We start from the raw sequence: 57,671 nt of genomic DNA, 5'->3' as shown, positions 1-57,671 counted from the left end.
GACTGCGCCTTGTCGGCCATGGTGGGAACCGCATAGAGCGCCACCGCCACCAGCAGCCAGGGAATGATGTTGAGGAAACCGTTGACCGTGTTGCTGACGCCGAAGGCCTTGACGATGGTCGGCAGCCAGTAGCTCAGCCCGTAGGCCGACAGCGGAAAGGCGATATAGCAGAGCGCCATCAGCAGGACGCGCGGGTCGATGAGCGCCTTGAAACCATCTCCGGCATTTTCGCCCATGCCGGCATTTTCCGAAGCAAGCCGGCGTTCGAGCCAGTCCTTTTCCTCACCGCTCAGGAAGCTCGCATTCTCAGGCCGGCCGGGAAGATAGAAGAAGGTGACGATGCCGGCGAGGACGGCCGGAATGCCGGTCGCCAGGAACACCCATTCCCAGCCGGCAAAACCATAGAGACCATCGAGATCGAGCAGCACGCCGCCGAGCGGTGCGCCGACGGCATTGGCGATGGCGCTGAAGATCATGAACAGTCCGACCATCCTGCCGCGATAGGCTGAAGGAAACCACAGCGTCAGCAGATAGAGCACGCCGGGAAAGAAGCCGGCTTCGCAGACACCGAGCAGGAAGCGCAGAATATAGAACATCGTGGCGTTCTGCGTGAAGGCGAGCGCCACGGTGACGAGACCCCAGGAGACCAGGATGCGGGCGAACCAGACGCGGGCGCCGAGCCTGTCGAGGAACAGGTTGCTCGGCACCTCGAAGAGAAAATAGCCGATGAAGAACAGCGAAGCGCCGAGGCCGTAGGCATATTCGCTCATTCCGAGCGCATCGACCATCTGCAGCTTGGCAAAACTGACATTCTGCCGGTCGATATAGGCGATGAGGTAGAGGATGCCGAGAAACGGCATCAGCTTCCAGGTGATTTTCGAGATGAGCCGCTTCTCGTCGACCATGCGTCTTCTCCGGAATGACAATGCTTCGTCAGGCGTAGATAGCGCTACCCACCAATATTCAATTGCGCGAGGTATTTTCTCCGACAACGCAACCCTGATTGGTGGCCGCACCCGGAGGCGGATGCGGCCGCTCCTTGCTTATTCGGCAGCGGCGACGGCGGCGCGGCGGCCGATCGTTGCCTGGGTCAGCACGAAGGCTGCGAAGGCGCAGAGCGCGATGCCGGCGGCCATCGGAACGGCCGTGCCGTCGAAGAACAGGCTCGAGATCACCATGGCAACGGCGGCGATGACGAAATGCAGCGTGCCCATCAGCGACGAGGCGGTGCCGGCGATGGCGCCGTGATCCTCAAGGGCCAGCACGGCGCTCGTCGGGATGACGAGGCCGAGAAAGCCGTAGCCGATGAACAGGAAGCTCGCCATGACGGGCAGCTGGTTGAAGCCGGAGGCCATCACCACTGCCATGACGACCATCGCCAGCGCGAAGGCGCTGACGGCAATGCGCATGACGCGCACCAGGCCGAAACGCTCGCCGAGCCAGCCTGTCGCCTGCGACACCGCGAAGAAGGAAACGGCATTGATCGAGAAGGCGAAGCTGTATTGTGTCGGCGTCAGCCCGTAATGCTGGATCAGCACGAAGGGCGAGTTGGCGAGATAGACGAGGAAGCTCGAAATGCCGAGACCGCCGATGAAGGTCAGCGTCAGGAAGTTGCGATCGGCAAGCAGCAGCCGGTAGGCGCTCATGGCGCTCTTCAGGCCGCTGCCGCTGCGTTCCTTGGCGGGCCGGGTTTCCTCAAGCTGGGTGGCGAGCAGGACGAGGCCGATCAGGGCGGCAATAGTCACCGCCCAGAACACGCCGCGCCAGCCGTAGAACTCGATGACGGCGCTGCCGGTCAGCGGCGCCAGGATCGGCGAGATCGAGAAGACCAGCATCAGCAGCGACATCAGCCGCGCCGCCTGCACGCCGGTATGCATGTCGCGGACGATGGCGCGCGGGATGACCATGCCGGCGGCACCGCCGATGCCCTGGACGAAACGGAAGGCGATCAGCGTCTCGATGTCGGTCGAGAGCGCGCAGCCGATCGAGGCGACGGCGAAAACACCGATGCCGAGATAGAGCGGCAGCTTGCGGCCCCACATATCCGACAACGGGCCATAGACGAGCTGGGCGAGCGCAAAGGAGATGAAGAAGGCGAGAAGGGTCAGCTGGGTAACGTTGTTATCGGCATGCAGATCCTGGCCGATGGATGGCAGCGCAGGCAGATACATGTCGATGGCGAAAGGCCCGATGGCCGAGAGAAGGCCGAGAATGAGGGCAATGCGAAAGAAGGAAGCCGTCATAGGGTGATCTTTCGTGAAAGCGCGGGCGAAGGCGCCGAATCGTCGCTCCGCCGCATGGCTCTTAAGGGTTCGAATGATGATCGTTCGCGCGAAGACGAAGTTGGGAGCTCATATCTTCAGCGGGAAGCAAGCGTGTCAATAAATTTGGACACGGATGTAAAATTAGACGCCATTGTCTAAAACGTCAAGACGCCTTATCTTCGTCGTCATGAAAGATCGCATGACACCGGCAATCCGCATGGGAGGGCATACACAGCGCGGGCAATGCGCCAAGCGCATGTCGATCCTCGATGCCGCCGCCGACGTCTTCTGCCGCCAGGGTTTTGCCGGCGCCAGCATCGACGAGATCGCCGCCGTCGCCTGCGTCTCGCGCCAGACGATCTACAATCACTATCGTGAGAAGGAAACGCTCTTCGTCGCCGTCGTCGAGGACGTCATGAACCGCGCCAACGCCATGCTCTTCTCCGTGCTGTCGAGCTTCCCCGAGAATGCCGACAATCTGGAGGACGGGCTGACGGCCTTTGCCGTGCGTCTCAACAAGAACTGCATCTGCAATCACGACGGAAAATTCCTGCGCAAGCTGGTGCAGACCGAGGGTGAGCGCTATCCGCACCTGTTCGAAAGCTGGCGTCAGCAGGGCCCGGGCAAACTGACCACCGCCCTTTCCGCGCTTCTCGCGCGGCTCGCTCATACCGGCGCGCTCGTCATCGACGATTTCGACGTCGCCGCCCGGCAGTTCGTGGCGCTCGCCAATGCCGACCTGCAGATGATGACGCTGTTCGGAGGTACGCCAACCGATGAACAGCTTGAGAAGGCGGCGCGCAACGCCGTCCGCACCTTTCTCAAGGCCTATGGCAGGCCGGGAACCGATGGTGCCGGCCGGCCGCCGCAGCTTGCAGCCATAGCCGGCTGACCGGCGTATCGCTCAAGCCCTTGATGTTAAGCAAAGACCGTCATCTGTGAGGGCACAACTGCGAACATGCCGACGCGGCGCGCGGCAAGGTAATTCACCAGTTGCTGGACGACGGAGGGCATGACCGGCTTCTGCACCACCCCGACCGCGCCCTTGACGCCATCGGCGACGACCTCCGGATTGCCGGTCATGAAGACCACCGCAATGCCGTGCTCCTGCGCCAGCCGCCGGCCGATCTCGGGCCCGGTCGGGCCGTCGGCGAGATTGACGTCGACGAAGGCGATATCGGCAAGCGGCGCCAGCCGCAGCGCCTGTTCGCGATCGCTCGCAAGGCCTGCCACCTGCATGCCCATGCCTTCCACCGTCGCCCCGAGATCCAGGGCGATGAGGAATTCATCTTCGACGATCAATACTCTCTGTCTCATGAGATCATCTCGTTGCCAGCGCCGCACGACATTGGTGGCCATGATACGTCCCCTTGTTTACGCCATAACTCGAAAGAGGCATCCGCTCCGGCAGCTGTCCCTGCTCGAAACTCCTTGTCGTAACGGGCAACTTGGCGATATGTTCCGCGGTGGAACGCGATTTTCCTCAATTAAAGTATTGTTAACGTTGATAAATTCTTAACAAGAAGTCGGCGAAGCAAAAGATGGACTGAGCGCGCACTTCTGGATGAGGGCGCGATGACACGATATGACTATTCCGTAGGTTTGAAGATCGAGGATTCTGGTGAGAAGCAAATTCATCGTCCTGGCCATCGCGATCGTCAGCTTGTTCGCCTATACCAAATTGATGGCAAGGATCGGCTCGGGCTCACCGCCTCCGGAAGCCCCGCTCGCGCAACAGGCCGATCTCATCCGCGTTTATAAATCCGAGCGGCGCATGGTCCTTCTCAAAGGGGATGTTCCGATCTCGACCTACCGGATTTCCCTGGGGCAGGCTGCCGATGCGGGTCCCAAGCAACGGGAAGGCGACGAAAAAACGCCGGAAGGGCGTTATGAAATCGACTGGCGCAATCCCAAGTCGATGGCGCATCTCAGCCTGCATATTTCCTATCCAGGCCCTGAAGACCGGCGCAATGCCGAATCCAATGGCTTTCCGCCCGGCAGCAATATCATGATCCACGGGCTTCCGAACGGCTGGGGCCTGTTCCGGCAAGCCCATCGGCTGTGGGATTGGACGGATGGCTGCATTGCCGTCACCAACGCCGAAATGCAGGATATCTGGGCTCGCGTCCCCGATCACACCCCCATCGACATCCTGCCCTGACGGGTAATCAGCCCTTAGAGCCTTTCCTGACGAGGACCGGCTGGCTGCGATAGTCGGCGGGAAATAGCGACTTCAGATTCTCGATTTTCGGCAGGTCGTTATAGACGATATAGGGATAGGTTGGATTGAGCGTCAGGAAGTCCTGATGATAGCCCTCGGCCGGATAGAAGCCGGTGGCGTCGGACACTTTGGTGACGATCGGCTGGGCGAAGACATGCGCCTTGTCGAGCTGGCCGATATAGCGCTCGGCGATCTTGCGCTGCCCGGCATCGGTGACGAACAGCGCCGAGCGATACTGCGTGCCCTGATCCGGGCCCTGGAAATTCAGCTGCGTCGGGTTATGGGCCACCGAGAAGAAGATCTGCAGCAACCTGCCGTAGCTGACCTCTTTGGGATCGAATTTCACCTCGACGGATTCGGCATGACCTGTCGCACCGGTGCCGACGGTTTCGTACTGCGCCGTTTTCGCTTCACCGCCGGCATAACCGGAGACGGCGCTTGTGACGCCTTTGACATGCTGGAAGACGCCCTGCACACCCCAGAAACAGCCGCCGGCGAAAATGGCGGTCTCGGTGCCGGACCCGCCCGCTTCGTCGACATCAGGCGGCGGGATGACGACGGCATCTTCGGCAGCGCCGGCGGCACCCGCAGAGATTGAGAAAATAGTGACGGCCAGGAGTGCGGCGAGGCTCCTGCGGCGGCAAGACATGAACATGGGTGCTACCTCCAGCGATGGCCCAAATCCTTGCTCATCCTTGTGAAAGCCGCAAATCACAAGGCGATCACTCACGCCGATGTGACAGCCGGACGAAAGCTTCTGTACGAAGACGAAACAGCGCGCGAGTCGAGTTGACAATCTCGCGTAGAGTGACGAGAGTGCCGCCGGTCAGAGCCAGCATCGCCTGTATCCTTGGGGGGAATCTATGTCCGTGCGCTCGTTCTTTGCTTTCGCGACAATCGCATTTTTTTCCACGATCGCCGTCAGTTTTCCCGCAGCCGCTGCGGAGACCAAGCGCGACATCCAGACGATCAAGGACGCCGATTTCTTCGGCTTCGATCTTCGCACCGAGCAGAACGTCTCGCTCGATCAGTGCAAGACCTCCTGCATCGGCGACAAGAGCTGCAAGGCCTTCACGTACAATCCCAAGGTGAAATGGTGTTTCCTGAAATCCGATTTCAAGACGATGAACGCCTTCCCCGGCGCCATTGCCGGCAAGATCGTCGAAACCACCGCCCAGAAGGAACCGGATCTCGGCGCCGCGCCGCGCCTGACCTTCCTGACCAACGACCTGATCCAGCAGGCCCATGACTTCAAGGACAATCTCGAGCTGACCGACGACCAGCAGGGCCAAGGCGCCGACAGCCTGACCGCCAATGCCCGTCTGGATCTCACCGGCAACAATCTGGCCGACGCGCTCAAGTCCTTCCACGGCGCGCTGTCGATCACCCCTGACGACGCCGATCTCTGGCTCGAAACCGCCCGCGCCGCAGCTTCGCTCGGTACCGCCGAGAGCGGTACGAGCGGCCAAGCCGTGCTCGACGCGCTGAACGGCTACGAGCTGACGCGCACCAAGCCCAAGCGCGCCGAGGCGCTCGCCGTGCTGGCCGATGCCCTGGACCGAAACGCCAATTACCGCCCGGCGCTCTATGCCTACAAGGCAAGCCTGGCGCTGGTTGCCTCCGACGATGTGCAGGCGGCCTATCTGCAGCTGAAGGCAACGCAGGGCTTCCGCATCACCGAACACACGGTTGACGCCGACAGCGCCACGCCGCGCGCCTGCGTCACCTTCTCCGAGGCGCTCATCAAGACCACCGACTATACGCCTTTCGTGACGCTGAACGGCGCAGCCCCAAAGGCGCTCGAAACCAAGGACAAGCAGATCTGCGTCGAGGGACTGACGCATGGCGAAACCTACAAGATCGCCTTCCGCACCGGCCTGCCGTCATCCGTCGACGAGGCGCTCGAAGCGCCCGTCAGCATCGACGTCTATATCAAGGACCGCAGCCAGATGGTGCGCTTCACCGGCGACAGCTTCGTGCTGCCCTCGACGGCGCGCCGCGGCATCCCGCTCGTCTCGGTCAACCTGGCCTCTGCCAACCTCAAGCTCTACCGTATCGGCGACCGCGCCATCGCGCCGCTCCTGACCAATTCGCAGTTCCTCACCCAGCTCGACGGCTACAGCGCCCAGAACATCCAGGATCAGAACGGCGAGCTCGTCTGGCAGGGCTCGATCGACATCGCCAACGAGCTCAACAAGGACATCGTCACCAGCTTCCCGGTCGATGAGGCGCTGCCGGAGCGCAAGCCCGGCATCTACGTCATGACGGCAACGGCGCCGAACGGCCCGGCGCAGGAGTGGGATTCGCAGGCGACGCAATGGTTCCTGGTCTCCGATATCGGCGTCACCACCTATGCCGGCACCGACGGGCTCAATGTCTTTACCCGTTCGCTCGCCTCGGCCAAGCTGATCGCGGGCGTCGAGCTGCAGCTGCTGGCCAAGAACAATGAAGTGCTCGGCACCGCGACCACAGACGAAAACGGCCGCGCCACCTTCACCGCCGGCCTGATCCGCGGCACGGCGGCGCTGACGCCCGCCGTCATCACCGCCAGGAACGGCACCTCGGACTACGTTTTCCTCGACATGACACGAGCCGGCTTCGACCTCTCCGACCGCGGCGTCACCGGCCGTGCCGCACCCGGCGCGATCGACGTCCTGACCTTCACCGAACGCGGCATCTACCGCGCCGGCGAAACGGTGCATGCGCAGGCGCTTGCCCGCGACACCGACGGCAACGCCATCGAGAACCTGCCGCTCACCTTTATCTTCAGCCGTCCCGATGGCGTCGAAGACCGGCGGATCGTCAGCCAGACCAGCAATCTCGGCGGTTATTCCGTCGATTTCGCCACCCAGGAAAACGCCATGCGCGGCACCTGGACGATGAACATCTATACCGATCCCAAGGGCAGCGCGATCGCCAGCAAGAGCTTCCTGGTCGACGATTTCGTGCCGGATCGCACCGACATGGAAATCAAGACCGAGGCCAAGGAAATCGGCCCGGATACGCCGGCGCATATCACCATTTCCGGCAAGTATCTCTATGGCGCTCCGGCGGTCGGCCTGACGCTTGAAGGCGACGTCGTCGTCAAGCCGACGCGTGAGAGCGCCGCCTATAAGGGCTTCCTGTTCGGGCTCGCCGACGAAGAAGCGAACGAAGATTCCCGCCTGCCGATCGACGGTCTGCCGGAACTCGACGAGAACGGCGAAGCTACGACCGATCTGACCGTCGGCGACCTGCCGGCAACGACACAGCTGCTCAATGCCACCGTCTATGTGAGAATGCAGGAAGCGGGCGGCCGCGCCATCGAGCGCTCGCTGGTGCTTCCGGTGAAGAGCGACCGCGCCGCGATCGGCATCAAGCCGGAATTTTCCGACGAGCTGCCGGAGAACTCGATCGCCAACCTCACGGTGATCGGCGTCGATGCCAACGGACAGAAGCAGGAGACCAAGGGCCTGCGCTGGAAATTCTACAGCCTCAACCGCGAGTACCAATGGTATCGCGAGGGAACGGCGTGGAAATACGAGCCGGTCTATACCGCCGAGCAGGTTGCCAACGGCAGCGTCGACGCCACGATGGACGGCGGCAAGATCTCCGTGCCGGTGAAATGGGGCCGCTATCGCCTCGAAGTGGAAAGCCCGGATGCCGACGGCCCGACCTCCAGCGTCGAATTCGACGCCGGCTGGTTCGTCACCTCGACCTCGACCGAAACACCTGATGGCCTTGAGATCGCCCTCGACAAGGACAGCTACAAGATCGGCGACACCGCCAAGCTGAAGGTCACCTCGCGCTACGGCGGCGAGCTGATGGTGACATCAGGAACCGAAAAGCTCGTCGCCGTGCAGAATGCCGCGATCGGCGAGACCGGCGGCGAGGTCGAAATCCCCGTCACCGCGGACTGGGGCGCCGGTGCCTATGTGACCGCGACACTCTTCCGCCCCGGCGACGCGCAGGACAGCCACATGCCGATGCGCTCGATCGGCATCAAATGGCTGAAGGTCGATCCCGAACAGCGTGCACTGCAGGTCAAGCTCGACACGCCGGAAAAGATGCTGCCGCGCGGACCGTTGAATATCGGCCTGCAGGTGGCGGGTGCCGGCGCCAATGAGGATGCCTATGTCACGGTAGCCGCCGTCGATGTCGGCATTCTCAACCTGACGCGCTACGAACCGCCGAACCCGGAGGACTGGTATTTCGGCCAGCGGCAGCTCGGCCTTGAAATCCGCGACCTCTACGGCCGGCTGATCGACGGCTCGCTGGGTGCGACCGGCAAGCTCCGGACCGGCGGCGACGGCGGTGCTGTGGCGCTGCAGTCAAGCCCGCCGACGCAGAAGCTCGTCGCCTTCTTCTCCGGGCCGGTGAAGCTCGACGCCGAAGGCAAGGCCAACGTCTCCTTCGACATTCCGCAATTCAACGGCACGGCGCGCGTCATGGCTGTGGCATGGTCGAAGACCGGTGTCGGCCACGGCGTCAAGGATGTCATCATCCGCGATCCGGTCGTCGTCACCGCCAGCCTGCCGAAATTCCTCGCCCCCGGCGACAAGGCCAATCTGCGCCTCGACATCGCCAACACCGATGCGCCGGCCGGCGATTACAAGCTGCAGCTGACCGGCAATGACGCGGTCGGAATCGAACAAGCCTCCGCCGCGCAGACGATCCGCCTCGAAGCCGGAGCGAAATCCGAGCTGACGCTCTCGCTCATCGGCAAACAGCCGGGCGCCGGCAGCGTCTCGATCAACCTCTCGGATGCTTCCGGCCTGTCGCTCGACCAGAGCGTCGACGTGCCGGTGCGCCCGTCATCCCTGCCGATCACCGAACGCAGGGTGCTGGCGCTGAAGCCCGGGGCCAAGCTCACCGTCGACAAGAACCTGCTGGCCGACAGCGTGCTGCCCGGCGCTTCGATCAGCGTCAACGTCACCCGTTCCGCCGCCTTCGACATTCCGGCGCTGCTGATGACGCTCGACCGCTATCCCTTCGGTTGCGCCGAGCAGACCACCAGCCGGGCGCTGCCGCTGCTCTACCTCGCCGAAGTGGCGAAGCAGGCCGGCATCGCAAACGACGACGACGTGCACAAGCGCGTGCAGGATGCGATCTACCGCGTGCTCTCCTACCAGGCCTCGGCCGGCAGCTTCGGCCTCTGGGGACCGGATTCGGGCGACGTCTGGCTGGATTCCTACGTCACCGATTTCCTGACGCGGGCGCGCGAAATGAAATACGACGTCCCGGAAAGGGCCTTCGTGCAGGCGCTCGAAAACCTGCAGAACACGCTCTCCTACACCACCGACATCAAGGGCCAGGGCGACCAGATCGCCTATGCCATCTATGTGCTTGCCCGCAACAAGAAGGCGGCGATCAGCGATCTGCGTTATTATGCCGATACGATGATCAACGACTTCCCGACGCCGCTTGCCAAGGCGCATATCGCCGCAGCACTGGCGCTCTACGGCGATGCCCAGCGTTCGAAGAACCTTTTCCTCGACGCCCTGCAGATGTCGCAGCAATCGATGGTGTCGCGGGTGAACCTGTCGCGCACCGATTACGGCACGATCCTGCGCGATGGCGCGGCGATCCTGGCGCTCGCCGCCGAAAGCCGGCCGGTGCCACCCGTCGTCCCCGATCTCGCCAAGGCCGTCGCCAAGGAATGGGGCCGTAGCAAATACAAGAGCACCCAGGAAGAAGCCTGGATGCTGCTTGCCGCCCGCGCCATCCAGGGCGGCGATGACGGGTTGAAGGTCGATGTCAACGGCGCGGCCCACACCGGCGCCTATATGGCCCGCATGACCGGCGATGCGCTCGCCGACCATCCGCTGACGCTGACCAACCAGACGAACGACGCGGTCTCGGCCATTGTCACCACCGTTGCCGCCCCGACCGTGCCGCTGCCGGCCGGCGGCGACGGCTTCCTCATCGAGCGCAGCTATTACACGCTCGACGGCGAAGAGGCGAATGTCAGCGAAGCCAAGCAGAACGAACGCTACGTCGTCGTCATCCATGTGCGCGAAAGCAACGACTGGCCGTCGCGCATCGTCATCACCGACCTGCTGCCGGCCGGTTTCGAGATCGACAATCCGAACCTCGTCGACAGCGCCCAGATGACGAATTTCGACTGGATCGGCGAGATCTCCACCGCCCATACCGAATTCCGCTACGATCGCTTCGTCGCCGCCTTCAACCGCGCGGCGGACGATAACCGCGAATTCAACGTCGCCTATGTCGTGCGCGCCGTCACTCCCGGCACCTACGATCATCCGGCCGCAAGCGTCGAGGACATGTACCGTCCGGAGCTCTCGGCCCGCACCGCGACCGGCAAGATGGAGGTCGTGGCGGCACAACAATGAGGCTGTGGCGCAAGTTTGCGATCGGGTCCGCCGCCGGCATCCTTCTTGCCGGCGCAGGTCTCCTCGCGCTCGATGCCGCCGACAAGGCCTTTCCGCCGCCGCTCGACAAAGCGGATGTGGTCTCCGCCGAGGTGCTCGATGCCGATGGACAATTGCTGCGCGCCTTTGCGACTTCGGAAGGGCGCTGGCGGCTGAAGACCACGGTTGCCGACGTCGATCCGCAATTCCTGCGCATGCTGATCGCTTATGAGGATCAGCGTTTCTACGATCACGGCGGCGTCGATGCCTGGGCGCTCGGGCGGGCCGCCACGCAATTCCTCCGCAACGGCCGCATCGTTTCCGGTGCGTCGACGCTGTCGATGCAGGTGGCGCGGCTGATCGAGCCGCGCGCCGGACGTTCGCTCTCGGCAAAACTTTTGCAGCTGGCGCGTGCCGTGCAGATCGAGCGGCGGCTGTCGAAGGAGCAGATCCTCGACCTTTATCTCACCCATGCGCCCTATGGCGGCAATCTGGAAGGCGTGCGCGCCGCAAGCCTTGCCTATTTCGGCAAGGAGCCGCGCCGCCTGACCGTCGCTGAAGCTGCCCTGCTCGTCGCTCTGCCGCAGCTGCCGGAACGGCGCCGGCCGGACCGCAATCTCCACGCGGCGCAAGAGGCGCGCAAACGCGTGCTCGATCGGGCCGCGGTGGCCGAGGCCATCGGCGACGGCGAGGCGGAGCGGGCCGAGGCTGCCGCTGTCCCGATGCGGCGCATGCAATTGCCGGCATTGGCCGCCCATGTGGCTGAAGCCGCACTGCGCAAGGAGCCTGATGTCCTCAGGCACCAGACGACCTTGAAGAAGCAGGTGCAGCAGGGGCTGGAAGCGGTCGCCCGGGCCGCGGCGATGAAACTCGGGCCGAAGCTGTCGCTTGCCATGGTGATGGCCGATGCGCAGACCGGCGCGATTATCGGCGAGGTCGGCTCGGCCGATTATTTCGACGCCAGCCGCTCCGGCTGGATCGATATGACGCGCGTCAACCGCTCGCCGGGCTCGACACTGAAGCCCTTCATCTACGGGCTCGCCTTCGAACAGGGTCTCGTCTCCCAGGAGACGATCATCGAGGACCGGCCGGCCGATTTCTTCGGTTACCGGCCGCGCAATTTCGATATGAGCTATCAGGGCGACGTCACCGTGCGCGAGGCCTTGCAGCTATCGCTGAACGTGCCGGCGGTCAAACTGCTTGACGCCGTCGGGCCGTCGCGGCTGCTGGTGCGCTTCCGCCGCGCCGAAGTGCGCCCGGCTTTGCCGCCGAACGAAACGCCGGGGCTGGCGATCGGTCTCGGCGGCGTCGGCATCACGCTCAAGGATCTGGTGCAGCTTTATACGGCGCTTGCCAATCGCGGCCAGCCGGCAAGGCTCGGCGACGGCATCACCGGCACACCTGATAGGCTCGACGGCGAACCGCTGCTGGAGCCGGTCGCGGTCTGGAACATCGCCGATATTCTCTCCGGCGTCATTCCTCCCGCCGGCGCGCCGCAGCGCGGCATCGCCTACAAGACCGGCACCAGCTACGGCTATCGCGACGCCTGGTCGGTCGGCTATGACGGGCGCTATGTGCTCGGCGTCTGGGTCGGACGGCCCGATAACAGCGCCGTGCCGGGTTTGACCGGCTATGGCACCGCCGCCCCCATCCTGTTCGAAGGTTTCGCCAAATCCGGCATATCAATGACCCCGCTGCCCCGCCCGCCGGCCGGCGCCGTGCGCATTGCCCAGTCCGAGCTGCCGATCAGCCAGCGACGTTTTGCGCTGAATGCCAGCGGCCTGCTCGTCGCCTCCGGCCGCGAACCCGCGCCTCAGATTGTCTATCCGCCCGAGGGCGCCCATATCGATCTCGGCGCCGGCGCCGGCGACCTGTCGCCGCTGATGCTGAAGCTGCAGGGCGGCCGCGCGCCGTTCCGCTGGCTTGCCAACGGCAGGCCGTTGCCCGACCTCTCCCGCCGACGCACCCAGCAATGGCTGCCCGACGGCGGCGGCTACTCGAAACTGACCGTTATCGACTCGGCCGGGCGCGCCGCAAGCGTGGGCGTTTTCATCGACTAGCGCATCGTGCTTTCCGAAAATCGGAATCGATTTTCGGAAAGCACGATGCGTAGATTCAAAAATGTACAGCGTCCTTTGCGCATCTGAAAAGACGCGCGGCGCTGTAAGGGAACCAAAACCCCGACACAACCGTTGGAAAGGGTCTCCCTCCAACGTCAGACGGCCTCATGACCCTTCCGACCGCGACCTACCGGATACAATTCCGCAATGGCATGACCTTCGATCGCGCCTGCGGCCTCGTTCCCTATCTCAAGACGCTCGGCATCAGCCACCTCTACACCTCTCCGATCTTCACCGCCGCCAGCGGCTCGACCCACGGCTATGACGTCATCGACGCCAATGAGATCGACCCGGCGCTCGGCGGCCGGGCGGGGTTCGAGCGGCTGACGGAAAGCCTGGCTGCGGCGGGCATGGGACTGATTTTGGACATCGTCCCGAACCACATGGCCGCCTCGCCGGAAAATGTCTGGTGGCGCAACGTGCTGGCATTCGGCCGGCAGAGCGCCTATGCCGGCCACTTCGACATCGACTGGAGCGAGCCTCTGACCCTGCCGCAGCTCGGCCAGGATTTCGAGCGGGCGCTGGCCAATGGCGAGCTGCGCATCACCCTCGACGAAACGCATGGCAACTTCGCCTTCGGCTATTTCGAGACGCTGCTGCCGCTCAACCCCAGCAGTTACGGCGCGATCGCAAACCGGCTCGACGATCCGGTGGCAACGAGAATGGCGGAGGCTGCAGCCGCCACCTCAGGCGAGGACTTTGCCCGCGCCATGCGCGACATCCTCTTCGAAGGCGGTGACCGCGCCGTGCTCCGGCAAAAGCTCGAGGATATCTCAGCCGATCGCGATTTCCTCAAAAGCCTGCATGAGGGGCAGCATTGGCGGCTTACCCATTGGAAGGAGGCGGCACGGCATCTGAGCTATCGCCGTTTTTTCGAGGTGACCGGGCTTGTGGGAACCCGCGTCGAAAACCCCTCCGTGTTCGAAGACATGCACCGGCTGACGATCGAGCTGGTGCGCCATGGCAAGGTGCAGGGCCTGCGCATCGACCATGTCGATGGGTTAGCCGAACCCAAGGCCTATCTCGACCGGCTGAGGGACGCGGTTGGGCCGGACAGCTATATCGTCGTGGAAAAGATCCTCGGACCCGGCGAAGTGCTGCCGGAGAGCTGGCCGGTCGCGGGTACCACGGGATATGAGTTCATCGCGGCGCTGAGCGAACTCTTCATCGACGGCGGCGGTCTGCGCAGATTGGACGATGCCTATCGCAGCCTTGCCGGCGAGACGGGCGATCTCGAGGAAGGCCGGCGGCTTGCCAAGCGGCTGATGGTCGAGCGCAATTTCGCCGGCGAAACCGGCCGGCTGGTGTCGATCGCCGCGGGCATCTTTCCCGAGATAAACAGAGACGAGATCGCCACGGCGCTGAGCGAACTGCTGATCGCCTTCCCCGTCTACCGCACCTATGGCGATGGCGGTCCGCTCGCGTGGCAGGATTCAGCTGTCCTTGCCGCGACCGCATCGCAAGCCATGGCCCGGCTCGATGATCGGCGTGGGCTCGACCATGTGCTGAAGCTTCTCGAAGGCAAGGTCGAGGGGGATGCCGCCCATGAGTTCCGTATCCGCTTCCAGCAACTGAGCGGGCCTGTGATGGCGAAGGCGACGGAGGACACGCTGTTCTACCGCTACAACAGGCTGCTTGCGGCAAACGAAGTCGGTGGCGAACCGGGCAAGACGCCGGACGGCCCGGAGGGATTCCATCGCCGCATGGCCGAGCGGGCGCGGCTGCAGCCGCATGGGCTTTCGGCCAGCGCCACCCACGACACCAAACGTGGCGAGGATGCGCGCGCCAGGCTCTACGCCTTAAGCGAGGGCGCGGATGTTTTCGTGCAGGCGGTGGCACGCTGGCGTGAGATGAACCGGTCCTGGCTGACGGACCTGCCGAATGGTGCGGCACCGGAGCCGAATGTCGAATGGATGCTTTACCAGGCTCTGGCCGGCGTCTGGCCGGAGGATTTCGATAGGGCGCAGACGGAAGGCCTTCGCGCGCGCTTCACCGATTACGCGGTCAAGGCGGTGCGCGAGGCTAAACTCCACACCGGCTGGATCGAACAGGATGCCGCTTACGAAGAAGCGGTGACGGCCTATGCGGCGGCGCTGGTTCCACCCGAAAACGATGCCTTCCTCGAGGATTTCGAAAGGGTGCTGCAGCCCTTCATCGCGGCGGGTTACCTCAACAGCCTGTCGCAGACGCTGCTCAAGCTGACGGCGCCCGGCATTCCCGACATCTACCAGGGCTCCGAGGGTTTCGATTTCAGCCTCGTCGATCCCGATAACCGCCGGCCGATCGATCATGCGCTGCTGGCCGCCTGGCTTGATGACGCCGGGCCGATCGCCAAGCTTCAGGCGGCAGCATTGAAGCAGCGCATCATCGCGATCAGCCTGCAGCTGCGCCAGCGGCAACCCGCGCTCTTTGCCAGAGGCGACTATCTGCCGCTGAAGGTGACCGGCGGCCGGCGCGAGCACGTGCTGGCTTTTGCCCGGGTGCACAAGGATAATTTCGCTATCGTCGCCGCACCCCGGCTGATGTTCGGCTGGCTCGATCCGGGCGTGCTCTTTGCCGGCCCGGAATTCTGGGAGGATACGGCGATCGCCGTCCCCTCCCCTCTTCACGGGCTGAAAGCGGACCTGGTGACCGGAAAGACGATCGAACCCGGCGGCAGCATTGCTGTCGCCGCCCTGCTCGGCAGTCAGCCGGTCGGGCTGATCAGCCCGATCTGAGGATTGGGCTAGACAACAAGGCTTCGAAAAATCTGCCTCGTCAAAATTGGCACTTGACCTTCCAGTTGCTGGAAGGTGGATAAGTCTCTCCAACTGCCCCTGGGGCATAGGAGACAGTCATGAATATCAAACACGATCACGATCATCATCACGGCCACGCCCATGCCGGCGATCACAGCTGCTGCGGCCATGGCGGGGAAAAGACTGCCGACGTCATAACCCGTGATCCGGTCTGCGGCATGATTGTCGATCCAGAGGCCGGCAAGCCTTCGCTCGATCATGCCGGCCGCCTCTATCATTTCTGCTCGGAAGGCTGCCGGACGAAGTTTACCGCCGCGCCGCAGGAGTACCTGACCGCGAAGGATCCGGTCTGCGGCATGACCGTCGATCGCTCGACGGCGAAACATTTTCTGAAAGTCGAGGGCGAGAAATTCTACTTCTGCTCGGCCGCTTGCAAGACAAAGTTCGAAGCCGATCCCGCAGCGTATCGCGACGGCAAACGCCCGGCGGCAAAACCGGTGCCGAAGGGTACGCTCTATACCTGCCCGATGCATCCGGAGGTCGTCAGCGACCGGCCTGGCGACTGCCCGAAATGCGGCATGGCGCTCGAGCCGATGGGCATTCCGTCTGATGACGAAGGCCCGAACCCCGAACTTGTCGATTTCACCCGACGGCTTTGGGTCAGCGCCATCCTGGCTCTGCCGCTGCTCGCCCTCGGCATGGGGCCGATGCTCGGCCTGCCGCTTAGGGAAATGATCGGCGAGCCGCAGGCGACCTATCTCGAACTGCTGCTGGCAACGCCTGTTGTGCTGTGGGCGGCCCTGCCATTTTTCCGGCGCGCCTGGGCGTCCCTCGTCAACCGCAGCCCGAATATGTGGACGCTGATCGGTCTCGGCGTCGGCACCGCCTATGTCTACAGCCTCGTCGCCACGCTGGCGCCCGGCATCTTCCCGATGAGTTTCCGCGGCCATGGTGCTGGTGTGCCGGTCTATTTCGAGGCGGCCGCCGTTATCGTCGCCCTCGTCTTCGTCGGCCAGGTGCTGGAACTGAAAGCACGCGAACGTACCGGCTCGGCTATCCGCGCTCTGCTCGATCTCGCGCCGAAGACGGCGCGGCGCATCGATGCCGATGGCAGCGAGCTAGATGTGCCGGTGGACGAGATCCAGGCCGGCGACCGGCTGCGTGTGCGCCCCGGCGAGCGCGTTCCGGTGGACGGTTCTGTCCTCGAGGGCCAGTCGACCGTCGACGAATCGATGATATCGGGCGAGCCCTTGCCGGTGGAGAAATCGAAGGGCGACGCACTGACCGGCGGCACGATCAACAAGAACGGCTCCCTCGTCATGTCGGCCGAGAAGGTCGGCGCCGACACGGTGCTGTCGCGCATCGTCGAGATGGTCGCCAAGGCGCAGCGCTCACGCGCGCCGATCCAGGGCGCGGTCGACCGGGTGTCGGCCTTCTTCGTGCCGGCGGTCGTCGCCGCGGCCATCCTTGCCTTTATCGTCTGGGCGGCGGTCGGCCCGGAACCGAGCCTTGCCAATGCGCTGCTTGCCGCCGTCGCCGTTCTGATCATCGCCTGCCCCTGCGCGCTCGGTCTTGCCACGCCGATGTCGATCATGATCGCAACCGGGCGCGGGGCTGGCGAAGGCGTGCTGATCAAGGACGCCGAAGCGCTGGAGCGTTTTTCCAAGGTCGATACGCTGATCGTCGACAAAACAGGCACGCTGACCGAGGGCAAGCCGAAGCTCACCGACGTCGTCGCCTTCGGTGGAACCGAAGAAAACCGGCTGCTGTCGCTGGCGGCAAGCCTGGAGCGCGGTTCCGAACATCCGCTGGCCGACGCGATCGTGTCCGGCGCCGAAGAGCGCGGCGTCGCCTTCGTCGAGGTCACCGGCTTCGAGGCCAAGACCGGCAAGGGCGTTCAGGGCCTTGCCGGCGCCACGATGGTGGCGCTCGGCAATGCGGCGATGCTTGCCGATCTCGGCATCGATCATTCGGCGCTTGCCGAGAAGACCGAGGCCCTGCGCGGTGAGGGCAAGACGGTGATGTTCGTCGTATTCGACGGCGCGCTTGCCGGTCTCGTCGCCGTTGCCGACCGGATCAAGCCGACGACCGCCGCGGCCATCAAGGCGCTACATGACAGCGGCCTGAAGATCATCATGGCGACGGGCGACAACGAGCGCACGGCGCGTGCGGTGGCAAAAAGCCTGGGGATCGACGAAGTCCGCGCCGATATGCTGCCGGAGGGCAAAAGCGCGCTGATCGAGGAACTGCGCGCCAAGGGCGCCGTCATCGCCATGGCCGGAGACGGCGTCAACGATGCGCCGGCGCTCGCGGCCGCCGATGTCGGCATCGCCATGGGCACCGGCGCCGACGTTGCAATGGAAAGCGCCGGCATCACCCTGGTGAAGGGCGATCTCACCGGCGTTGTCAGGGCGCGGCGGCTGGCGGAGGCGACGATGCGCAACATCCGCCAGAATCTCGGCTTCGCCTTCGGCTATAATGCGCTCGGCGTGCCGGTCGCAGCCGGCGTGCTCTATCCGATCTTCGGGCTGCTGCTGTCGCCGATGATCGCGGCGGCGGCGATGAGCCTCTCGTCCGTCTCGGTGATTTCAAATGCGCTGAGACTGCGCTTTGCAAAATTATAGGAGGTGACGATGAATATCGGCGAAGCATCGGAACGTTCCGGCCTGCCTGCGAAGACCATTCGCTACTACGAGGATATCGGCCTCATCCGCCCCGAAAGGGGCGGCAATGGCTATCGCGACTATGCCACGACCGATGTCCACAAGCTGCGCTTCCTGCAGCGCTCGCGCGGTCTCGGTTTTTCCGTCGACGAGTGCCGGCAATTGCTGGCGCTCTACGAGGACAAAGCCCGCGCGAGCGCCGACGTCAAGGAGATCGCCGAGACCAAGCTTGCCGAGATCGACCGCAAGATCCGCGAGCTCTCGGACCTGCGGCGCACGCTGGAGCACCTCGTGCATGCCTGCCACGGAAATGACAGGCCGGACTGTCCGATCCTCGAAGGGCTTTCGGACGGCGGCTGATTATCTCGGAAGACGCAGGCGTCGCGCTTCAGGAAAGCTGCGGCATGTTCTGGTTGGCCGCCCGCGCGGATGCAGCCAGCCCATCTTCGCCGTCATCCAGCCGATGCTTGATCGCAAGGGCGTAGATCACGTCGAGAATATTGCGGTCCCTGAGATGAGGATCAATGAGAGCGAGAAGCGAGGCCCGGACGATCTTCTTGCTGGTGGCGTTTGGACAACGCGCCTTGACGAAATCATAGAGCGCCTGATCCGTCAGCCCTTCCATGGCGCCGTCTACGAGAGCTTCGTAGACCCGCTTCTTTTCTTTCATTCTTAATTTTCCCCTCAAATCAGCGGCGTCATGATCTGTCATGTAATTGTCATAAACAATCGCGGATTTGAGCCGCGGCAATGGGGTCGCCGGTCCGTATGATTTTTTTCCGCCGCCGGGAATAAAATCGGCCGCGCTTGCGTATACTCAATCATGGAACGCAAAGACCGCCCCTTCGACGTCATCGGACAGCTTGCAGCGCTGAGGCGCTATGCTCGCTCGCTGGTGCGCAATTCGGACGAGGCGGAGGATCTGGTGCATGATGCGCTGGTGCGGGCGCTCGAGAAGAAAAAGAGTTTCCGCAGCGGCGGCAATCTGCGCACCTGGCTGCTCTCCATCCTGCACAATGCTCATGTCGACCGTCTGCGCCAGAACCGGTCGCTGACGCGCCGCCATGACGAGGCGGCTGTCGGGGCCGAGCAGTCGCTGCCGGCCGGCCAGGAACATGCCGTGCGCCTGCAGCAGGTGCGCGACGCCTTTTTCGACCTGCCGGAGGAACAGCGCGAGGCGCTGCATCTGGTGGCGATCGAAGACCTTTCCTACCAGGAAGCCGCCAACGCGCTCGCCATTCCGGTGGGGACGCTGATGTCGCGCATCTCCCGCGCCCGCGCCCAACTGCGCGAATTCGAGGAGAAGACGCCGCGCAAGTCGCATCTGAGACTGATCGGGGGAGACGGCAATGAAAGCAACTGATCCGATCCTCGATGCCGATCTCGACGCCTATGTGGATGGCGAGCTCGATGTCGCCCGCCGCATCCAGGTGGAATCCTATCTTTCCGGCCATCCGGCGATTGCCGCCAAGGTCATGGCCGACCTCAGCGTCAAGGGCGAGCTGCGCCTGGCGCTTGCCGGCGAAAGCGCCTTCGGTCGCCCCGAGACCCGCGATGCCGCCCGCCGGCTGGAACGCGGTCTTTCCTATGGCCGCATCTTCCATTCCATGCAGCGCATTGCCGCTGTCGGTATTCTGGTCACCGCCGGCTGGGTGGCGCATAATTCCTTCGGCGCCTTCTCGGCAACCGAGGTATCGGCATCGGTGCCGGCACCCGCCTATGTCGAGGATGCCGTCCGCGCCTATCAGACCGCGGCGCTACGCCAATCGATGCCGCCGCAGACGCCGGCCACCTACAGCGCCGACGATATTCGCGCCGCCACCGCGATCGTGATGCCGGAACTGCCTGGGGATTGGAAGGTCGCCGACGTGCAGATCTTCCCGTCCGAATTCGGCCCCAGTGTCGAAATGGCGATCGAGCAGTCTGATGGAAAGCGGCTGTCGCTGTTCGCCGTCCGCCCCGGCGCTTTCGAGGTCAAGCCGGTCAGCCATCTCGCGCTTGAGAAAGCAGAAGCCGCCTATTGGCAGATCGGCGAGGTCGCCTATGCGCTGATCGCCGACGAAAGCGGTCTCAATCTCGATCAGGCGGCCGAACGGCTCGCCCGCTCGCTCTATTAGTTCAAACCGAGGAGATCAGCATGAACCCGATCAATTCCCGCTACGGCGCCGTGGCCGGCTCCCAGGCCGTCTTCGACGAAGGCCTGCGCCAGCATATGCTGCGCGTCTACAATTACATGGCTCTCGGCCTTGTTATCACCGGCCTCGTCGCCTTCGTCGTCGGCTCGACGCCGGCCCTCTACGTGCCGATCTTCGGCTCGCCGCTGAAGTGGGTGGTGATGCTGGCGCCGCTCGCCTTCGTCTTCTTCTTCTCGTTCCGCATCCAGACGATGTCGGCCAGCACCGCCCAGATCACCTTCTGGGCATTCTGCGCCGTGATGGGCCTGTCGCTCGCCTCCGTCTTCCTGGTCTTCACCGGGATGAGCATTGCGCGGACCTTCTTCATCACCGCCACGATGTTCGGCGCCACCAGCCTTTACGGCTATGTGACGAAGCGTGACCTCTCGCGCATGGGCTCGTTCCTGATGATGGGCCTCATCGGCGTTGTCATCGCCAGCATCGTCAACATCTTCCTGGGTTCGTCCGCGCTGCAGTTCGCCGTCTCGGTGATCGGCATCGTCGTCTTCGTCGGCCTCACCGCCTACGACACGCAGAACATCAAGGAACAGTATTCGGAAAACTACGATCAGGAATCGAACCAGAAGCTCGCCGTCTTCGGCGCTCTGTCGCTCTACCTGAACTTCGTCAACATCTTCCAGCTTCTGCTCAACTTCACGGGCGAGCGGGAATAGGGATCGCGCTTCCGGGGGCAAAGGAAGCGCAAGAGCACCCGGTCTGCACTCCGTGACAGGATGGTAGATCGGGTGTTCACTTTAAATACATGTCGCCCGCAAGTGTGCAGCGGTTCCGGGATAACGACATGGATAAAAACAGAGCCAGAACGGCCGGGTCACTCCGGCCGTTTTTATTTTCAGATGATGCCCCAGGCGCGGTAGCGGCCGCGGCCGGTGATTTCACGAATGCCGATCTCGTTGACGAGGTTCAGCGCGCCGCGCGGGGTAATGCGCAGATGGCGGGCGATCATCGCCGCCGAGACCATCGGTCGTGACAGGATGAAATCGGCAAGGTCCGGCAGGCTGCTGTTCGAACGGCGGCCGCGAAAGCGCAGCTCCATCTGCGTGCGGGCCAGCGACAGCCGGTCGAGTTCCTTGAGACCGGCGGCAGCCCCCAGATGCATCGCCTCCAGGAAGGCCTGCAGCCGCGTTGCCCGATCGCGCGCTCGGCGACGTTCATGGCGCACCAGCTTCAGCCCACCATAAAAAGAAAAGAGATGTGAGGCGACCTTGCCGCGGGCGCGGAGATGCCCTGCGACCAGAAGACCGCCGAGCCAGTGCTGACGCCGCAACGGCTCGATCCTTTCCCAGGCTTCGAAAAGAATGATCGCGCCGAGCACCGGCGGCAAGCTGTCGGCCAATGGCAACAGGCCGCGCCACTCGGCAAGCCGCTGTTCCTCATCCCATTCGTCATCGCCCAGCAAGCCGAGCGGATCGTCATTGCGCCTCGCCGGGGGGGCGACGGCCGTCTCGCTTGCCGGTAGCTTGCCGGTGTGGATGTCGAGCAGTTTTTGCGAGCGGGCAAGAAGCGCGTCGATCTCCGCCATCTCGGCAGCGAGCGGCCCGTCTTCTTCCCTGCTTTCTTCGTCGGTCTCGAGCGAAACCGCAGGGCTCTTGGCCTCCGGCACTGTCCCCTCCCCTTCCCCGAGCGTCGCCGTCAGCGTCGCAAGCCCCGAGGCGCCAAGCGCCCAGGCCGGTTCGCCGGTCCAGATGCGCCGGCGGGCCCGCAGCACGGAATGGGCGATCGTCAACTCGTGGCTGGGCGCCCGGCTGTCCATATGCGCATCGTGCAAAACCAGATCCTCGACATGCACGAGTTCGCCGGCCACCCAGAGCGCGCCGGCGGCATCGAAGAAATGACTGCGTTCGGCAAAGCCCTCACCGACCGGCGAACGCACCACCCGTTCGTCCAGCCGGGCCAGCGCATCCTCTGCTGCGGCAAAGGATGGAAGCAGAGTTTGAAGCATCGCATTGTCGAGTTCGTAGCGCATTGTTAAGCTTTACGGTTTTTCACAAATGGAAGCAAAACAGATGTTTCCTTCCGCCATCTATGACATGGTTAACGGCGCATTTCAACAAAAGGCCAGGGAAGGAAGCGATCGAGACGGCTGAGCAAGCCGCCGCTTAGCTTCTAGTTGTCGCAGCTGGCGCGAAGCTTTTTCATGGCCGTTCACCCGGTTTTCCGCGCTATCGGACCATTGGCCCGCATCAGCGCCATCAGCATCGGCCCAAGCGAGAACTCGCCGCGCTCGGCCCGCCGTGTCAGATCACGCAGATAGCCGCCGGCTGAGTTGATATGTCCGCCCCTTTCCAGGATGCAGGCGATCACCGTGGCGGCGTTTTCCGGCCCCATGACATCGCAGGCCAGCTGATAGGCGCTCGGACTGACGCCCAGCATCGAACGGACGATGACGGCCGCGGCCATCAGATCCCGCCAGCTGCCGATCCCGCCGCCCGGCCCATAAGCGACGACCTCCGGGCAGGCCTGCAGCACCATGGCAAGGGGGAAGGATTTTGGCGGCTCCCGCCACGGCCGCGGTTCTTCCTCCGGCTTTACGCCCTGCTTCGGTTCGAAGCTTGGTTCAAGTTCAGATGTAGGGTGTGGGTTTGAATTATGTATGTGCCGACCGTTTTGGCTGTCATTGGCGTCTGATTTTTCTGTTTTCGTCTTCAATTCCAGCGTCTTGACGATCAACTCGCGGAAAGCTTCGAGATCGCTCAGCAGATGTTCCATCTCGGCGGCCGACGGGCGGCGCGGCAGGCTTGCCGACAGCAGATTGAAATGCGTCTGCATCTCGATCCATTCACCCGCGATTTTCTCTTCCAGGGCGATCTCGATGAGTTTGCTGATGTCGCGCCGGCAGAGGGTCAGCCGCTCCCGCAGGCGCTTCCATTCGAGCTTGCCGGCGAGCACCTGAGCCGCCTGTGCCTCGATCTCGCCTGCACGCGCCAGCAGTGGCGCCAGGCTGAAGCCGAAGGCCTCTCCGAGCCCGCCCTCGCCGTTGCGGCGGGCAAAACGTTTGCCGTTCGGGCTATCGCGCCGGATGATCAGCCCGGCCTCCACCAGCATCGCCAGGTTCCGCCGCAGCGTCGTTCCGGCCATCCCGTGCGTGCGCAGCGACAACTGCTCGTTCGAGGGAAAGACGACGAAGCCGTTGGCCTCGGCAATCTCGTTCTTCGGATAGAAGGTCAACAGCGCGTTGAGAACGGCGAGCGCACGATCGGATACGCCGACCATGTCCTTTGCTTCGCAGAGCGCGCGAAAGATCTTCCACTTATCGACCGATGCGTCCGGTTCGACCTTGCTGGCACTTTCCTGGCTTGCCAGCATGCCACGCGTCATCGATCGCCGCCCAAAGGGCGTCGATACATATTGAGGCTCCATGTCCCTCACCTTTTTTCAAGGCAAAAGAAACCTACCACCCAAAAGGATGCCGAAGATGCTTGACAGTGATTCGAGGAAGTGCGATTCTCAGATTGTCCAGATATGAGAAAGGCTTCCGCGACGGCAACGTTCGGAGGCTTTTTTCTTTTGCGGCCTACTCTCCTGCTTGCAACCTTCCGGCCCGATAAGCTTCGTATAGCTCATCGAGACGGCGTGAAATGTAAGCGCCGAAATCCGGCGCATCGCCGGTCTTCAACGCGATCGTGAAGGAATTGCCGGCGCTCTTGATTCGGCCGGCAATCTTGCCGCCGCTCTTCGGCTTCCAGTCATATTCCGTGGCTTCGGGCTTCGCCTCTTTCCGGGCGAGCTCGGCAACCAGAAGCTCAAAACGGCGGTCGCTCTCCTCCGCCATGAACTTTTCCGAGCCGACGAGCTTGGCAAGCCGCACCGCCGTCATCCCGTTCCAGTCGTGGGCAAGCGCCATCCATTTGCGGCGCCCGATGCCGGGGGCAGCACCCACCGACCTGACGATCTCGGCCGGGATGGCCTTGGCGACGGAGAGCAGCTTCGACAGCTCGGTCTTATCGGTCGACAGCGCCTTCATAATGATCGGACGCTCAAAGCCCTTGATCTCGAGATTGAGGGCAAAGACAGCGCGCTCGATGTAGGAAAGGTTGCGGCGCGCCGAATTTTCGATGCCCTGAGCGATGACAACATCGGTATCGTCAAGTTGGCGGACGATCGCCTGCACCTTGCGCCCGAGCAGCTTGACGGCCTGCAGGCGGCGATGGCCGTAGGCGATCTGGTAGCGGCTCTCATCGTCGGGATGGCGACGAACGAGAACCGGCACTTCCTGGCCGTTTTCGGCGATCGACTGCACCAGCTCGTCGTCGATATCGAGTGGCTGGTCGGCGAGGCGGTCGCGGACGAAGGAGGAATCGATCAGATCGGGATCGAGCTCGACGATGCGTTCGCCTGAGAGCAAGGCCTCCTGCATCGCCCTGCTCTCTTCCTCCATGCGCCCGAGCGTCAGTGCCATCGTCCGGACCGGCCCTGCCGCGCCGCGCGAAGACGGTTCTTCGTAGTTGGCCGCGGCCAACTCCTGCGCCGTATCGTCGAAAAGACCTTTCAGGCGATCGCGTCTGCTCATGGCCGGCCCCAGGCTTTGTGAATGCCGGCGAGAACCTCGCTATTGGCGGCATTGACCGATTCCAGCGCCCGATCGTAGGTCGAGCGACGCACCTGCCCCTTTTCGATTTCGAACAGCGTCTGCTTGGTCAGGCCGGCATCGGCGATCGCCGTCGATTTGAGAATGGTTGCCGTCAAGACGTCGTCGCCGAACAGGCTGCGCAGCAGCGCAACGATCTGCGACTGCGGCGCGTCGAAAGGTTCGTGACGGGTGACGACATATTTGATGAAGTCGTGCTGCAGGTCGCCGCCGGCCTTGCGGACCACAGACAGCAGATCCGAGGTCATCAGCAGGAATTGCGACATGGAGGCGACATCGACCATCTGCGGATGGATGGTGATGAGCAGCGACGTTGCCGCGCAGACCGCACCAAGAGTGAGATAACCGAGCTGCGGTGGGCAGTCGATCACCACGACGTCGTAATTGGCCTCGACCTCGGCGATTGCCACGCCGACGCGGCGGAAGAACAGCTCGGCCGGCTTCTGCCGGTCATTGAGCGCCCGCGGCGTTTCATGCTCGAATTCCATCAGTTCAAGATTGCCCGGCACCAGATCGAGCCCGTCGAAATAGGTCTTGCGGACGATGTCCTTCAACGGCTTGCGGCCGGCATCGTAGCGAATGGCGCCATAGAGCGTATCGCCATCGGAAAGATCGAATTCGGGCTGGACACCAAGCATGGAGGAGAGCGAGGCCTGCGGATCGAGATCGATGGCAAGCACCCGGTAACCGGCCAACGCCAGATACTGCGCCAGATAAAGCGTCGTCGTCGTCTTGGCCGAGCCGCCCTTGAAATTGGTGACGGCAACCGTCTGCAGCTTCTCCCCGGGACGCCGCCAGGGAAGATAGCTGAGCGCATCCTTCGGCTTCAGCTTCGCCATATATTGGCGCAATTCATTGATCTGGCCGAGCGTATAGGAGCGCCGGCCATTCTGGGAAAGCTCCGGCTGCGGCCCCTTGCCATCCAGGGAAAGCTGGCGAAGATAGCCGTCGGACACGCCGATCATCTGGGCGGCCTCGCCTGAAGAAAATGTCCGCAGCGTCTTCTGCGCGAGCGGCGGAAACAGCTTGTCGCGGAGAAGCTTCAATTGCCGCGAAAGCTGGTTCGCATGCCGCTCGATCCGCACATCTGTCGTCGATACGCTAATGTTGTCCAAAACACCCAATCCTTTTCGATGCGCTTTTCTGTCAACATAGCGTCAAAAAGCGTATTGAAAGTGACACGATTCGGGATTTGCGGCAACAATAGGGGCCGGGAGCCCATTCCGGCCCGGTTGGCCGCGGCCAACTCTTCGCCATCGCCCTTGCGGCGAACCGGCTTTTTCGGCAAGACCGCCGGGACTCAAGGGAGTATCGGCTTGAAGCACATCCATATCATCGGCATCGGCACGGGCAACCCGGAGCATGTCACCATACAGGCAATAAACGCGATGAATTCAGCCGAGGTGATCTTCCTGCCGGTCAAAGGGACTGGCAAGGAAGAGCTCGCGGAGATCCGTCGCGAAATCTGCGAGCGATATGTCACCCGGCCGGGGATCCGGATCTCAGAATTCGCGGTGCCGCAAAGGCGGACGGCGGACAGAAGCTACACGCAAAGCGTCGACGCCTGGCATGGCGAGATCGCCCTCATCTATAAAGAGCTGATCGACGGCCTCGCCGATGACGGCCGCGGTGCCTTTCTCGTCTGGGGCGATCCCAGCCTCTACGACAGCACGATCCGCATCATCGAACGTGTGCGGCAGGACGGCGGCGTGGATTTCGACTACAGCGTCGTTCCCGGCATCACCAGCATCCAGGCCCTGGCCGCCAGTCACAAAATCCCGGTCAACCTCGTCGGCAAACCGATCGAGATCACCACCGGGCGCAGGCTGGCGCGCGACGGGCTGCAGGCGCCCACCACGGTCGTCATGCTCGACGGTGAACAGGCCTTTGCCAAGATCGACGATCCCGATGCCGAGATCTTCTGGGGCGCCTATCTCGGCACGGAGGATGAGATCGTCAGATCCGGGCGGCTCGGCGATATCGCGGCCGACATTCTGACACTCAGGAGCGAGGCCAGGCAGCGGCACGGCTGGATCATGGACATCTATCTTCTGCGCAAGGGGCGGGATTTCGAGGAATAGCGGGACCAACCGTTTCCCATGTTTTGCCGCGTCCGCCGCGATCATGTAAGAAACGGACAGAGGATTGAGAATGGGCATCGACAGCGTCAAGGCGATCGACAGGAGAGGCGAGACGGAGTTGCAGCGCCGCGCGGCGGCGAAGACGCGCTCGCGCGGCGCCTGCCCCGCCCTCGCCGCGCCGATGGCGACCGGCGACGGCCTGCTGGTGCGGCTGCGACCGGCCGGCGGCGCGTTGACGCTGCCGCAATTCACAACACTGGCTCGCGCAGCCGCGGCACACGGAAACGGCATTCTCGAGATCACCGCACGCGGCAATCTGCAAATCCGCGGGCTGCAGGCCGAGACCGTCGCACAGCTCGCCTCCGATATCGATGCCGCCGGCATTACCGTGCCGGACGGACCGGCGATCGAGATATCGCCGCTGCACGGCATCGACCCGGAAGAGGTGAGCGATCCCACCGCAATGGAGCTGTCTTTGCGCGGCAAGCTTCAGGATCTCCTCGCTTCGCCGCGGCTTGCGCCGAAACTGTCGATCGTCGTCGACGGCCGCGGAGCCTTCGGCTTGTCGGCACTTACAGCCGATATCCGTCTCGTCGCGTCATCCCAGACGCAGTGGCTTGTCGCCATCAACGGCGATAGCGAAACTGCAACGCCGATTGTGGTTGGCCCTGCGGAAGCGGCGGTCTCTGCCGTGGGCGAGGTTCTGAGCCTGCTGGCAAAGCTCGGGCAGGGCAGCCGGGCACGGGATATCGACCCGGCGCTTCTGCGGGCACGCTTTCCCGCCATCAGCGAACCTCGACCCCTTCCGTCCGGCGTGGTCAAGAGGCCGCTTGCCGGCCTGCACAGACTGGCGGACGGCAAAACCGTGCTCGGCGTCCGGCCGGAATTCGGGCAGATGCGCGCAGCCGATCTGATTGCCCTGCTCGATCTCGCTGCGGCCCATGGCGCAGCCGAGATCCGACTGGCGCCCGGCCGCGGTTTCTTCCTGCTCGGGCTTGCCGCAGAGGCGGCGCCGGCCGTGCAGACCGCGGCGGCCCAATGTGGCTTCAGCGCCCAAGCCGGCGAGAATGCCGAGCATATCGCCGCCTGCGCCGGCGCCGGCGCCTGCGGTTCCGCCTTCTACGAAACACGCGCTCTGGCGCGCCGCATCCTGGCCGCGGCACCTGCCCTCTTCGACGGTTCGCTGACGCTGCATCTCTCCGGCTGCGCCAAGGGCTGCGCGCATGCCCGGCCGGCGCTGACGCTGACGGGCACGGCTGAAGGTTACGACCTCATCCTCAGCGGGCTTGCCGCGGATCGGCCGGACGAACGGATCGCTGGCGGTCGGATCGATTTCGCTATAGAGAGGCTCGCCCGGTCCATCGAAGACAACAGAGGCGCTGGCGAATCGGCTGCCGCCTGCCTTACACGGCTGGGCACAACCGGCGTTTCGAAGGCGCTGCGACAGGATTAAGAATGCCAGACTACGATTATATCCGCAGCGGCGACGCGATCTACGAGCGTTCCTTTGCGATCATCCGCACTGAGGCCGATCTTTCGCGCTTCACCGAAGATCAGGCCGACATCGCCGTGCGCATGATCCATGCTTGCGGGCTGGTCGAAGCGGCGGAGCATTTCCTGTTCTCCGCCGATGTCGTCACGGCTGCGCGCGACGCGCTGAAGGCCGGGGCGCCGATCTTCTGCGATGCGGAAATGGTCTCCCAGGGCGTGACCCGGGCGCGGCTGCCGGCGCTGAACGAGGTGATCTGCACGCTGCGCGATCCCGCCACGCCGGAACTGGCGCGCGAGATCGGCAATACGCGCTCGGCCGCCGCCATGCATCTCTGGCTCGACCGGCTCGGCGGCAGCATTGTCGCGATCGGCAATGCGCCGACGGCACTCTTCCACCTGCTCGAACTCCTGCGCGACGGCGCCCCGAAACCCGCAGCGATCCTCGGCATGCCGGTGGGATTTGTCGGCGCGGCGGAATCGAAGGATGCGCTGGTGGAGAATTCTTACGGCGTCCCCTTCGCCATCGTGCGCGGCCGGCTCGGCGGCAGCGCCATGACGGCGGCGGCGATCAACGCGCTGGCGAGGCCGGGCCTATGACGACGACGACAGGCCGTCTCATCGGCGTCGGCACCGGTCCCGGCGATCCGGAGCTTTTGACCCTCAAAGCCGTTCGCGCCATCGAAGGCGCTGACGTCATCGCCTATTTCGCCAAGCAGGGCAGGGGCGGCAACGGCAAGGCGATCGTCGAGCCGCTGCTGAAATCCGGCGTGACGCTGCTGCCGCTCTATTATCCCGTCACCACCGAGATCGATAAGAACGACGAGCGCTATCAGAGCCTGATCACCCAGTTCTACGACCGGTCTGCCGAAACCGTCGCCGGCCATCTCGAGGCCGGCCTGAGCGTCGCCGTGCTCAGCGAAGGCGATCCGCTGTTCTACGGCTCCTATATGCACCTGCATGTCAGGCTTTCCCAGCGCTATCCGACGGAAGTGATCCCCGGCATCAGCGCCATGTCCGGCTGCTGGTCCCTCGCCGGCATGCCGATCGTCCAGGGCGACGATGTGCTTTCCGTACTGCCCGGTACGATGGCCGAGGCCGAGCTGACTCGCCGCCTTGCCGATACACAAGCCGCCGTCATCATGAAGGTCGGCCGCAATCTGCCGAAGATCCGCCGGGCCTTGGCGGCGGCGGGCCGGCTTGCGGAAGCCGTCTATGTCGAGCGCGGCACCATGGCGAATGCGGCGATGGAAAAGCTCGCCGACAAGACTGAAGGCGATGCGCCGTATTTTTCGCTGGTCCTTGTGCCCGGCTGGGAGGGCAGCCGATGAGCGGCCGGCTTTTCGTGATCGGCACCGGTCCCGGCAATCCCGAGCAGATGACGCCGGAAGCGCTGGCTGCCGTCGACGCGGCAACGGATTTCTTCGGTTACGGCCCCTATCTCGACCGGCTGCAGCTCCGCAACGATCAGCTGCGGCATGCCTCCGACAATCGCGAGGAACTCGACAGGGCAGGGGCGGCCCTTTCCATGGCGGCGGATGGCGCGAAAGTCTGCGTCGTCTCCGGCGGCGACCCCGGTGTCTTCGCCATGGCCGCCGCCGTCTGTGAGGCGATCGAGAACGGGCCGGCAGCCTGGCGCGCCGTCGACCTTACCATCCTGCCCGGCATCACCGCGATGCTGGCGGTGGCGGCGAGAGCCGGGGCGCCGCTTGGCCACGATTTCTGCGCCATTTCGCTCTCCGACAATCTAAAGCCTTGGAATATAATAGAAAACCGCCTCGAACTCGCAGCCAAGGCCGGTTTCGTCATCGCCCTCTACAATCCGATCAGCCGGGCGCGGCCCTGGCAGCTCGGCGAGGCCTTCAAGCTGTTGCGCGATCATCTGCCGGCAACGACACCGGTTATTTTCGGGCGGGCGGCCGGGCGGCCGGACGAGCGTATCGTCGTGCAGCCGCTGTCGCAGGCGGACGCGTCGATCGCCGATATGGCGACCTGCGTCATCATCGGCTCAGCCGAAACGCGGATTGTCGCGCGGCCCGGCCGGCCGGACCTCGTCTATACCCCGCGTTTCATGGCAGGGGGGAAGAGGTGATCGATCGCCGCCAGCGCCGCCTCGACAGTGTCGACCGTCTTGACCGTGGAGGCCGGCGCGCGCGCCACCATCATCACCTCGATGCCGAGCAGGCGGGCCGCCTCGATCTTCGCATAGGTGGCGGCGCCACCGCTGTTCTTGGCAATAATGGCGTTGATCCGGTGCTGCTTCAGCAAGGCGCATTCGCCCTCCAGCGGGAAGGGGCCGCGATCAATCACATAGTCGACATCGACAAGCGCCAGCGGCGGCTCGACGGGATCGACGCTGCGGATGAGATAGAAATGCTGCGGCGCCGCCTCCGCATGATGGGCGCCCTGCCGGCCCGTCGCCAGCAAGACCCGGCGAGGGGAGGGGCCGAGCGCCGCGATGGCGGCCGGAATGCTCCGCACCCCCCGCCAGCGATCGCCCGGCAAGCGCTGCCATTCGGAACGGCGCAAAGCGATCGCGGCGATGCCGGTGGTCTCGGCGGCAAAGGCGGCATTGGCGGAAATGCGCTCGGCGAAGGGATGCGTGGCATCGATCAGCAGATCATATCCGCCGGCCTTCAGAAAATCGGCCAGCGCCGCAGCGCCACCGAAACCGCCGCTGCGAACCGGAACCGGCTGCGCGGCCGGTTTTTCAGTGCGGCCGGCCAGCGACAGAAGAACATCGCCATTTCCCCGCGCCGCGAGCGCCTCGGCGAGCAGGCGCGCTTCGCTGGTGCCGCCGAGGATCAGAATGCGAGGTCTGCCCATGTCTGATCTCTCTCCTGCTTCAGGCCCGCGCTGGCTGACTATTATCGGCATCGGCGAAGATGGTCCAGAAGGGCTTGGCGAAGAGGCGAGGGAGCTGATCGCCACCGCGCCCGCCGTCTTCGGCGGGATACGACACCATGCGCTTGCCGCATCGCTGATATCGGGCGAGAGGTTTTCCTGGCAGAGCCCGTTCGAGCGCTCGGTCGATGCCATCCTGCAAAGGCGCGGCACGCCCGTCGTCGTGCTCGCCTCCGGCGATCCGTTTCTTTACGGCGTCGGCGCAACGCTTTCCCGCCATGTGGCGGCAGAAGAAATGCGCACCATCCCCGCGCCCTCGGCCTTCAGCCTTGCCGCCTCGCGCCTTGGCTGGCCGTTGCAGGACGTCGCGACGATTTCGCTGCATGGCAGGCCGATCGACCTGATCCGGCCGCATCTGCACCACGGGCGACGCATCATCGCGCTGACCTCGGACGAGAAGGGCCCAGGCGATCTGGCCACCCTGCTTGCCGCAACCGGCTTCGGTCAGTCACAACTTACCGTGCTCGAGGCGCTAGGCGGCGCACGGGAACGGCGGAGACATGCCCTGGCCGCGGATTTTAATCTCACGGACATCGATTCCCTGAACGTCTGCGCGCTGGAAATCACGGCAGGGGAGGGGGCGCGTATTCTGCCTTTCGTCGCCGGGCTCGAAGACGCGTTGTTCGAGCATGACGGACAGATCACCAAACGCGAGGTCCGGGCGATGACGCTGTCCGCGCTCGCGCCGCATCACGGTGAGCTGCTCTGGGATATCGGCGCGGGTTCGGGATCGATCGGCATCGAATGGATGCTGGCCGATCCGTCGCTGAAGGCAATCGCCATCGAACAATCACCGGAGCGGGCCGCGCGCGTCGCCCGCAACGCATCCGCCTTCGGCGTGCCGCATCTCGCCATCGTCGAAGGCGCAGCACCCGGCGCGCTGGCAAGCCTGCCGGAACCGGACGCGATCTTCCTCGGCGGCGGCGGCAGCGAGCCCGGCGTCATCGATGCCGCTATCGCCGCGCTGAAGCGGGGAGGGCGGCTCGTCGCCAATGCCGTGACGCTGGAGATGGAAGCCGTGCTGCTCGCAGAACACACAAAACGCGGCGGCTTTCTCACACGGATCGAAATATCACGCGCCTTGCCCATCGGCGGCATGAGTGGCTGGCGGCCGGCCATGCCGGTGACGCAGTGGCGCTGGACGAAAGGATGACGGAATGACGGTGCATTTCATCGGCGCGGGACCAGGGGCTGCAGATCTGATCACGGTGCGCGGCCGCGATCTCATCGCTAGATGCCCGGTCTGCCTCTATGCCGGCTCGATCGTCTCGCCCGAACTGCTGCAATATTGCCCGCCGGATGCGCGTATCGTCGATACCGCGCCGATGTCGCTCGACGAGATCGAGGCGGAATATCTGAGCGCCGCAGCGGCCGGCCAGGATGTCGCTCGGCTGCATTCCGGCGATCTCTCGGTCTGGAGTGCCGTCGCCGAGCAGGTGCGCCGGCTCGAGAAACACGGTATCGCCTATTCGATGACGCCGGGTGTGCCGGCCTTTGCGGCGGCCGCCTCGGCGCTCGGGCGTGAGTTGACGATCCCGTCAGTGGCCCAAAGCCTGGTGCTCACCCGCGTTTCCGGCCGGGCGTCACCGATGCCGAACGACGAGACCCTGGCGAAATTCGGCGCGACGGGCGCGACGCTTTCGATCCATCTGGCAATCCACGCGCTGAAGCAGGTGGTAGAGGAATTGACGCCGCTTTATGGCGCCGACTGCCCGGTGGCGATCGTCGTCAAGGCCTCCTGGCCGGACGAACGCATCCTGCGCGGCACGCTTTCCGATATCGAGGCGAAGGTTGTGGCCGAGCCGATCGAACGCACGGCGATCATCTTCGTCGGCCCGTCGCTGGCAGCAGAGGATTTCCGGGAGAGCTCACTCTACGACCCCGCCTATCAGCGTCGGTTCAGAGGTCGGGAATAATTTCAAAAACTGGCCGCGCTGGTGGCGCGACCTCTCGGAGCTCAATAACAGGCGAGCCTGCTCGCCCTCGGTTTGTTGACAAGCGCTGCAAAACCCGCGGCGTCATCCTCGGCCTTGTGCCGAGGATCTGCGCCGGTCCAATTAAGTATCTGAAAAGAAATGTTTTCCTGTCAACCAACAGCAGTGGTCAGATGCTCGGCACAAGGCCGAGCATGACGGAGGAGACTTTGTCTCAAACCCGTGCGGTGAGATAATCCATGCTGGCGCGAAGCGCGCCGGCCGGGTCCTTCACGGCATGCACTTCCGCCGCAAAGGGCTCGAAGGAACAGGGCCCCTTATAGCCCGCCTGCAGCAGCGCCTTGATCTGCCCGGCATTGTCGAGCCGGTCGTCGCCGTCGACGAGCACACGATGGGAATCGCGCATATCGGCAACGGAAACAGAGGGGTTGCTGACGCCGGAAATGTGCACCAGGCCGGCAAGCTCCGGGAAGGTCGCGGCTTCCCCGGCAAGGTGATGGTGGAAGGTGTCGTGGACGAGCTTGAAGGTCGATTGCGCGCCGAGTTCCCTGATCGCCTCGGCCGCCTCGGTCTTCGAGCGCAGCGAGCAGATCTCGAAACCGAGCGGCTCGACGAGGCCTGTGATGCCGGCTTTCTCAAGCATCGGCTTCAGCGCCGTCAGCGACTGGCGCAGATTGGCCTGGCGTTCGCCGTCGGCGCAGCCGGTGCCGTCGTTCTTCGGAACAAGGACGAGCGCCTTGGCGCCGCAGGCGCTGGCGTAATCGATCAGTTCCTGCGCTTCAGCGGCCCTTGCGACATTCCACTCGTTGAAACGCTGCAGGGCGTTGATCGAGATGATCGTCAGGCCGTGGCGGCTGGCCGCGTCCTTGATCGCTTCCGGTTTGGTGCCGTCGAGAATGGCATTGCCGGAAAGATCGTTGCGGATCTCGACCGCGTCGATGCCGAGCGACTTTGTCAGCGCGAAGAAATCATCGATGGCGAGCGAAGGTGCGGCCATATGGTTGAGCGCAAAGCGGATCGAAGTCATGACGGATAGTTCCTCCTCGTCTCCGCGGCATAAGCGGAGCAGTTCCTCGTGAATGGGCCTGCGAATCTCTATCGGAATTCCTGCGGCAATCCATCGGCCATCGCCGCCGCCCGCTTTCATTGCTGAAAGAATTTCAGCCGAAATGATAGAATCCCATCATTTCTCAGAGGTTCTCCGAGATGTGGATATCGAAGGGCAGGAAGAACTGGCCGGGAACGGCGGTTTCGCTGTTTTCGATTGCGCTCGTCATCAGTGCCATCAGCTCCTTGCACAGGGCGGGCAGGGGCGTGCCGATCGCCATGGCGACGATATCGTCGGCAAGCCCCGCTTTGCTGTCGGGCGTCAGTTCGTTGACGACAAGGACGATCTTGCCGCCGAGGCTTTCCTCACGAACAGCCGAGATCGCGCCCTCCATGCCGCCGCCGCAGACATAAAGGCCGACGAGATCGGGATGTTTCCCTAACAGTGTCAGTGTTGCCTCATGAGTGATCTCCGGAGTATCCAGGTTAATCAATGTATCGATGACGTCGAATTCCGGCGCGTTTTCACGAAAATAGGAACGAAAACCGATCTCGCGCAGCTCATGTCCGTGAAAACGGTGGCTGCCGACGAAACAGGCGACCTTGCCCGGCACACGGGCAGTCTTGGCAATCACCCAGGCGGCAGTGCGGCCGACCTTGCGGTTGTTAACGCCAATATAGGCATTGCGCACCCCCGAGGCGAAGTCGGAAAGCAGCGAAAAGACGGGAATGTCTCTTTCCCTCAGTTCCTCAATTGCCGCCGTTACCGCAGGATAGTCTGGAGCGACGAGAGCGATGGCCTGATTGCGGGCGCCGAGGGCCTTGAGTTTCTCGACGATCGCCGCCGGTGTCGAAGCGGAGGGATAGTCGATCTGGATCTGGAGACGGGCGGTGGTCACGGCGCGCGCCGCCACTTCGATCTCGCGAGCAAAAGCCTGATAGAAGGGCTGCATCGGCTTTTGCAGCAAGAAGGCCAGCTTATATTGCGGCAAATCCTCGAAGACACGTTGCCGAATCAGCCCGACGGCGTGATAGCCGATCGACTGGGCCGCATCATAGACCCGCCGCGCCGTTTCCTCGCGAACGCGGTGGCGGCCGTTCAAGACGCGATCGACGGTGGCGACGCTGACGCCGGAGGCGCGGGCGAGATCAGATATGGTCGGACGGCGCATCGGCGTTCCTGATGGATTCGATCATGAATGCGAGCCATCCATGATAGCTTTTGATAGATTACATCAAGCCTGCATTGAGCCTCTTCCGAAGTCAACCTATTCTCTCGGCAACGGCATAACGGGAGGCGGATGATGACGATCCAGGCAAAGAAACGGGACTACGACCTGCTCGGCGAAAGCGGCCGCACCGCCGTCGAGACGGGACTGGCGGCAGCACAGTGGTACCACACGGATATTCCACGCAAGGAGATGAAGGCGCTGATGCAGCGCTCGGATGCGCCTGGTATCCGTGACACCGTCATCTGGCTCGGCAGCATGGTGGTCCTTGCCGGGCTCGGCATCTATTTCTGGGGCTCGTGGATCGCACTGCCCTTCTTCCTCGCCTATGGCGTGCTCTATGGCTCGGCCTCCGACAGCCGCTGGCACGAATGCGGCCACGGCACCGCCTTCAAGACGCGCTGGATGAACGATGCCGTCTACCAGATCGCCTGCTTCATGATCATGCGCAATCCGGTGACCTGGCGTTGGAGCCACACGCGCCATCATACCGATACCGTCATCGTCGGCCGCGATCCCGAGATCGCCGTCATGCGCCCGCCCGACCTCGTCCGGTTGGTCCTCAATTTCTTCGGCATCCTCGATGTCTGGCATGCGATCGTCGACATGCTGCGCAATGCCGCCGGCGTCATCGGCGCGGCGGAAAAGACTTTCATTCCGGAGATGGAGCAGCCGAAGGCGATCCGCATCGCCCGCATCTGGCTGGCGATCTATGTCGCCACGATCGCCGCAGCACTCGCCATGGGTTCGATCCTGCCACTGATGCTGATCGGCCTGCCGCGCCTCTACGGCGCCTGGCACCATGTGCTGACCGGGCTTTTGCAGCATGGCGGCCTGGCCGACAACGTCATCGACCACAGGCTAAACAGCCGCACGGTCTATATGAACCCGATCAGCCGCTTCATTTATTGGAACATGAACTACCACGTCGAACATCACATGTTCCCGATGGTGCCCTACCACGCGCTGCCCAGACTGCACGCGATGATCAAGCACGACCTGCCGGCGGCAAACCCGTCGATCCTCTCCGGCTATCGCGAGATGATCCCGGCCTTCCTGCGCCAGCTGCGCAACGAGGATTATTTCCTGAAGCGCGAACTGCCGGCCACCGCGCGGCCCTATCGCGAAGAGTTCCACAATGAGCTGGCTCCGGCTGCGCAATAATCACGATCAAGGCAATAATCACAATCGAGGGAGGATGAGATGAGCGGAAACTGGATCGAAGTCTGCGGCAAGGACGAGATCGACGAAGAGGATGTCATCCGCTTCGATCATGGGGGGCGCACCTTTGCTGTCTACCGCAGCCCCGACGACGAATTCTTCGCGACCGACGGGCTCTGCACGCATGAACATATCCATCTCGCCGACGGGCTCGTCATGGAGGAGATCATCGAATGCCCGAAGCATAACGGCCGTTTCAACTACAAGACGGGCGAAGCCAAGGGCGCGCCGGTCTGCGTCAATCTCAAGACCTATCCTGTGAAGGTCGAAGGCGGCAGCGTCTTCATCTCGGTCTGACGGAGGCTGATGTGGCCCATTTCGTTATCTTGGGTGCCGGCGAATGCGGTGCGCGCGCCGCTTTCGCCCTGCGGGAAAAGGGTTTTGACGGCGAAATAACGCTTGTCGGCGCCGAACCCCTTCATCCCTATGAACGGCCGCCGCTTTCGAAGGCGGGTTCCGATGCAAGCGATCCGAAATTCATCGCTGCGGCGGAAAAATACGCCGAAAGCCGCATCCGGCTGCTGACCGGCCTGGAGGCGAAGGAGTTCGACGCGGCATCGAGAACCGTCACGCTTTCCGACGGGACGACGCTTTCCTATGACAGGCTTCTGCTGGCGACGGGTGCCGCCGCGCGTTCGTTCCCCGGCGTCCCGGACGGCACCACCTTTATTCGCTCGCTGAGGACGCATCATGATGCGACGGCACTGCGCGAGACCATGCGGCCGGGGAAGCATATCGCCATCATCGGCGGCGGCTTCATCGGCCTGGAACTGGCGGCGACCGCCCGCCTTCTCGGCGCCGAGGTCACCGTCATCGAGGGGCTGGAACGGGTGCTGAAGCGCGGTGTGCCTGAGGAAATCGCTCACCTGCTGACCGAGCGCCACCGCGCCGAGGGCGTCGATATCCGCTGCAGCGTCTCGATCGCGGCGCTGAGCGAGGAAGGCGGAAAGGCCGTGATCCGATTGTCGGCCGGCGAGGTGATCGACGCCGATCTCGTCCTTGTCGGCATCGGCGCGCGGCCGAATGTCGAGATCGCCGAAAGGGCGGGGCTTGCAGTCGAAAACGGCATTGCCGTCGATACCCATCTGCGGACTTCGGCTGCGGATGTTTTTGCCGCCGGCGATTGCTGCTCCTTTCCGTTGCCGGTCTATGGCGGCCGCCGGGTGCGGCTGGAATCCTGGCGCAACGCCCAGGAGCAGGGCACATTGGCCGCGGCCAACTTGCTCGGCCGCGACGAAGCCGTTTCCTCGGTGCCGTGGTTCTGGTCGGATCAATACGATCTGACGCTGCAGATAGCAGGCCTTGCCGAAGGCGCCGTCACGCATCGGCGCCGCGACCTCGGACCCGGCGCCTTCATTCTGTTCCATCTCGATGCCGACGGACGATTGATCGCCGCCAGCGGCATCGGGCCGGGCAACGCGGTGGCGCGAGATATCCGCCTCGCCGAAATGCTGATCGCAGCCCGCGCTCATCCGGACCCGGCGGCGCTCGCCGCCAGCGACATCAAACTGAAATCCCTGCTGGCCGCCTGAGCCCCGATATATTCAAAGGAATTGACGATGAAGAAACACAAGCGCGCAACCGTCGCCGACCTGCTGGCGGAAAAAGGCAAGCGCCAGCTCACCATGCTGCGCGTCACCTCGCTGGAGGAGGCGGAAGCGGCCGAAAAGGCGGGGATCGACATCGTCTCGGTGCCGCCCTCGCTGCTCGGCCCGGTCTTTCGCGAGATCGCCCCGACGCCCTTTGCCATTCCGGGTCTGGAATATGGCGATCTTGTCTCGGCCGAAGATTATCTGCGCGCGGCCTTCGCGGCGCTGAAGGCCGGCGGCGATGCGGTCTATTGCGCCGCCAGCCTGCAGACGATCCGGCGCATGCGCGACGAAGGCATCCCGGTCTGCGGCCATCTCGGCCTGATCCCGTCGAAGGCAACCTGGACCGGCGGCTTCCGCGCCGTCGGCAAGACGGCGGCGAGCGCCGCAGAGATCTGGCGGCAGACCAAGGCGCTGGAAGAAGCCGGCGCCTTTGCCGCCGAAATCGAAGTCGTGCCGGGCGATGTCGCCGCCGCCATCAGCAGCAATACCTCGATGCTGATGATCTCCATGGGCGCCGGCAGCGGCTGCGACGCCCAATATCTCTTCGCCGACGACGTGCTCGGCGCCAATCGCGACCATTATCCGCGCCATGCCAAGGTCTACCGCAACTTCGCCGCCGAACACGACCGGCTGCAGCGCGAACGCATCGCCGCCTTCACCGAATTCGCCGAGGATGTCCGCACCGGCGCCTATCCGCAGAAGCGCCATTGCGTCGGCATCGACGAGGCGGAATTGACGGCTTTCCTGGATCGGCTGGCCAGCGAGACGGGGAATCGGTGAAGTAGTCCCACCTATTCTTTGCCTTCGCTTACGCTCAGCGCATTCGCTTCGCTCACCCCCTCATCGGCCTGCCGGCATCGACCGGGGTCGAGCCACGGGTCTCGACCCGTCCTTCGGACCCCCGCTGGGGAGAAGGGGGAGCACGCCATTGGCTTCCGCTCCTGCCTGTGTCAGGAATGGCCCATTCGGAACGGAGTATTCGGTCCCCTGTGACGATCGGCTTTGCGCATGCGGAATTGATTGCGGTGCTCGTCGCGGTGACGGGGGACGAGCCGCGTGTGATGACCATCCGCTCCGGCAATGCGCTGCCGTCAGGCCCTTTCGAAATGGGCCATCGCACCCTGCAATCGGGCCTGCGCGAATGGGTGCAGGAGCAGACCGAGCACCCTGTCGGCTATCTCGAACAGCTCTATACTTTCGCCGACCGCGACCGGAACAACGACATTCCGGGCGGGCGGACGATCTCGATCAGCTATCTCGGCCTCGTCAACGAACAGTCGGGCGCCGGCCGACCGGGCTGGCACGGCTGGTACGAATATTTTCCCTGGGAAGACCATCGCCACGGCCGGCCAGTCGTGCTCGACGAGATCATGACACGCCTGCGGGACTGGGCCGATGACGATCCTTTCAGGCGCGACCACCGCCATCGCCGGGCGGATTTCACCTTCGGCCTCGACGGCGGCGGCTGGAACGAGGATCTCGCCCTGCAGCGCTACGAACTGCTCTATGAAGCCGGGCTGGTCGCCGAAGCCGGATGTGCTGGTGAAAGCAATCTCGGCCGGGCGATGTTTGCCGATCACCGCCGGATTCTGGCGACAGGCATCGCCAGGCTGCGCGCCAAGATCAAATACCGCCCCGTCGTCTTCGAGCTGATGCCGGAGAGTTTTACGCTCTTGCAGCTGCAGCGCGCCATCGAGGCCTTGGCGGGACTGACGCTGCACAAGCAGAATTTCCGCCGCCTGATCGAACAGCAGGAACTGGTCGAGGAAACCGGCGGCACGGAAAGCGAAACCGGCGGCCGGCCGGCCAAGCTCTTCCGCTTCCGCCATACCGTGCTCGAAGAACGCGCGCTCGCCGGAACGAAATTACCGCTCTCCCGCAATTGACATATGCTCATGGTGAGAATATCTATTTGCCCATGATATGCTCAAATGGAGCATAATTAGGAGCCGGTCATGAATCACCCTGTTTCCGCATCCTCGCTCTATGAGCGCGTCAGCCGCGTCATTCCCAAAGCCGAATGGATGACCTTCGAAAACGATGTCGACGCCATCCTTGAGCTCAAGCGCCGCCGCAACGCCGTCATCCTCGCGCATAACTACCAGACGCCCGAGATCTTTCATGGCGTCGCCGATATCGTCGGCGACAGCCTGGCGCTCGCCCGCAAGGCGATCGAAGTCGATGCCGACGTGATCGTGCTGGCCGGCGTGCATTTCATGGCCGAGACCGCCAAGCTGCTCAATCCTGAGAAAACCGTGCTGATCCCGGATCTCGGTGCCGGCTGTTCGCTGGCGGATTCGATCACGCCTGAAGATATCGCGCTCTTGCGCCAAGCCCATCCCGGCGTGCCCATCATCACCTATGTCAACACCTCGGCCGCGGTGAAGGCCGCCTCCGACATCTGCTGCACCTCTGGCAATGCCAAGCAGGTGGTGGAATCGCTCGGCGTTCCCAAAGTGCTGATGATCCCGGACGAATACCTGGCGCGCAACGTCGCCCGCGAGACCGATGTCGAGATCATCGCCTGGCACGGACATTGCGAGGTGCACGAACTCTTTACCGCCGACGACGTGCGCCAGCTGCGCGAAAACCATCCCGGCGTAACGGTGCTCGCCCATCCCGAATGCCCGCCCGAGGTGGTGGCCGAAGCCGATTTCGCCGGCTCGACCGCGGTGATGTCGGATTATGTCGGCAGCCGGAAGCCGGCGCGCGTCGTGCTGCTCACCGAGTGTTCGATGAGCGACAATGTCGCCGTGCACCATCCTGACGTCGAGTTCATTCGCCCCTGCAATCTCTGCCCGCATATGAAGCGGATCACGCTGGCCAATATTCGCGGAGCGCTTGAGGAAAACCGCCATGAAGTGACGGTCGATCCGGCGATTGCCGTGGCCGCGCGCCGCGCCGTCGAAAGGATGCTGGCGATATGACCGAGGCTCTCCACAATCTCGCCGGCCGCACGGTGATCGTCGGCAGCGGCCTTGCCGGGCTGATGACCGCACTGACGCTGGCGCCGAAACCTTCCGTCATCGTCACCCGCGCCGCCCTTGGCACGGAGACGTCGAGCGCCTGGGCGCAGGGCGGCATCGCCGCCGGCATGGGCGCCGACGACAGCGCCGAACTGCACCTTGCCGACACGCTCGCCGCCGGTGACGGCCTCTGCGATCCCTCGGTTGCCGCCGGCATCATTGCCGAAGCACCGGCGGCGATCGCAGCGCTGGAGCAAGCCGGCGTGCGTTTCGACCGCAATGCCGCGGGCGAACTTTCGCTCGGGCTGGAGGCCGCCCATAGCCGCCGCCGCATCGTCCATGCCGAAGGCGATGGTTCGGGAGCGGCGATCGTCGCCGCCCTGGTGCGGGCGGTGAAGCAGACACCGTCCGTCACCGTGCTCGAAGGCTTTGAGGCGCGGCGGATCTTGATGGAGGGCGAGCATGTCGCCGGCCTGCTCTGCGCGACCGTGAATGGCGCCGCCATCCTGCCGACATCAGAACTGGTGCTCGCCACCGGCGGCATCGGCGGCCTTTTCGACGCGACCACCAATCCGACGGGCAATTTCGGCCAGGGCATCGCGCTCGCGGCAAGAGCCGGTGCCGATCTCACTGACATGGAATTCGTCCAGTTCCATCCGACTGCGCTCGATTCCCGCCGCCGGCCCTTGGCGCTGGTCAGCGAAGCAGTGCGCGGCGAGGGGGCCTTGCTGGTCAACGAACGCGGCGAACGCTTCATGGCCCGCATCCCGGGCGCCGAACTTGCGCCGCGCGATGTGGTGGCACGCGCCATCAGCGCCGAAATCGCCCGCGGCGGCCGCGTCTTCCTCGATGCCCGCGCGGCACTCGGCAGCCGCTTTGCCGCACGCTTTCCCGTCATCGCAGCCCTTTGCGGCGAGGCCGGCATCGATCCGGCGAACGACCTCATTCCGGTGCGCCCGGCCGTTCACTATCACATGGGCGGCGTCGCCACCGATGCGAACGGCCGCAGCTCGGTTGCCGGTCTCTGGGTCGCCGGCGAAGCGGCTTCGACCGGCCTGCATGGCGCCAACCGGCTTGCCAGCAATTCGCTGCTGGAGGCGGCGGTGATGGGCATGCGGGCGGCGCGCGACATCTCGGCCGTGCCGGCGCGCGCTGTCGGCACCATCCTTGCCGATAGACTGCCGCCGCCTGCCGATGCATCGCTCGTCCGGCCGATCGTCTCGCGCCATCTCGGCGTGCTGCGCAATGCCGGCGCCGTTGAGGGCGCGATCGCCGCCTTGCTGCCGCTGGCCGAAGGCGACGGCCCTGCCGCCGATCCCGCTATCGTCGCGCTGCTGATCGCCGTCTTTGCCAGCCTGCGGATGGAATCGCGCGGCGCCCATGCGCGCACCGATTTTCCGCTGAAGCTCGGCGCTGCCGAGCGCTGCCGCATGCGCCTTTCCGAAGCGCTGGAGATCGCCCGCGTGCCCTATGCCCTTGCCAGGAGTGCCTGAGATGAATCTCGTCCCGCTTCCGCGCCTGATCGTCGAACCCTTGGTCCGGGCAGCCCTGCTCGAAGATCTCGGTCTTGCCGGCGATATCACCTCGGCCTCGGTCATCCCCCACGACCATCGCTCGACGGTCGTCATGGCCGCCCGCCAGTCGGGCGTCATCGCCGGTCTCGATGCGGCCGAACTCGCCTTCGCCCTCGTCGATCCTGGTATCACCATGCGCCGCAATCTCCAGGACGGTGACGCGGTCAAGCCCGGCGACGTGATCGCCACCATCGAAGGTCCATCACGCGGCCTGCTGACGGCTGAGCGCACTGCGCTGAATTTCCTCGGCCATCTCTCCGGCATTGCGACGGTCACGGCAGAGATTGCCGCCGCGATCCGCGGCACCAAAGCCTCCGTCGCCTGCACCCGCAAGACGACGCCGGGGCTGAGAGCGCTGGAGAAATATGCGGTGCGGGCCGGCGGCGGCATGAACCACCGGTTCGCGCTGCATGACGCGGTGCTGATCAAGGACAATCACGTCGCCATTGCAGGCGGCGTCACCGAGGCGATCCGCCGGGCACGCGCCGGCATCGGTCACATGGTGAAGATCGAGGTCGAAGTGGACACGCTCGACCAGCTGCGCGAAGCGATGGAGACCGGCGTCGACGCCGTTCTGCTCGACAATATGACGCCGGATCAGCTGCGCCAGGCCGTCGCCATCGTCGCCGGCCGGGCGATCACCGAGGCCTCCGGCCGGGTCACGCCGGCAACGGCCGCCGCAATCGCCGCCTCCGGCGTCGACCTCATTTCCGTCGGCTGGCTGACGCATAGCGCCCCGGTACTGGACATCGGGCTCGATTTCGTCGAGGCGACCGCGGCGGAAACAAGCCTGAAACGGGTTGCGCAGATGCTCTAACTATTTAATTTAGAACAGGATTCAGATTTTACTCCGATCCGGCCTAAAATCATCCTGTTCTACTCTGCTGGCTATGAAGGCCAGCCGCGGCTCAAACAACTCCTCGCCGGAGAAGGTCCACAGCACCTTAATCGGCAAGTGTTGGCGAAGCATCTTCTCGGCGAGCGGCACGCGAAAATGCAAATATTCGCTGAAACTTCTTCTCTTTATAGCAAAAACCGCTATGCGCGGCGCTCTTATAGCTCTAACATGTTTCCGCGACCGCTACGTTTGCGCGCCATGGCTTTCAGGGGTGAGAACCGGGATGCAACGGAGATCCGGACTGATGTCGAAGAACAGGCTGTGCCTGCTCGGAAGACCGAGGCTGCTGGCAACGGGGAGGGAACTCCCTTTGCCGGAGAAGTCTTATTTTCTCCTCGCCATGCTCGCCGCCGAAGCCAATCTCGAACTCGACCGCGAAACCGTCAGGCGACAGCTCTGGCAGTCGGAACTGCCGGAAAAACGGGCAGGCAGCCTGCGCCAGCTGCTGTCGCGCATCGAGCAGAGCATTCCCGCCGACCTTCCGCCGCTGCTCGCCGCGACCCGAACCCATATCGGGCTTGCGGATGGCTGGGAGGTCGACGTTCATATCCTGAAACAGAAAGGGCCGCTCGCCCCCGAAGACAGCGATATGCTGAACGGCGAACTGCTGGAAGGCGCCAAATCGCCGACGCAGGGTGCCGAGGACTGGCTGACCTTTGAACGCCAGCGGATCGACGAATGGCGCTCGACCCATCTGACGCGGCTGATCGAAACATCGGAAGACAGGTCCGATGATGAGCAGGTCGCGCTTGCCAGGCGCCTGCTGGAACTCGATCCTGCCAGTGAGACGGCCTATCGCGCCCTGATGCGCACCCATGTCAGGATGAACGATCCGGCTGCGGCCCGCCAGGCCTATCTGAAATGCAAGAGCCAGCTGAAAGACGAGTTCGACACCGAGCCGGAGGAAAGCACCACAGCACTCGCACGCGAACTCGGCCTGATTCCGGCGGCACAGGCAGCCGCGCCGGAGCGCCCGCCTGTGCCTGGAGTGTTTGGCGATCTGCTCGGCCAGCCGCGCATCATCATCCTGCCGCCGGAAAGCATCTTCACCGATCCGCTGATGGAGCGTGTCGGCAGAGCGCTTCTCGAAGACGTCACCATCGGCCTCAGCCAGCAGCGCGGCTTCAAGGTGATCGCGGCGCATACGAGCCTCGAAATCCTCAGCCGCTCGATCGATCCGGCACGTGCCGTGTCCGGCCCGCTCGACCTCAGCTTCGACTATGCGGTTTATGTCACCATCCAGGGCCGCGACGAGGACGTCTTTGCCACCTGCCGGCTGACGCGGACGACGACGTCCGAAGTGATCTGGGCGCTGGAACTGCCGCTGGTGATGCAGAAGATCAGCGAATCCTTCGCGCATCTGACGCGGCGGATCGTCTCCTCGCTCGCCGACACGATCGAGCGCCACGAACTGGCGATGCCGATCGGCGAGGCGCCGGCCTCCGCCTATCGCCTTTACCTGGAAGGCAAGCGGCTGATCGCCCAGACCGACCTGCAGCATCTGCGCCAGGCGCGCAAATGGTTCAAATCCTCGCTCAATCGTTATGAGCATTTCTCCGCCGCCCATGCCGGTGTGTCGCGGGCACTCGGCATGGAATGGCTGATCCGCGGGATGCGCGACACCGACCTGCTCGACGAGGCGAACGGCGCCGCCCGGCAGGCACAGCAGTCTGACCCGAACAGCGGCCGGGCCTATCGCGAGCTCGGTTTTGTCGCGCTTTATCGGCGCCGCTTCGACGAAAGCCTCGAATATTTCCAGCAGGCCCAGGATCTCAATCCCAACGATGCCGATATTCTCGCCGATTTCTCCGACGCACTTTCTCACGACGGCGATTTCGACCGGGCGCTGGAGCTCAGCCGTGCAGCCTTCAAGCTCAATCCGCTGCCGCCGGACTATTATTACTGGAACCTCGGCGGCATCCACTTCATGCGCGAAGAGTATGAAAAGGCGATCGACGCGCTGGAACCGGTGAAGACGAAACAGGCGACCGCCCGCCTGCTCGCCGCCTCGCATGCCATGTCGGGCAATACCGGCAAGGCCCACAGCTATGCCAGAACGGTTCTGGAAAATTTCCCCGATTTCCGCAGCGAGGACATCCGTCATTTCGTCCCCGATCGCGATCCCGCCTTTACCGAACCGCTGATAATGGGCCTGCAACTGGCCGGTCTTCCCTGATAGACCGCCTTTTAACGAAGCCTGTAACGCTTAAATGACGCAGGCAATGTTTCCCTCTGATGGTTAACGGCAGCGCGCTGCCCAACCAATCGGAGATGGAACATGAAGACGAATGCTGAAAGCACTGCAGTTCAGACCCAGTCCCTGCGCTTCTCTGCAGCCGCCAGAGCAGCGATGAAACAGGACGAACTCAACGTTTCCGCCAATGCGCTCGAAAGCCTGACGCACGCGCTGAGGTTCCGTTAAGGGCGAGATTGGTATGTCCGCTTTCGCCGATCTAGAGCAATTCCAGCAAAAGTGTGAAGTGGTTTTGCGTCCGGGATTGTGTGAAAACAAAGAAACAGAGCATTTTCGTGATCCGAAGAAAAACGGAAATGCTCTCGAAACGCTCGCCGATGACCTCGAACGATCATCGGCCGGCGTCAGCGAGTATCATGACCGCGCCGTCACGCCGGCGCAGACCCTTGCAGCCATCAGGCCGCATCTGCGCGAATTCGGCATTACCCGCGTCGGCCTGTTGACCGCGCTCGACGTCCTGAACATCCCTGTCGCTTTCGCCACGCGGCCGAACAGCCATACGCTCTCGGTCTTTCAGGGCAAGGGCATCGACAATGACGCCGCCATGACCTCGGCCGCCATGGAAGCGATCGAGACGCGGATCGCCGAAATCCCACCCGCCGACCTGACGCTGGCGACGGTCGAGGGCATCCGGGCCGAACATGCCGCCATGATCGATCTCGACAATGTCGCACGCTGCGCACCCGACGAGATCGGCACAGGCCTCATTCCCTGGTGCTCCGGGCTCGACATTCTTTCCGGCAGCAGCGTCTTCGTGCCCTGGTGGCTCGTCGGCCTCGACCACCGCGGCGAGCGGCCGCCGGGCTTCGAGCAGTCGAGTGACGGGCTCGCCTCCGGCAACACGCCGTCCGAAGCGGTCCTGCATGGGCTTTGCGAGCTGGTGGAACGCGACGCCTGGGCCCTGACCCAGCTGAAATCGCCACAGCGGCTGAAGGAAAGCCGCATCGACCCCGCCTGCTTCGGCGATGCGGTCATCGATATCATGACCGATCGGATCACCCGCGCCGGCATGCGGCTGCTGCTGCTCGACATGACCACCGATATCGGCGTGCCTGCCTTTCTCGCCGTCATCATGCCCGGCAATCTTTCCGACCGCGTCGATGCGCGCTGGGCCCATGTCTGCGGCGGCTGCGGCTGCCATCCCGACCCCGTGCGCGCCGCGCTGCGCGCCATCACCGAAGCGGCGCAGAGCCGGCTGACCGCGATTGCCGGCAGCCGCGACGATTTCTCGCCGCGCGTCTATCAGCGGCTCGACCGGAGCGAGGCGATGCAGCAGGTGGTCGAGCTCTGCGAGGGCGACGGCCGGATGTGCCCGTTCCAGGCCCGCCATCCCCGCGCGGCGACGATCCAGGACACCATCGGCCAGATTGCCGGCCGGCTGGCGGCAACCGGCATCGAGCAGATCGTCGTCGTGCCGTTTGCGCATCGGGTCCTGCCCGTCTCCGTCGTCAGGGTGATCGTGCCGGGTCTGGAGGTCGATATCTCGGGCCAGTACATCCAGCTCGGCATGCGGGCGGTCAACACGATGAGAGGAGCCCAGTCATGAAGGTGCTGTTCGTCGGCCCGAGCCTTGGCAGCGATCTCGCGGCGGCGAGAGCCATGTCCCCCCGCATCGATTTCCGGCCGCCGGCCGCCTGCGGCGACATCCTGAAGGCCGTTCACGACGGCGCCACCGCCATCGGCCTCGTCGACGGTTATTTCGGCGACCTGCCCTCGGTCTGGCACAAGGAAATTCTGTTCGCGCTCGAGCATGATGTCGCCGTTGCCGGCGGCGCCAGCATGGGCGCGTTGCGGGCGGCCGAATGCGCGCCCTTCGGCATGGTCGGGCTTGGCTCGATCTTCGAAGATTACGAGGCCGGGCGGCTGCTCGACGACGAAGCCGTCGCGCTGGTGCATGCGCCGCAGGCGCTCGGCTGGCTGCCGCTTTCGGTGCCCTGGGTCGATTTCGAGCCGACCGTTGATGCGCTTTTTGCCGGTGGCGAGATCTCGTCAGGCGAGCGCAAGAAACTGCTGCTTGCCGGCCGTTTCCTGCATTTTTCCGAGCGCACCTATGCCAAGGTCGTCGACGAGTGCCATTTCCGCAAGCCGCGCCGCGACCAGATCCTCGCCGCTGTCCGCCAGCATCGCGTCGAGCGCAAGCGCAGCGACGCCCGGCTGGTGCTGGATTGGCTGCGCCGGGACGAATTCCTGCCCGTCAACCGTGACTGGCGCTTTGCCGCAACCTCGCATTGGGAGCTGCTGCACGCCGAAGTCACGCGCAATGCGGTTGCTGTAACGCTTGAATAACGGTCACGGCGGAAAGATGCAGTGGTGATGGAATCGTAGGGTTTCACGGCCAAAGGGGCGGGACCGATGTTTGAACAACGCAACGAAGGTACAGGCAGCGAATACGCAAGGATCTTCCGGCTGCTGTCGGCAGCCAAGGAGGAGGCTGAAAAGCTTCAGCTGCGTAATCTGATGCACCTGACGAACATGGCGCTGCTGCAGGTCGCCATCGATTGGGACGGCATAGATCCCGACAGGGAGCTAGACGTCAATCTCGAAAAACTGCTCGGCAGCAAAGCCAAGATCGCAATGAAGGATGCCAGCGAGAATCTGATCCTGATCGATCGCCATTGATCCCGATCGATCCCTGATTGATCTCACTCGATCCCTGATCGATCCCGATCGATAGCCAGTGGTCGCGATCGGTCCCCGGTCGATACTATCGACCACGATCGCCACCCCCGATCACCGATCGATCATCATGCGGCTTGCCCGGGCCGCGTGAAGATCAGGAGTGTTATTCTGCCGCGTCGCCTTCCAGCTGTTCGGTATGCGCGATCGCCTGGACGAGCTTCAGGATCTTCTTGCGAAGAGCTTCGTTCTTGATCGAAAAGAACGCCGCATTGAGCAGCACGCCTTCGCGCGAGATGATGAATTCCTCGCTGGGAGCCGGGTTGTCGTTGGCCGTATCGGGGGTCGACAGATCGTCGAAAAACGTCCTGACGTCGACCTTCAGCGCGCCGGCGATTTCAACCAGCATGCTGGCGGAAACGCGGTTCGAACCCTTTTCGTATTTCTGGATCTGCTGGAACGTTACACCAACCCGATCGCCCAGTTCCGTCTGAGAAACTTTCCTCAACAAACGCTGGATACGGATGGTCTTTCCGACGTGAACATCGACGGAATGCGGTTCTTCTTTCATTTTTTCCCTCCTGAGGACACCGGATTAGAAGTATTCGCCAAATCCGTGTCTGACAACTTTTACCTGAGATGGCTAAAGCTAGCAATTGCCTGGTGGTAAGTCGTCCCAAACCGAAACACCGCGTCGCTTCATCCTTACAGAAGCAAAAGACATGCCAAAGTAGCACTTTTATTAGGCACAGCACATCATGTGATTTCGTGACCTCAAAGCGCCCAAAGACGCTGTGCATTGGCGAAAAGCAGCTTGGACCGCTCCGCCTCGCTGCTGCCGGAGAGCACGGCATGGGTCGCGGCGACCCAGGTGGACAGGCCGCCGCCGAGCGTGCAGACCGGCCAGTCGCTGCCCCAGACGACGCGATCCCAGCCGAAATTTGCAATCACGTGTTCGATATAGGGCTGCAGCGTCTGCGCCGTCCATGTCCTGGCATCGGCATAGGCAACGACGCCGGAAACCTTGCAGACGACGTTCGGCCGCCGGGCGATCTCCGATATGCCGGCCTTCCACGGCTCGAAGGCACCGGAGCGGATATCGGGCACGCCGCAATGGTCGAGTACGAACTGCACATCCGGCGCGAGATCGATGAGGGCCGTGACGCGGCCGGCCTGGTGCGGCAATGTGCAAAGGTCGAAGGTCAGGCCGCTGCCGCCGATGCGGCGGATGTTTTCGCGGAACAAGGCGCCTTCCGACACGTCGTCGGGCACGACATGCAGCACGCGGCGGAATCCCTTGACGAAGCGATCGGCCTTCTGCCGTTCGAGATAGGCGGCAAAGTCTTCTTCCTCCGGCCGGCAGGAGACGATGGCGCCGGCAATCAGGCTGCCTGTCTTCCCCGCGATGCCGGCAATGTGGTCGGTCTCGCCCTGCATGGCGGCGGGATCGACATCGACCTCCATGTGCAGGGCCGTGGTGATGCCGCAGCGCCGCGCCTCGGCCGCATAGGTCTCATAGAGAAAATCACGATCGAGATCGGGCACCTGGGAAAGCCAGGGATAGGGCAGTGCCGAGCGATCGATAATGTGCAGATGGGTGTCGATGAGCACGCTTTTCTCCTCCAAGCCAGGCTGTGCCGCAAGCTATCCCCGGTGAATGGATTGTTCAAATAGAAATTGCCGCCCGTTCAGGCAGGGCTTACGACGTCGGCGCCGGCCAGCAGCGAAAGCTGGTTGGCGGTCTTTTGCACCAGCATGATCGCCTGGCTGATATCGGGTGCTGCCGGCGCATTGACGAGCGCGATGAAGGGGCAGGTGAGGGCGGCGATGCAGCGCCCGTCCGGCCCGAGGACCGGTGCGGAGAGATTATAGACGCCGGAGGTCTGGGCGCTCGCCATCATCTCGTAGCCGCGCTCGCGGATCTGGTCGAGACGATCGTAGAAATCGGGGCCGAGTTCTATCTCCGCGCGGCTGCGCACATGTTCGGAGATCATCATCTCCCGCTCCTCCGGGCTGCGGAACGCGAGCAGCACATGCCCAGAACCGGTGTCGAACAGGCTGATATGGGCGCCGATGCGGATCGAGAAGCCCCAATAGTCCGGCGCCTCCTGCTGGGCGATGACGACAGCCGCGCCGCGATCGAAGACGGCGAGGTGATTGGCCTGGCGCGAGCGCTGGGCGAGATCGCGCATCAGCGGCGTGGCGTAGGAGGCTAGCCGGCGCACCGGGGTGTGCAGTTGCGCCAGACCGAAGAGCTTCAGCGTCAGCGAATAGCGGTCGCCGTCCAGCCGGGTGACGTAGCCGCGACGCACCAGGCGGTCGAGCATGCGGTAGAATTCATTGGGGCTGCGGTCGAGCCGCTTGGCGATATCGGCCTGAGTGAGGCCGCTGTCGACGCTGGCGAGCAATTCCAAGATATCGAGGCCCTTGTCGAGCGCAGGAGCGCGGTAGCGGTCTGACTCGTCGGTCTCCATTCCTTCCTCCTGTGAATATCATCCTGCATATACGCAGAACCGCAGCCGGAAAAGGAAAAGTTTGCGCTTGACCCTTGGCTAATCGTCTGTTTGTCTATAAACAGACAAATCATCACTGAAGACGCAGCTTGACATTGGGTGAGAAATCGCACGCGGAAAACACGGCAGGCTTGCCAGCGCCATCTTGCCGGAGGGCAGCCACAGCGCGCAAAATAGAAAAGGGTGAATGCCCGAGCCTTCGCCAAGACATGAAACTGCATTCGATCGTTCGGCACAGACAATTCCAGAAGAGGCCCGTGACATGACAAACAGACTTTCCGGCAAGACCGTTCTCATCACCGCCGCCGGCCAGGGCATCGGCCGGGCGACGGCGATAGCCTTTGCCGCGGTCGGCGCCAAGGTCCACGCGACCGACATCAATACCGGCGCACTGGCGACGCTTGCAGCAGAAACCGGGGTGTCCACTCATCAGCTGAACGTGCTCGAAGAAGATGCGGTCAAGGCTCTCGTCGCCGACATCGGCGCTGTCGACGTGCTGTTCAACTGTGCCGGCTTCGTTCACGCCGGCTCGATCCTGGAGATGAAGGATTCCGATTTCGAATTTGCCCTCGACCTCAACGTCAAGGCGATGATCCGCACCATCCGCGCCGTGCTGCCCGGCATGCGGGAGCGCAAGGACGGGTCGATCATCAACATGGCCTCGGTCGCCTCCAGCATCAAGGGCGTCCCGAACCGCTTCGCCTATGGCGTCACCAAGGCGGCGGTCATCGGGCTGACCAAATCCGTTGCCGCCGATTATGTCGCCGAGGGCATCCGCTGCAACGCCATCTGCCCGGGCACGGTGGAAAGCCCGTCGCTGCAGGACCGCATGCGCGCCCAGGGCGATTATGACGCGGCCCGCGCCGCCTTCATCGCCCGCCAGCCGATGGGCCGGCTCGGCTCACCTGAAGAGATCGCCGATCTCGCCGTCTATCTGGCCGGCGCCACCTATACGTCGGGCCAGGCGATCGCCATCGACGGCGGCTGGACGATCTGATTTCGGCCAAGGAAGCCGGCCGGCAGCCCCTGCCGGCCATCCGGCTATTGCAATTTGGGAGAACAACCATGACCCGCATCACCGACCTTCGTGTCTTCGATCTCCGCTTTCCCACCTCGCAGAGCCTGGATGGATCGGATGCGATGAACCCCGATCCGGACTATTCGGCCGCCTACGTCATTCTCGATACCGATGCGCCCGGCCTTGCCGGCCACGGCCTGACCTTCACCATCGGCCGCGGCAACGACATCTGCTGCATGGCGATCGAGGCGATGCGCCATCTCGTCGTCGGCACCGATCTTGCCGAAGTGCTCGCCCATCCCGGCAAATTCTGGCGGCATCTGACGAGCGACAGCCAGTTGCGCTGGATCGGCCCGGAGAAGGGCGCCATCCATCTGGCGACCGGCGCGGTCGTCAACGCCGTCTGGGATCTGCTTGCCAAACAGGCGGGAAAGCCGGTCTGGCGCCTCGTCGCCGATATGTCGCCGGAAGAGATCGCCGATATCGTCGATTACCGCTATCTCACCGACGTGCTGACGCGTGAGGAGGCGGTCGAGATCCTGAAGCGCGCCGAAGCCGGCAAGGCCGAACGCATCGCCATCCTCGAAAGAGAGGGGTATGCCTGCTACACCACCTCGGCCGGCTGGCTGGGTTATGAGGACGAGAAACTGCGCCGCCTCTGCAAGGAGGCGATCGACGCCGGCTTCAACCATATCAAGATGAAGGTCGGCCGCGACCTGGAAGACGATATCCGCCGTCTGAGGATCGCCCGCGAGGTGATCGGTCCCGACCGTTATCTGATGATCGACGCCAACCAGGTCTGGGATGTCGGCCAGGCGATCGACTGGGTCAAGGCGCTTGCCCCGGCCAAGCCCTTCTTCATCGAGGAACCCACAAGCCCCGACGACGTCGCCGGCCACCGCAAGATCCGCCAGGCGATTGCGCCGGTGAAGGTCGCGACCGGCGAGATGTGCCAGAACCGCATCATGTTCAAGCAGTTCATCGCCGAAGGCGCGATCGACATCGTCCAGATCGATTCCTGCCGCATGGGCGGGCTGAACGAGGTTCTCTCCGTGCTGCTGATCGCCGCCAAGTTCGGCCTGCCGGTCTGGCCGCATGCCGGCGGCGTCGGCCTCTGCGAATATGTGCAGCATCTGTCGATGATCGATTACGTCGCAGTATCGGGCACCAAGGAAGGCCGCGTCATCGAATATGTCGACCACCTGCACGAGCATTTCCTCGACCCCTGCCGGATCGAGAACGCCGCCTACATGCCGCCCAGCCTGCCGGGCTTCTCGATCGAGATGAAACCGGCCTCGATCAGCAACTATACGTTTCCAGGCTAAGAAAACTTCGCCCGCGCTGACGTATCCGCTGCCGGCCGCAGGATAATTTCCTGATGCCGACAGTCTTTCCCGCAGCCGACGGGCTTCCAATCTGACGGGACTGCTCCAATTCACTTGGAGGCGGGCGAAGCTTGCTTTTTTTAGCGGTGAGGAATATTTTCAAAGGGTGAATGCGGAGGGGGCCCAGCACCAGCAGGCCAGCAAATTTTATTGAACTTAAACAATAGAATGTTTGCGATCGAGCCATGCCCAAGTTTCACCACATCAGGAGACTGTGCGCCTATCTGCTGACCATCGCAGCAATACTGCTGTCGGCGGCCACCGCATATGCCGCCATCACGGAAGGTGAAAACGGCCGCCGCGTCGCGCTCGTCATCGGCAACTCGGTCTATAAGACGCTGCCCTCGCTTCCCAATCCCGCCAATGATGTCGAAGAGGTCGCCAACACGCTGCGCTCGGCCGGTTTCGACGTGACGATCGGCGTCAATGTCGACCGCATCGGGCTCGAGGATACGGTGCGCCGCTTCCTGCGTTCGACCAGCAATGCCGAGGCCGGCCTGATCTATTATTCTGGCCACGGCATCCAGGTGGGCGGGCAGAATTTCATCGTGCCGGTCGATGCAACGCTGGAGACGCCCTATGACGTCGAGACGCAGACCATGCCGCTCGACCTCATCCTCAACCATCTCAAGCAGAATTCGCGGGTGCAGCTGATCTTCCTCGATGCCTGCCGCAACAATCCCTTCAATGCCCAGAAATTCTGGATGGCGGAAAAGCTCGAACCGGTCGGCGCCACCCGCGGCCTTGCCCGCATCGACAGCGATCTCGGCAGCCTGATCGCCTTCTCCACCGAACCGGGCCAGGTGGCGCTCGATGGCGCCGGGGCGCTCAGCCCCTATTCCGAATCCTTCATCAAACGCGCCAGCGAACCGAACAAGGAAATCCGCCAGGTGCTGACCGATGTCCGTCGCGATGTGATCGCCATGACCGGCGGCAAGCAGGTTCCCTGGGAAAACTCCTCGTTGATGGACAGCTTCTATTTCATCCCGGCGCCGCCGCCGCCGAGCGTCGAAGCGATGCAGCAGGTGAGCGTGCCGGAAGGGGCTGCCGCCACCAAGCTGCCGATCGCCCCGCCGCATGACGAGACCGGCTCGACGCTGCTCGTCACCCTCAACCAGCTGCCGCAGACCGGCAAGCTCAGCTTCGACGGCAAACCGGTCGAGCAGGGCGCCAAGATGCCGGCCGCGGCGCTGACGGCGCTGACTTATGATTCCTCGGGTGTCGCCGCCGGAACTGTCGGCCTGATCGGCTATAGCGTCAGCGATCCTTATGGTCAGGCGACGCAGGGCGTCGTCGCGATCACCGTGGCGGCGGATGCCGGCGCCAAGCTCGCCCAGCTCGAACAGCAAAAGCAGGTGCGGCTTGCCGATGCCGATGCCTATCTGAAAACGCTGCCGCGCGACGTGAGCACCACGATCGGCGTCGGCCCGGTCGCGGCCAGCCTGCCGGTCGTTCCGGCATCGGCGGCGGAGATGACCTTCAAGGTCGCGGCGCTGCCCGACAAGGGCACGCTGCGCGCCGGAGACCGGGTGATCGGCCTCGGCCATGTGCTTGAGGCAGCCGATATTCCGGGCCTTTCCTACGAGCCGCAGATCGGCACGGAAAACCAGCCTTTCGCCCTGACGCTGCAAGCCGCCAACGACAACCTGCCGCCGGCGACCGTCACCTTCAAGCCGGTGCTCGACGCCTGCGACAGCGCAGCCGCAGCCCCCCTCGACCTGCAGGGCGTCACCTCGGGCAAACTGCCGAACGAGATCGACCCCGACGAGGCGCTGCCGGCCTGCACCGAGGCGATAAAGGCCTATCCCGAGGTGGCGCGCTTCGTCTACCAGCTCGGCCGCGCCCAGCTTGCCAACCGCGACACCAAGGCCGCTTTCGCGACGATCAAGAAGGCGATGGATGCCGGGCATGTCCGGGCGATCCATCATCTTTCGACCATGTACGAAATTGGTGCGTCCGTGCCTCGCAATGTCGATAAAGCTGCAGAAATCGTTCAAGCAGCAGCCAAGAAAGGCGACCCTTACGCACTGCACAGCTTCGGGAACGATCTGTATTACGGACGGGGCGTCAAAGCTGACCAGCAGCAAGGATTGCGCATGATGCTGCAGGCTGCCGATCTCGGTCATACCTACGCCATGAACGCTCTCGGCTATATCTTCTTGAACGGCGTCAAAGTTCCGGCCGATCCGGAGCGCGGCATTCGCTTTTACGAAGCCGGTGTCGAGCGCAACGACATCTATTCGCAGAACAATCTGGCGCTGGTCTACCGTTTTGGTAAAGGCGCGTCGCAGGATCTTCCAAAAGCGCTCGATCTATTTACGCGGGCAGCAGAAGGTGGTCAGCCCTACGCTCCGACAAACCTCGGGCGCATGTACCGCGACGGTGTCGGCGTTACCGCAGACAAAGCGGAAGCCGTAAAATGGCTGGAGATAGGAGCAGAACGCGGCGACTATTGGGGTGCTCTCGACCGTGCCAAACTGGCCAGAGATGACGGCACCGACCCAGACAGTCTAGTGATCGCTGCACGCTATTTTGCGTTGGCGATGGCGGTAAACAGGCCTGGTAGCGGTGATCCGAAAAACCAGGCGTTGGCAGAACTCAAGACGCTGCCTGACGTTGCAAAGAAGAAAGCGGAAGGAATTTTCTCCGCAGAGCTGACCGCTCAGGAACAAAAGGCTCTTCCGAAAGCCAAATCACTCAACGACAGACTCATCCAGCTCGCCAAGGCGACATGGATAAAGCGAAATCCGAGGTACGATCTCTTCTGACACGGCGGTATGGGGGCGCCTTATATGAATAGCAATCAAATCATCCGGGTCCTATTGTGCTCGACATTCATCGTTGGCTCAGGCGCAATCCTGCAAAGTTGCATCTTCGACCCAGGCGCCAAGACACTTTTCACCAGCGAAGAGCCGGCAGCCAATAAACAGCCGACAGTAAAACGAACACCCACCGTCAAAAAGGTAGCGGCAAGGAGCAATGAATCGGCTTTTGCCCGCTCTGACAACGGTTCCGGTGGAAATTCCAGTTCTGGCGGCGGCGGCATGGGCGGTGGCGGCGGCGATGGCGGCGGCGGCGGCGGCGATGGCGGCGGCAGTTGGCACTAGGACAGGTTGTCTTCAGTATCCATTTTACCTGATAGTATGTTCAAGATTGGTCTCTTCGTGGCCAAGAGCTAAACTCATCCCGCCGTCGTCATCCTCTGGCGCGGTGGGAAACTCAAAATCCTGTGTGAGTCCCTTACGCAAGCCCTTGTTCAAAATCCAACGCTATGCGATTGCGACAGGAGAAAAGACACGCGTGGGATGAGCCTCTATGGGCATAAGTGGAAGAAGCGCGTTGATCGCAGCACTCTTGGGCATGATGCTTACCGGCTGCACCACAACGGATGAAGGTGCCAAACAGCAGGCCGCCCCCAAGCCAGCCGGTCCAGTGGCAATTGAGCCAGCGGTTGCTGCATTCCGGGATATTTGCTTTGCTTACAGCGCGCCATATACGCAGGCCTACGCCGCCGCGGCGCGATACGGGGTGAAGACGTTCGAAACCAAGAAGGGTTCGAGTCTTATCTCCGGTAAGTATACATACACGGAGGGAGCCTCAGACGACCAATCTCTGAAGGTCCTCATCAATCCCGACGGATTATGTGTCACGAAATATCGACGTCATCCGGGTATGGCGGACGACGAGACAATCGAGAGCCAATTCGCGAACTTGATCAAAACAAAATATCCGGATGCGTTCAAAATGGGCGACCTAGGTGTTTAGTCCCGGCATTTGATGGTGCAATATCTTCCTTGGCATGGAGGGAA

Annotated in this window: 50 protein-coding genes (1 of these 50 running past the window's edge); 35 read left to right on the top strand and 15 right to left on the bottom strand. The window is 63.3% G+C overall.

Going from position 1 to position 57,671, the window contains the following annotated elements:
• Window positions 1–905: the 5' portion of an MFS transporter gene (locus tag AF337_RS38960; RefSeq protein ID WP_049736344.1), read on the bottom strand. 388 nt of this gene lie to the left of the window's left edge; the window shows 905 of its 1,293 coding nt (coding positions 1–905); it begins with the start codon at window positions 903–905; its stop codon lies off the left edge, out of view.
• Window positions 906–1,043: 138 nt separating this feature from the next.
• Window positions 1,044–2,243 (bottom strand): multidrug effflux MFS transporter, encoded by a 1,200-nt coding sequence (locus AF337_RS38955; RefSeq protein ID WP_049736343.1) that lies wholly within the window; start codon window positions 2,241–2,243, stop codon window positions 1,044–1,046.
• 172 nt (window positions 2,244–2,415) lie between these two features.
• Here AF337_RS38955 and AF337_RS38950 point away from each other — a divergent pair, with 172 nt between their 5' ends.
• Entirely contained in the window at window positions 2,416–3,156 is a 741-nt protein-coding gene (locus tag AF337_RS38950; RefSeq protein ID WP_063844359.1) for a TetR/AcrR family transcriptional regulator, read from the top strand.
• A 26-nt stretch (window positions 3,157–3,182) separates the two neighbouring features.
• Here the strand turns inward: AF337_RS38950 and AF337_RS38945 are convergent, their stop codons facing one another.
• On the bottom strand, window positions 3,183–3,623 hold the full coding sequence (locus AF337_RS38945) for a response regulator (protein WP_049736342.1): 441 nt from the start codon (window positions 3,621–3,623) through the stop codon (window positions 3,183–3,185).
• 262 nt (window positions 3,624–3,885) lie between these two features.
• Between AF337_RS38945 and AF337_RS38940 the strand changes: the two genes are divergently transcribed.
• Window positions 3,886–4,425 carry a L,D-transpeptidase family protein gene (locus AF337_RS38940; RefSeq protein ID WP_049736341.1) on the top strand — a complete coding sequence of 180 codons (540 nt, stop codon included), beginning with the start codon at window positions 3,886–3,888 and terminating at the stop codon, window positions 4,423–4,425.
• A 7-nt stretch (window positions 4,426–4,432) separates the two neighbouring features.
• On the opposite strand, the gene msrA is transcribed toward AF337_RS38940, so the two are convergent.
• Window positions 4,433–5,140 (bottom strand): peptide-methionine (S)-S-oxide reductase MsrA, encoded by a 708-nt coding sequence (gene msrA / locus AF337_RS38935; RefSeq protein WP_049736340.1) that lies wholly within the window; start codon window positions 5,138–5,140, stop codon window positions 4,433–4,435.
• A 208-nt stretch (window positions 5,141–5,348) separates the two neighbouring features.
• Here msrA and AF337_RS38930 point away from each other — a divergent pair, with 208 nt between their 5' ends.
• The 5 genes from AF337_RS38930 to cueR all read left to right on the top strand — a co-directional run bounded on the left by AF337_RS38930 (window position 5,349) and on the right by cueR (window position 18,719).
• Window positions 5,349–10,820, top strand: a complete 5,472-nt coding sequence (locus AF337_RS38930; protein ID WP_049736339.1) for an alpha-2-macroglobulin family protein — start codon at window positions 5,349–5,351, stop codon at window positions 10,818–10,820.
• Complete coding sequence (gene pbpC, locus AF337_RS38925; RefSeq protein WP_049736338.1) at window positions 10,817–12,898, top strand: penicillin-binding protein 1C; 2,082 nt, start codon at window positions 10,817–10,819, stop codon at window positions 12,896–12,898. Before AF337_RS38930 ends, pbpC begins: the two co-directional genes overlap by 4 nt.
• Window positions 12,899–13,065: 167 nt before the next feature.
• The gene (gene treY, locus AF337_RS38920; protein ID WP_049736337.1) at window positions 13,066–15,675 is read left to right on the top strand and encodes a malto-oligosyltrehalose synthase; all 2,610 of its coding nucleotides are present in this window, start codon (window positions 13,066–13,068) and stop codon (window positions 15,673–15,675) included.
• A gap of 119 nt (window positions 15,676–15,794) precedes the next feature.
• Window positions 15,795–18,320 carry a heavy metal translocating P-type ATPase gene (locus AF337_RS38915; RefSeq protein WP_049736336.1) on the top strand — a complete coding sequence of 842 codons (2,526 nt, stop codon included), beginning with the start codon at window positions 15,795–15,797 and terminating at the stop codon, window positions 18,318–18,320.
• A 9-nt stretch (window positions 18,321–18,329) separates the two neighbouring features.
• A complete protein-coding gene (cueR, locus tag AF337_RS38910) occupies window positions 18,330–18,719 on the top strand; it encodes a Cu(I)-responsive transcriptional regulator (protein ID WP_049736335.1) in 390 nt (129 codons plus the stop codon).
• A gap of 28 nt (window positions 18,720–18,747) precedes the next feature.
• Here cueR and AF337_RS38905 read toward each other — a convergent pair whose 3' ends face one another.
• Complete coding sequence (locus AF337_RS38905; RefSeq protein WP_049736334.1) at window positions 18,748–19,029, bottom strand: hypothetical protein; 282 nt, start codon at window positions 19,027–19,029, stop codon at window positions 18,748–18,750.
• 153 nt (window positions 19,030–19,182) lie between these two features.
• On the opposite strand from AF337_RS38905, the gene AF337_RS38900 reads away from it, so the two are divergent.
• The 3 genes from AF337_RS38900 to AF337_RS38890 are packed head-to-tail and all read left to right on the top strand — an operon-like array spanning window position 19,183 to window position 21,207.
• Window positions 19,183–19,722, top strand: coding sequence for a sigma-70 family RNA polymerase sigma factor (locus AF337_RS38900; RefSeq protein WP_049736333.1), 540 nt, complete (start codon window positions 19,183–19,185; stop codon window positions 19,720–19,722).
• On the top strand, window positions 19,709–20,476 hold the full coding sequence (locus tag AF337_RS38895) for an anti-sigma factor family protein (protein WP_049736332.1): 768 nt from the start codon (window positions 19,709–19,711) through the stop codon (window positions 20,474–20,476). Before AF337_RS38900 ends, AF337_RS38895 begins: the two co-directional genes overlap by 14 nt.
• A 20-nt stretch (window positions 20,477–20,496) precedes the next feature.
• A complete protein-coding gene (locus AF337_RS38890) occupies window positions 20,497–21,207 on the top strand; it encodes a Bax inhibitor-1/YccA family protein (protein ID WP_049736331.1) in 711 nt (236 codons plus the stop codon).
• Between the two features lie 179 nt (window positions 21,208–21,386).
• Here AF337_RS38890 and AF337_RS38885 read toward each other — a convergent pair whose 3' ends face one another.
• From AF337_RS38885 to repA, 4 genes are all read right to left on the bottom strand, one after another.
• Window positions 21,387–22,520: an RHE_PE00001 family protein gene (locus AF337_RS38885; RefSeq protein WP_049736330.1), complete on the bottom strand. Its 1,134-nt coding sequence runs from the start codon at window positions 22,518–22,520 to the stop codon at window positions 21,387–21,389.
• A 179-nt stretch (window positions 22,521–22,699) separates the two neighbouring features.
• Window positions 22,700–23,914, bottom strand: a complete 1,215-nt coding sequence (gene repC, locus AF337_RS38880) for a plasmid replication protein RepC (protein ID WP_049736329.1) — start codon at window positions 23,912–23,914, stop codon at window positions 22,700–22,702.
• A gap of 154 nt (window positions 23,915–24,068) precedes the next feature.
• Window positions 24,069–25,064: a plasmid partitioning protein RepB gene (repB, locus tag AF337_RS38875; protein ID WP_049736328.1), complete on the bottom strand. Its 996-nt coding sequence runs from the start codon at window positions 25,062–25,064 to the stop codon at window positions 24,069–24,071.
• Entirely contained in the window at window positions 25,061–26,257 is a 1,197-nt protein-coding gene (repA, locus tag AF337_RS38870) for a plasmid partitioning protein RepA (RefSeq protein WP_049736327.1), read from the bottom strand. The genes repB and repA overlap by 4 nt, the downstream gene beginning before the upstream one ends.
• Window positions 26,258–26,458: 201 nt before the next feature.
• On the opposite strand from repA, the gene cobF reads away from it, so the two are divergent.
• The 5 genes from cobF to AF337_RS38845 all read left to right on the top strand — a co-directional run bounded on the left by cobF (window position 26,459) and on the right by AF337_RS38845 (window position 30,803).
• Window positions 26,459–27,223, top strand: coding sequence for a precorrin-6A synthase (deacetylating) (gene cobF / locus AF337_RS38865; protein ID WP_049736326.1), 765 nt, complete (start codon window positions 26,459–26,461; stop codon window positions 27,221–27,223).
• 70 nt (window positions 27,224–27,293) lie between these two features.
• Entirely contained in the window at window positions 27,294–28,676 is a 1,383-nt protein-coding gene (gene cobG / locus AF337_RS38860) for a precorrin-3B synthase (protein WP_049736325.1), read from the top strand.
• Window positions 28,677–28,678: 2 nt separating this feature from the next.
• Window positions 28,679–29,311 carry a precorrin-8X methylmutase gene (locus tag AF337_RS38855; RefSeq protein WP_049736324.1) on the top strand — a complete coding sequence of 211 codons (633 nt, stop codon included), beginning with the start codon at window positions 28,679–28,681 and terminating at the stop codon, window positions 29,309–29,311.
• On the top strand, window positions 29,308–30,042 hold the full coding sequence (locus tag AF337_RS38850) for a precorrin-2 C(20)-methyltransferase (RefSeq protein ID WP_049736323.1): 735 nt from the start codon (window positions 29,308–29,310) through the stop codon (window positions 30,040–30,042). Before AF337_RS38855 ends, AF337_RS38850 begins: the two co-directional genes overlap by 4 nt.
• Window positions 30,039–30,803 carry a precorrin-3B C(17)-methyltransferase gene (locus tag AF337_RS38845; RefSeq protein WP_049736322.1) on the top strand — a complete coding sequence of 255 codons (765 nt, stop codon included), beginning with the start codon at window positions 30,039–30,041 and terminating at the stop codon, window positions 30,801–30,803. Before AF337_RS38850 ends, AF337_RS38845 begins: the two co-directional genes overlap by 4 nt.
• On the opposite strand, the gene AF337_RS38840 is transcribed toward AF337_RS38845, so the two are convergent.
• The gene (locus AF337_RS38840; protein ID WP_049736321.1) at window positions 30,767–31,537 is read right to left on the bottom strand and encodes a cobalt-precorrin-6A reductase; all 771 of its coding nucleotides are present in this window, start codon (window positions 31,535–31,537) and stop codon (window positions 30,767–30,769) included. The genes AF337_RS38845 and AF337_RS38840 overlap by 37 nt on opposite strands.
• Between AF337_RS38840 and AF337_RS38835 the strand changes: the two genes are divergently transcribed.
• Both AF337_RS38835 and cobM read left to right on the top strand, forming a co-directional pair.
• Entirely contained in the window at window positions 31,536–32,768 is a 1,233-nt protein-coding gene (locus tag AF337_RS38835; protein ID WP_049736320.1) for a bifunctional cobalt-precorrin-7 (C(5))-methyltransferase/cobalt-precorrin-6B (C(15))-methyltransferase, read from the top strand. The two genes, AF337_RS38840 and AF337_RS38835, sit on opposite strands and share 2 nt — an antisense overlap.
• A 4-nt stretch (window positions 32,769–32,772) precedes the next feature.
• Window positions 32,773–33,531 carry a precorrin-4 C(11)-methyltransferase gene (gene cobM / locus AF337_RS38830; protein ID WP_049736319.1) on the top strand — a complete coding sequence of 253 codons (759 nt, stop codon included), beginning with the start codon at window positions 32,773–32,775 and terminating at the stop codon, window positions 33,529–33,531.
• A 232-nt stretch (window positions 33,532–33,763) separates the two neighbouring features.
• On the opposite strand, the gene AF337_RS38825 is transcribed toward cobM, so the two are convergent.
• Together AF337_RS38825 and AF337_RS38820 are read right to left on the bottom strand one after the other, a co-directional pair.
• The gene (locus AF337_RS38825; RefSeq protein WP_049736347.1) at window positions 33,764–34,576 is read right to left on the bottom strand and encodes a TIM barrel protein; all 813 of its coding nucleotides are present in this window, start codon (window positions 34,574–34,576) and stop codon (window positions 33,764–33,766) included.
• A 163-nt stretch (window positions 34,577–34,739) separates the two neighbouring features.
• On the bottom strand, window positions 34,740–35,768 hold the full coding sequence (locus AF337_RS38820) for a LacI family DNA-binding transcriptional regulator (RefSeq protein WP_049736318.1): 1,029 nt from the start codon (window positions 35,766–35,768) through the stop codon (window positions 34,740–34,742).
• 132 nt (window positions 35,769–35,900) lie between these two features.
• Here AF337_RS38820 and AF337_RS38815 point away from each other — a divergent pair, with 132 nt between their 5' ends.
• The 13 genes from AF337_RS38815 (at window position 35,901) to AF337_RS38760 (ending at window position 48,949) form a co-directional block, all read left to right on the top strand.
• Window positions 35,901–36,989, top strand: coding sequence for a fatty acid desaturase family protein (locus AF337_RS38815; protein WP_049736317.1), 1,089 nt, complete (start codon window positions 35,901–35,903; stop codon window positions 36,987–36,989).
• Window positions 36,990–37,028: 39 nt separating this feature from the next.
• Window positions 37,029–37,343, top strand: coding sequence for a MocE family 2Fe-2S type ferredoxin (locus tag AF337_RS38810; RefSeq protein WP_049736316.1), 315 nt, complete (start codon window positions 37,029–37,031; stop codon window positions 37,341–37,343).
• 11 nt (window positions 37,344–37,354) lie between these two features.
• Window positions 37,355–38,578, top strand: a complete 1,224-nt coding sequence (locus AF337_RS38805; RefSeq protein ID WP_049736315.1) for an NAD(P)/FAD-dependent oxidoreductase — start codon at window positions 37,355–37,357, stop codon at window positions 38,576–38,578.
• A 27-nt stretch (window positions 38,579–38,605) separates the two neighbouring features.
• Entirely contained in the window at window positions 38,606–39,418 is an 813-nt protein-coding gene (locus tag AF337_RS38800) for a 3-methyl-2-oxobutanoate hydroxymethyltransferase (RefSeq protein ID WP_049736314.1), read from the top strand.
• 176 nt (window positions 39,419–39,594) lie between these two features.
• On the top strand, window positions 39,595–40,524 hold the full coding sequence (locus AF337_RS38795; protein WP_193393707.1) for an NUDIX hydrolase: 930 nt from the start codon (window positions 39,595–39,597) through the stop codon (window positions 40,522–40,524).
• 69 nt (window positions 40,525–40,593) lie between these two features.
• Window positions 40,594–41,565 carry a quinolinate synthase NadA gene (gene nadA / locus AF337_RS38790; RefSeq protein WP_049736312.1) on the top strand — a complete coding sequence of 324 codons (972 nt, stop codon included), beginning with the start codon at window positions 40,594–40,596 and terminating at the stop codon, window positions 41,563–41,565.
• Window positions 41,562–43,097 (top strand): L-aspartate oxidase, encoded by a 1,536-nt coding sequence (locus AF337_RS38785; RefSeq protein ID WP_049736311.1) that lies wholly within the window; start codon window positions 41,562–41,564, stop codon window positions 43,095–43,097. The genes nadA and AF337_RS38785 overlap by 4 nt, the downstream gene beginning before the upstream one ends.
• Entirely contained in the window at window positions 43,075–43,995 is a 921-nt protein-coding gene (gene nadC / locus AF337_RS38780) for a carboxylating nicotinate-nucleotide diphosphorylase (protein ID WP_193393706.1), read from the top strand. Before AF337_RS38785 ends, nadC begins: the two co-directional genes overlap by 23 nt.
• 304 nt (window positions 43,996–44,299) lie before the next feature.
• On the top strand, window positions 44,300–46,252 hold the full coding sequence (locus AF337_RS38775; protein ID WP_049736309.1) for an AfsR/SARP family transcriptional regulator: 1,953 nt from the start codon (window positions 44,300–44,302) through the stop codon (window positions 46,250–46,252).
• A gap of 102 nt (window positions 46,253–46,354) precedes the next feature.
• Window positions 46,355–46,498 (top strand): hypothetical protein, encoded by a 144-nt coding sequence (locus AF337_RS43940; protein WP_167347838.1) that lies wholly within the window; start codon window positions 46,355–46,357, stop codon window positions 46,496–46,498.
• Between the two features lie 13 nt (window positions 46,499–46,511).
• Window positions 46,512–47,876: a YcaO-like family protein gene (locus AF337_RS38770; protein WP_244471387.1), complete on the top strand. Its 1,365-nt coding sequence runs from the start codon at window positions 46,512–46,514 to the stop codon at window positions 47,874–47,876.
• Entirely contained in the window at window positions 47,873–48,616 is a 744-nt protein-coding gene (locus tag AF337_RS38765; protein WP_049736307.1) for a TfuA-like protein, read from the top strand. The genes AF337_RS38770 and AF337_RS38765 overlap by 4 nt, the downstream gene beginning before the upstream one ends.
• A gap of 66 nt (window positions 48,617–48,682) precedes the next feature.
• Complete coding sequence (locus tag AF337_RS38760) at window positions 48,683–48,949, top strand: hypothetical protein (RefSeq protein WP_049736306.1); 267 nt, start codon at window positions 48,683–48,685, stop codon at window positions 48,947–48,949.
• Between the two features lie 163 nt (window positions 48,950–49,112).
• Here the strand turns inward: AF337_RS38760 and AF337_RS38755 are convergent, their stop codons facing one another.
• The 3 genes from AF337_RS38755 to AF337_RS38745 form a co-directional block, all read right to left on the bottom strand.
• Window positions 49,113–49,517 (bottom strand): helix-turn-helix domain-containing protein, encoded by a 405-nt coding sequence (locus AF337_RS38755; protein WP_003563605.1) that lies wholly within the window; start codon window positions 49,515–49,517, stop codon window positions 49,113–49,115.
• Between the two features lie 203 nt (window positions 49,518–49,720).
• Window positions 49,721–50,557, bottom strand: coding sequence for an amidohydrolase family protein (locus AF337_RS38750; RefSeq protein WP_049736305.1), 837 nt, complete (start codon window positions 50,555–50,557; stop codon window positions 49,721–49,723).
• Between the two features lie 77 nt (window positions 50,558–50,634).
• A complete protein-coding gene (locus tag AF337_RS38745; RefSeq protein ID WP_049736304.1) occupies window positions 50,635–51,420 on the bottom strand; it encodes an IclR family transcriptional regulator in 786 nt (261 codons plus the stop codon).
• Between the two features lie 301 nt (window positions 51,421–51,721).
• Here AF337_RS38745 and AF337_RS38740 point away from each other — a divergent pair, with 301 nt between their 5' ends.
• The 5 genes from AF337_RS38740 (at window position 51,722) to AF337_RS38720 (ending at window position 57,627) form a co-directional block, all read left to right on the top strand.
• Complete coding sequence (locus AF337_RS38740) at window positions 51,722–52,456, top strand: SDR family oxidoreductase (protein WP_049736303.1); 735 nt, start codon at window positions 51,722–51,724, stop codon at window positions 52,454–52,456.
• Between the two features lie 68 nt (window positions 52,457–52,524).
• A complete protein-coding gene (locus AF337_RS38735) occupies window positions 52,525–53,802 on the top strand; it encodes an L-fuconate dehydratase (protein WP_049736302.1) in 1,278 nt (425 codons plus the stop codon).
• Window positions 53,803–54,047: 245 nt separating this feature from the next.
• Entirely contained in the window at window positions 54,048–56,630 is a 2,583-nt protein-coding gene (locus AF337_RS38730; protein ID WP_049736301.1) for a caspase family protein, read from the top strand.
• A gap of 24 nt (window positions 56,631–56,654) precedes the next feature.
• Window positions 56,655–56,969 carry a hypothetical protein gene (locus tag AF337_RS43490; protein WP_049736346.1) on the top strand — a complete coding sequence of 105 codons (315 nt, stop codon included), beginning with the start codon at window positions 56,655–56,657 and terminating at the stop codon, window positions 56,967–56,969.
• Between the two features lie 232 nt (window positions 56,970–57,201).
• Entirely contained in the window at window positions 57,202–57,627 is a 426-nt protein-coding gene (locus AF337_RS38720) for a hypothetical protein (protein WP_152971368.1), read from the top strand.
• The last annotated feature ends 44 nt before the right edge of the window (window positions 57,628–57,671 follow it).

This window comes from Rhizobium ecuadorense (assembly GCF_001187535.1).
In the GTDB taxonomy this organism is placed as follows: domain Bacteria; phylum Pseudomonadota; class Alphaproteobacteria; order Rhizobiales; family Rhizobiaceae; genus Rhizobium; species Rhizobium ecuadorense.
The sequence above is the reverse complement of the archived record's forward strand: the minus strand, read 5'-3'. Positions and strand labels throughout refer to the sequence as shown.

Bases quoted from the DNA above. Each gene is read 5' to 3' on its own strand.
- nadA (WP_049736312.1), top strand. From the start codon at position 40,594: ATGAATCACCCTGTTTCCGCATCCTCGCTCTATGAGCGCGTCAGCCGC.
- AF337_RS38810 (WP_049736316.1), top strand. From the start codon at position 37,029: ATGAGCGGAAACTGGATCGAAGTCTGCGGCAAGGACGAGATCGACGAA.
- AF337_RS38760 (WP_049736306.1), top strand. From the start codon at position 48,683: ATGTTTGAACAACGCAACGAAGGTACAGGCAGCGAATACGCAAGGATC.
- AF337_RS38740 (WP_049736303.1), top strand. From the start codon at position 51,722: ATGACAAACAGACTTTCCGGCAAGACCGTTCTCATCACCGCCGCCGGC.
- AF337_RS38855 (WP_049736324.1), top strand. From the start codon at position 28,679: ATGCCAGACTACGATTATATCCGCAGCGGCGACGCGATCTACGAGCGT.
- AF337_RS38815 (WP_049736317.1), top strand. From the start codon at position 35,901: ATGACGATCCAGGCAAAGAAACGGGACTACGACCTGCTCGGCGAAAGC.
- AF337_RS38835 (WP_049736320.1), top strand. From the start codon at position 31,536: ATGTCTGATCTCTCTCCTGCTTCAGGCCCGCGCTGGCTGACTATTATC.
- AF337_RS38825 (WP_049736347.1), bottom strand. From the start codon at position 34,576: ATGACTTCGATCCGCTTTGCGCTCAACCATATGGCCGCACCTTCGCTC.
- AF337_RS38775 (WP_049736309.1), top strand. From the start codon at position 44,300: ATGCAACGGAGATCCGGACTGATGTCGAAGAACAGGCTGTGCCTGCTC.
- cueR (WP_049736335.1), top strand. From the start codon at position 18,330: ATGAATATCGGCGAAGCATCGGAACGTTCCGGCCTGCCTGCGAAGACC.
- AF337_RS43940 (WP_167347838.1), top strand. From the start codon at position 46,355: ATGAAGACGAATGCTGAAAGCACTGCAGTTCAGACCCAGTCCCTGCGC.
- AF337_RS38895 (WP_049736332.1), top strand. From the start codon at position 19,709: ATGAAAGCAACTGATCCGATCCTCGATGCCGATCTCGACGCCTATGTG.
- AF337_RS38915 (WP_049736336.1), top strand. From the start codon at position 15,795: ATGAATATCAAACACGATCACGATCATCATCACGGCCACGCCCATGCC.
- AF337_RS38905 (WP_049736334.1), bottom strand. From the start codon at position 19,029: ATGAAAGAAAAGAAGCGGGTCTACGAAGCTCTCGTAGACGGCGCCATG.
- repB (WP_049736328.1), bottom strand. From the start codon at position 25,064: ATGAGCAGACGCGATCGCCTGAAAGGTCTTTTCGACGATACGGCGCAG.
- AF337_RS38955 (WP_049736343.1), bottom strand. From the start codon at position 2,243: ATGACGGCTTCCTTCTTTCGCATTGCCCTCATTCTCGGCCTTCTCTCG.
- AF337_RS38820 (WP_049736318.1), bottom strand. From the start codon at position 35,768: ATGCGCCGTCCGACCATATCTGATCTCGCCCGCGCCTCCGGCGTCAGC.
- AF337_RS38755 (WP_003563605.1), bottom strand. From the start codon at position 49,517: ATGAAAGAAGAACCGCATTCCGTCGATGTTCACGTCGGAAAGACCATC.
- AF337_RS38890 (WP_049736331.1), top strand. From the start codon at position 20,497: ATGAACCCGATCAATTCCCGCTACGGCGCCGTGGCCGGCTCCCAGGCC.
- AF337_RS38845 (WP_049736322.1), top strand. From the start codon at position 30,039: ATGAGCGGCCGGCTTTTCGTGATCGGCACCGGTCCCGGCAATCCCGAG.
- pbpC (WP_049736338.1), top strand. From the start codon at position 10,817: ATGAGGCTGTGGCGCAAGTTTGCGATCGGGTCCGCCGCCGGCATCCTT.
- AF337_RS38945 (WP_049736342.1), bottom strand. From the start codon at position 3,623: ATGGCCACCAATGTCGTGCGGCGCTGGCAACGAGATGATCTCATGAGA.
- cobG (WP_049736325.1), top strand. From the start codon at position 27,294: ATGGGCATCGACAGCGTCAAGGCGATCGACAGGAGAGGCGAGACGGAG.
- repC (WP_049736329.1), bottom strand. From the start codon at position 23,914: ATGGAGCCTCAATATGTATCGACGCCCTTTGGGCGGCGATCGATGACG.
- msrA (WP_049736340.1), bottom strand. From the start codon at position 5,140: ATGTTCATGTCTTGCCGCCGCAGGAGCCTCGCCGCACTCCTGGCCGTC.
- AF337_RS38770 (WP_244471387.1), top strand. From the start codon at position 46,512: ATGTCCGCTTTCGCCGATCTAGAGCAATTCCAGCAAAAGTGTGAAGTG.
- AF337_RS43490 (WP_049736346.1), top strand. From the start codon at position 56,655: ATGAATAGCAATCAAATCATCCGGGTCCTATTGTGCTCGACATTCATC.
- AF337_RS38785 (WP_049736311.1), top strand. From the start codon at position 41,562: ATGACCGAGGCTCTCCACAATCTCGCCGGCCGCACGGTGATCGTCGGC.
- AF337_RS38900 (WP_049736333.1), top strand. From the start codon at position 19,183: ATGGAACGCAAAGACCGCCCCTTCGACGTCATCGGACAGCTTGCAGCG.
- treY (WP_049736337.1), top strand. From the start codon at position 13,066: ATGACCCTTCCGACCGCGACCTACCGGATACAATTCCGCAATGGCATG.
- AF337_RS38885 (WP_049736330.1), bottom strand. From the start codon at position 22,520: ATGCGCTACGAACTCGACAATGCGATGCTTCAAACTCTGCTTCCATCC.
- nadC (WP_193393706.1), top strand. From the start codon at position 43,075: ATGCCCTTGCCAGGAGTGCCTGAGATGAATCTCGTCCCGCTTCCGCGC.
- AF337_RS38840 (WP_049736321.1), bottom strand. From the start codon at position 31,537: ATGGGCAGACCTCGCATTCTGATCCTCGGCGGCACCAGCGAAGCGCGC.
- AF337_RS38800 (WP_049736314.1), top strand. From the start codon at position 38,606: ATGAAGAAACACAAGCGCGCAACCGTCGCCGACCTGCTGGCGGAAAAA.
- AF337_RS38850 (WP_049736323.1), top strand. From the start codon at position 29,308: ATGACGACGACGACAGGCCGTCTCATCGGCGTCGGCACCGGTCCCGGC.
- AF337_RS38930 (WP_049736339.1), top strand. From the start codon at position 5,349: ATGTCCGTGCGCTCGTTCTTTGCTTTCGCGACAATCGCATTTTTTTCC.
- AF337_RS38765 (WP_049736307.1), top strand. From the start codon at position 47,873: ATGAAGGTGCTGTTCGTCGGCCCGAGCCTTGGCAGCGATCTCGCGGCG.
- cobM (WP_049736319.1), top strand. From the start codon at position 32,773: ATGACGGTGCATTTCATCGGCGCGGGACCAGGGGCTGCAGATCTGATC.
- AF337_RS38795 (WP_193393707.1), top strand. From the start codon at position 39,595: ATGGCCCATTCGGAACGGAGTATTCGGTCCCCTGTGACGATCGGCTTT.
- AF337_RS38735 (WP_049736302.1), top strand. From the start codon at position 52,525: ATGACCCGCATCACCGACCTTCGTGTCTTCGATCTCCGCTTTCCCACC.
- AF337_RS38730 (WP_049736301.1), top strand. From the start codon at position 54,048: ATGCCCAAGTTTCACCACATCAGGAGACTGTGCGCCTATCTGCTGACC.
- AF337_RS38745 (WP_049736304.1), bottom strand. From the start codon at position 51,420: ATGGAGACCGACGAGTCAGACCGCTACCGCGCTCCTGCGCTCGACAAG.